At 45.5% G+C, this 57,671-nt stretch carries 56 protein-coding genes, 1 tRNA gene and 1 pseudogene (1 of these 58 running past the window's edge); 29 read left to right on the forward strand and 29 right to left on the reverse strand.

All coding sequences use genetic code 11. From position 1 onward, the window contains the following. The first annotated feature begins 72 nt into the window (after positions 1–72). A complete protein-coding gene (locus QUA99_RS00005) occupies positions 73–207 on the forward strand; it encodes a DUF3095 family protein (RefSeq protein WP_333234378.1) in 135 nt (44 codons plus the stop codon). An 8-nt stretch (positions 208–215) separates the two neighbouring features. On the opposite strand, the gene QUA99_RS00010 is transcribed toward QUA99_RS00005, so the two are convergent. Both QUA99_RS00010 and QUA99_RS00015 read right to left on the reverse strand, forming a co-directional pair. Continuing rightward, entirely contained in the window at positions 216–755 is a 540-nt protein-coding gene (locus tag QUA99_RS00010; protein ID WP_333234379.1) for an ISAzo13 family transposase, read from the reverse strand. A gap of 110 nt (positions 756–865) precedes the next feature. Beyond that, entirely contained in the window at positions 866–1,429 is a 564-nt protein-coding gene (locus QUA99_RS00015; protein WP_333234380.1) for an ISAzo13-like element transposase-related protein, read from the reverse strand. A 345-nt stretch (positions 1,430–1,774) separates the two neighbouring features. Between QUA99_RS00015 and QUA99_RS00020 the strand changes: the two genes are divergently transcribed. Both QUA99_RS00020 and sfsA read left to right on the forward strand, forming a co-directional pair. Next, positions 1,775–2,437 carry a glutathione S-transferase family protein gene (locus tag QUA99_RS00020; RefSeq protein ID WP_333234381.1) on the forward strand — a complete coding sequence of 221 codons (663 nt, stop codon included), beginning with the start codon at positions 1,775–1,777 and terminating at the stop codon, positions 2,435–2,437. Positions 2,438–2,615: 178 nt separating this feature from the next. Further along, positions 2,616–3,338 carry a DNA/RNA nuclease SfsA gene (sfsA, locus tag QUA99_RS00025; RefSeq protein WP_333234382.1) on the forward strand — a complete coding sequence of 241 codons (723 nt, stop codon included), beginning with the start codon at positions 2,616–2,618 and terminating at the stop codon, positions 3,336–3,338. Between the two features lie 124 nt (positions 3,339–3,462). Here sfsA and QUA99_RS00030 read toward each other — a convergent pair whose 3' ends face one another. The 5 genes from QUA99_RS00030 to QUA99_RS00050 all read right to left on the reverse strand — a co-directional run bounded on the left by QUA99_RS00030 (position 3,463) and on the right by QUA99_RS00050 (position 7,378). After that, positions 3,463–3,789 (reverse strand): protease inhibitor I42 family protein, encoded by a 327-nt coding sequence (locus QUA99_RS00030; RefSeq protein WP_333234383.1) that lies wholly within the window; start codon positions 3,787–3,789, stop codon positions 3,463–3,465. Positions 3,790–4,129: 340 nt separating this feature from the next. Next, entirely contained in the window at positions 4,130–4,567 is a 438-nt protein-coding gene (locus QUA99_RS00035; protein ID WP_333234384.1) for a hypothetical protein, read from the reverse strand. A gap of 94 nt (positions 4,568–4,661) precedes the next feature. Then, the gene (locus QUA99_RS00040; protein ID WP_333234385.1) at positions 4,662–5,750 is read right to left on the reverse strand and encodes a C1 family peptidase; all 1,089 of its coding nucleotides are present in this window, start codon (positions 5,748–5,750) and stop codon (positions 4,662–4,664) included. A 311-nt stretch (positions 5,751–6,061) separates the two neighbouring features. Then, positions 6,062–6,496 carry a hypothetical protein gene (locus QUA99_RS00045; RefSeq protein WP_333234386.1) on the reverse strand — a complete coding sequence of 145 codons (435 nt, stop codon included), beginning with the start codon at positions 6,494–6,496 and terminating at the stop codon, positions 6,062–6,064. Positions 6,497–6,646: 150 nt separating this feature from the next. After that, positions 6,647–7,378: a helix-turn-helix transcriptional regulator gene (locus QUA99_RS00050; protein ID WP_333234387.1), complete on the reverse strand. Its 732-nt coding sequence runs from the start codon at positions 7,376–7,378 to the stop codon at positions 6,647–6,649. A 330-nt stretch (positions 7,379–7,708) separates the two neighbouring features. On the opposite strand from QUA99_RS00050, the gene QUA99_RS00055 reads away from it, so the two are divergent. Further along, entirely contained in the window at positions 7,709–7,861 is a 153-nt protein-coding gene (locus tag QUA99_RS00055; protein WP_333234388.1) for a hypothetical protein, read from the forward strand. On the opposite strand, the gene QUA99_RS00060 is transcribed toward QUA99_RS00055, so the two are convergent. After that, a complete protein-coding gene (locus QUA99_RS00060; protein WP_333234389.1) occupies positions 7,858–8,697 on the reverse strand; it encodes a PEP-CTERM sorting domain-containing protein in 840 nt (279 codons plus the stop codon). The genes QUA99_RS00055 and QUA99_RS00060 overlap by 4 nt on opposite strands. Before the next feature lie 179 nt (positions 8,698–8,876). Next, positions 8,877–9,464 (reverse strand): Uma2 family endonuclease, encoded by a 588-nt coding sequence (locus tag QUA99_RS00065; RefSeq protein WP_333234390.1) that lies wholly within the window; start codon positions 9,462–9,464, stop codon positions 8,877–8,879. A gap of 101 nt (positions 9,465–9,565) precedes the next feature. On the opposite strand from QUA99_RS00065, the gene QUA99_RS00070 reads away from it, so the two are divergent. Further along, on the forward strand, positions 9,566–10,888 hold the full coding sequence (locus QUA99_RS00070) for a 3-isopropylmalate dehydratase large subunit (protein WP_333077709.1): 1,323 nt from the start codon (positions 9,566–9,568) through the stop codon (positions 10,886–10,888). A 118-nt stretch (positions 10,889–11,006) separates the two neighbouring features. On the opposite strand, the gene QUA99_RS00075 is transcribed toward QUA99_RS00070, so the two are convergent. Beyond that, positions 11,007–11,405: a transcriptional regulator gene (locus QUA99_RS00075; RefSeq protein WP_333154684.1), complete on the reverse strand. Its 399-nt coding sequence runs from the start codon at positions 11,403–11,405 to the stop codon at positions 11,007–11,009. Next, positions 11,389–11,688 (reverse strand): type II toxin-antitoxin system HigB family toxin, encoded by a 300-nt coding sequence (locus tag QUA99_RS00080; RefSeq protein ID WP_333234391.1) that lies wholly within the window; start codon positions 11,686–11,688, stop codon positions 11,389–11,391. Before QUA99_RS00080 ends, QUA99_RS00075 begins: the two co-directional genes overlap by 17 nt. Before the next feature lie 609 nt (positions 11,689–12,297). Between QUA99_RS00080 and QUA99_RS00085 the strand changes: the two genes are divergently transcribed. From QUA99_RS00085 to QUA99_RS00095, 3 genes are all read left to right on the forward strand, one after another. Next, positions 12,298–12,993 carry a DNA-binding protein gene (locus QUA99_RS00085; RefSeq protein WP_333234392.1) on the forward strand — a complete coding sequence of 232 codons (696 nt, stop codon included), beginning with the start codon at positions 12,298–12,300 and terminating at the stop codon, positions 12,991–12,993. A 335-nt stretch (positions 12,994–13,328) separates the two neighbouring features. Continuing rightward, a complete protein-coding gene (aqpZ, locus tag QUA99_RS00090) occupies positions 13,329–14,027 on the forward strand; it encodes an aquaporin Z (RefSeq protein ID WP_333234393.1) in 699 nt (232 codons plus the stop codon). Between the two features lie 129 nt (positions 14,028–14,156). Continuing rightward, entirely contained in the window at positions 14,157–14,645 is a 489-nt protein-coding gene (locus tag QUA99_RS00095; RefSeq protein WP_333234394.1) for a gluconokinase, read from the forward strand. Positions 14,646–14,972: 327 nt separating this feature from the next. On the opposite strand, the gene QUA99_RS00100 is transcribed toward QUA99_RS00095, so the two are convergent. Both QUA99_RS00100 and QUA99_RS00105 read right to left on the reverse strand, forming a co-directional pair. Continuing rightward, positions 14,973–15,950 carry a carbohydrate kinase gene (locus tag QUA99_RS00100; protein WP_333234395.1) on the reverse strand — a complete coding sequence of 326 codons (978 nt, stop codon included), beginning with the start codon at positions 15,948–15,950 and terminating at the stop codon, positions 14,973–14,975. A 176-nt stretch (positions 15,951–16,126) separates the two neighbouring features. After that, positions 16,127–16,336, reverse strand: coding sequence for a hypothetical protein (locus tag QUA99_RS00105; RefSeq protein ID WP_333234396.1), 210 nt, complete (start codon positions 16,334–16,336; stop codon positions 16,127–16,129). A 60-nt stretch (positions 16,337–16,396) separates the two neighbouring features. Between QUA99_RS00105 and QUA99_RS00110 the strand changes: the two genes are divergently transcribed. From QUA99_RS00110 to QUA99_RS00145, 8 genes are all read left to right on the forward strand, one after another. Further along, a complete protein-coding gene (locus tag QUA99_RS00110; protein ID WP_293251134.1) occupies positions 16,397–16,672 on the forward strand; it encodes a photosynthetic electron transport-dependent transcriptional regulator PedR in 276 nt (91 codons plus the stop codon). Positions 16,673–16,706: 34 nt separating this feature from the next. Continuing rightward, a complete protein-coding gene (locus tag QUA99_RS00115) occupies positions 16,707–16,988 on the forward strand; it encodes a hypothetical protein (protein ID WP_333234535.1) in 282 nt (93 codons plus the stop codon). 130 nt (positions 16,989–17,118) lie between these two features. Further along, positions 17,119–18,396: a histidine--tRNA ligase gene (hisS, locus tag QUA99_RS00120; RefSeq protein ID WP_333234397.1), complete on the forward strand. Its 1,278-nt coding sequence runs from the start codon at positions 17,119–17,121 to the stop codon at positions 18,394–18,396. A 272-nt stretch (positions 18,397–18,668) separates the two neighbouring features. Next, positions 18,669–19,418: a Uma2 family endonuclease gene (locus QUA99_RS00125; protein WP_333234398.1), complete on the forward strand. Its 750-nt coding sequence runs from the start codon at positions 18,669–18,671 to the stop codon at positions 19,416–19,418. A 96-nt stretch (positions 19,419–19,514) separates the two neighbouring features. After that, a complete protein-coding gene (locus tag QUA99_RS00130; RefSeq protein ID WP_333234399.1) occupies positions 19,515–20,615 on the forward strand; it encodes a DNA cytosine methyltransferase in 1,101 nt (366 codons plus the stop codon). A 113-nt stretch (positions 20,616–20,728) separates the two neighbouring features. Next, positions 20,729–21,376 carry a hypothetical protein gene (locus QUA99_RS00135; protein WP_333234400.1) on the forward strand — a complete coding sequence of 216 codons (648 nt, stop codon included), beginning with the start codon at positions 20,729–20,731 and terminating at the stop codon, positions 21,374–21,376. Between the two features lie 117 nt (positions 21,377–21,493). Further along, on the forward strand, positions 21,494–21,718 hold the full coding sequence (locus tag QUA99_RS00140; RefSeq protein WP_333137150.1) for a DUF433 domain-containing protein: 225 nt from the start codon (positions 21,494–21,496) through the stop codon (positions 21,716–21,718). Next, a complete protein-coding gene (locus QUA99_RS00145; RefSeq protein ID WP_333234401.1) occupies positions 21,715–22,056 on the forward strand; it encodes a DUF5615 family PIN-like protein in 342 nt (113 codons plus the stop codon). Before QUA99_RS00140 ends, QUA99_RS00145 begins: the two co-directional genes overlap by 4 nt. An 11-nt stretch (positions 22,057–22,067) precedes the next feature. Here the strand turns inward: QUA99_RS00145 and QUA99_RS00150 are convergent, their stop codons facing one another. Then, positions 22,068–23,282 carry a class I SAM-dependent methyltransferase gene (locus QUA99_RS00150; protein ID WP_333234402.1) on the reverse strand — a complete coding sequence of 405 codons (1,215 nt, stop codon included), beginning with the start codon at positions 23,280–23,282 and terminating at the stop codon, positions 22,068–22,070. A gap of 232 nt (positions 23,283–23,514) precedes the next feature. Beyond that, on the reverse strand, positions 23,515–24,699 hold the full coding sequence (locus QUA99_RS00155; protein ID WP_333234403.1) for an NAD(P)H-quinone oxidoreductase subunit H: 1,185 nt from the start codon (positions 24,697–24,699) through the stop codon (positions 23,515–23,517). Between the two features lie 57 nt (positions 24,700–24,756). On the opposite strand from QUA99_RS00155, the gene rsmH reads away from it, so the two are divergent. The 3 genes from rsmH to QUA99_RS00170 all read left to right on the forward strand — a co-directional run bounded on the left by rsmH (position 24,757) and on the right by QUA99_RS00170 (position 28,824). Further along, positions 24,757–25,659 carry a 16S rRNA (cytosine(1402)-N(4))-methyltransferase RsmH gene (gene rsmH, locus QUA99_RS00160; RefSeq protein WP_333234404.1) on the forward strand — a complete coding sequence of 301 codons (903 nt, stop codon included), beginning with the start codon at positions 24,757–24,759 and terminating at the stop codon, positions 25,657–25,659. 561 nt (positions 25,660–26,220) lie between these two features. Next, a complete protein-coding gene (locus QUA99_RS00165) occupies positions 26,221–27,894 on the forward strand; it encodes a SpoIIE family protein phosphatase (protein WP_333234405.1) in 1,674 nt (557 codons plus the stop codon). A 507-nt stretch (positions 27,895–28,401) separates the two neighbouring features. Continuing rightward, entirely contained in the window at positions 28,402–28,824 is a 423-nt protein-coding gene (locus QUA99_RS00170; protein ID WP_006633914.1) for an ATP-binding protein, read from the forward strand. Positions 28,825–29,226: 402 nt separating this feature from the next. On the opposite strand, the gene QUA99_RS00175 is transcribed toward QUA99_RS00170, so the two are convergent. After that, on the reverse strand, positions 29,227–29,661 hold the full coding sequence (locus QUA99_RS00175; protein ID WP_333234406.1) for a nuclear transport factor 2 family protein: 435 nt from the start codon (positions 29,659–29,661) through the stop codon (positions 29,227–29,229). A 17-nt stretch (positions 29,662–29,678) separates the two neighbouring features. Between QUA99_RS00175 and QUA99_RS00180 the strand changes: the two genes are divergently transcribed. Continuing rightward, positions 29,679–30,008, forward strand: coding sequence for a hypothetical protein (locus tag QUA99_RS00180; protein ID WP_333234407.1), 330 nt, complete (start codon positions 29,679–29,681; stop codon positions 30,006–30,008). 149 nt (positions 30,009–30,157) lie between these two features. Here QUA99_RS00180 and QUA99_RS00185 read toward each other — a convergent pair whose 3' ends face one another. After that, entirely contained in the window at positions 30,158–31,120 is a 963-nt protein-coding gene (locus tag QUA99_RS00185) for an orange carotenoid protein N-terminal domain-containing protein (protein WP_333234408.1), read from the reverse strand. A gap of 278 nt (positions 31,121–31,398) precedes the next feature. Between QUA99_RS00185 and queG the strand changes: the two genes are divergently transcribed. Next, positions 31,399–32,334 carry a tRNA epoxyqueuosine(34) reductase QueG gene (queG, locus tag QUA99_RS00190; protein ID WP_333234409.1) on the forward strand — a complete coding sequence of 312 codons (936 nt, stop codon included), beginning with the start codon at positions 31,399–31,401 and terminating at the stop codon, positions 32,332–32,334. Between the two features lie 419 nt (positions 32,335–32,753). Then, positions 32,754–33,386, forward strand: a complete 633-nt coding sequence (locus QUA99_RS00195) for an HAD-IA family hydrolase (RefSeq protein ID WP_333234410.1) — start codon at positions 32,754–32,756, stop codon at positions 33,384–33,386. A 33-nt stretch (positions 33,387–33,419) separates the two neighbouring features. On the opposite strand, the gene QUA99_RS00200 is transcribed toward QUA99_RS00195, so the two are convergent. From QUA99_RS00200 to QUA99_RS00210, 3 genes are all read right to left on the reverse strand, one after another. Continuing rightward, complete coding sequence (locus QUA99_RS00200; RefSeq protein ID WP_333234411.1) at positions 33,420–33,632, reverse strand: hypothetical protein; 213 nt, start codon at positions 33,630–33,632, stop codon at positions 33,420–33,422. Between the two features lie 42 nt (positions 33,633–33,674). After that, the gene (locus QUA99_RS00205) at positions 33,675–34,502 is read right to left on the reverse strand and encodes an SWIM zinc finger family protein (RefSeq protein WP_333234412.1); all 828 of its coding nucleotides are present in this window, start codon (positions 34,500–34,502) and stop codon (positions 33,675–33,677) included. 138 nt (positions 34,503–34,640) lie between these two features. Further along, positions 34,641–37,958: a DEAD/DEAH box helicase gene (locus QUA99_RS00210; protein ID WP_333234413.1), complete on the reverse strand. Its 3,318-nt coding sequence runs from the start codon at positions 37,956–37,958 to the stop codon at positions 34,641–34,643. Positions 37,959–38,311: 353 nt separating this feature from the next. On the opposite strand from QUA99_RS00210, the gene QUA99_RS00215 reads away from it, so the two are divergent. Continuing rightward, complete coding sequence (locus QUA99_RS00215; protein WP_333234414.1) at positions 38,312–40,465, forward strand: polyribonucleotide nucleotidyltransferase; 2,154 nt, start codon at positions 38,312–38,314, stop codon at positions 40,463–40,465. Positions 40,466–40,823: 358 nt separating this feature from the next. Here the strand turns inward: QUA99_RS00215 and QUA99_RS00220 are convergent, their stop codons facing one another. Both QUA99_RS00220 and QUA99_RS32990 read right to left on the reverse strand, forming a co-directional pair. Further along, on the reverse strand, positions 40,824–42,155 hold the full coding sequence (locus QUA99_RS00220; RefSeq protein WP_333234415.1) for a Rid family detoxifying hydrolase: 1,332 nt from the start codon (positions 42,153–42,155) through the stop codon (positions 40,824–40,826). Between the two features lie 325 nt (positions 42,156–42,480). After that, positions 42,481–42,779 (reverse strand): annotated as a pseudogene (locus QUA99_RS32990) (DUF3095 family protein). Between the two features lie 148 nt (positions 42,780–42,927). Here QUA99_RS32990 and murJ point away from each other — a divergent pair. Further along, a complete protein-coding gene (murJ, locus tag QUA99_RS00235) occupies positions 42,928–44,541 on the forward strand; it encodes a murein biosynthesis integral membrane protein MurJ (RefSeq protein ID WP_333234417.1) in 1,614 nt (537 codons plus the stop codon). 110 nt (positions 44,542–44,651) lie between these two features. On the opposite strand, the gene QUA99_RS00240 is transcribed toward murJ, so the two are convergent. The 3 genes from QUA99_RS00240 to moaC form a co-directional block, all read right to left on the reverse strand. Then, the gene (locus tag QUA99_RS00240; protein WP_333201587.1) at positions 44,652–44,954 is read right to left on the reverse strand and encodes a DUF3181 family protein; all 303 of its coding nucleotides are present in this window, start codon (positions 44,952–44,954) and stop codon (positions 44,652–44,654) included. A 64-nt stretch (positions 44,955–45,018) separates the two neighbouring features. Then, positions 45,019–45,276, reverse strand: a complete 258-nt coding sequence (locus tag QUA99_RS00245; RefSeq protein WP_333234418.1) for a 2TM domain-containing protein — start codon at positions 45,274–45,276, stop codon at positions 45,019–45,021. An 88-nt stretch (positions 45,277–45,364) separates the two neighbouring features. Further along, positions 45,365–45,886 carry a cyclic pyranopterin monophosphate synthase MoaC gene (gene moaC, locus QUA99_RS00250; RefSeq protein WP_333234419.1) on the reverse strand — a complete coding sequence of 174 codons (522 nt, stop codon included), beginning with the start codon at positions 45,884–45,886 and terminating at the stop codon, positions 45,365–45,367. Positions 45,887–45,964: 78 nt separating this feature from the next. Here moaC and QUA99_RS00255 point away from each other — a divergent pair. After that, a tRNA-Arg gene (locus QUA99_RS00255) sits at positions 45,965–46,038 on the forward strand. Positions 46,039–46,187: 149 nt separating this feature from the next. On the opposite strand, the gene QUA99_RS00260 is transcribed toward QUA99_RS00255, so the two are convergent. From QUA99_RS00260 to QUA99_RS00270, 3 genes are all read right to left on the reverse strand, one after another. Beyond that, entirely contained in the window at positions 46,188–47,450 is a 1,263-nt protein-coding gene (locus QUA99_RS00260) for an MFS transporter (RefSeq protein WP_333234420.1), read from the reverse strand. Positions 47,451–47,650: 200 nt separating this feature from the next. Then, positions 47,651–48,838, reverse strand: coding sequence for a glycosyltransferase family 4 protein (locus tag QUA99_RS00265; protein WP_333234421.1), 1,188 nt, complete (start codon positions 48,836–48,838; stop codon positions 47,651–47,653). A gap of 251 nt (positions 48,839–49,089) precedes the next feature. Then, a complete protein-coding gene (locus QUA99_RS00270; RefSeq protein WP_333234422.1) occupies positions 49,090–50,778 on the reverse strand; it encodes a DUF2079 domain-containing protein in 1,689 nt (562 codons plus the stop codon). An 88-nt stretch (positions 50,779–50,866) separates the two neighbouring features. Here QUA99_RS00270 and QUA99_RS00275 point away from each other — a divergent pair, with 88 nt between their 5' ends. The 3 genes from QUA99_RS00275 (at position 50,867) to QUA99_RS00285 (ending at position 53,997) form a co-directional block, all read left to right on the forward strand. Next, the gene (locus tag QUA99_RS00275) at positions 50,867–52,108 is read left to right on the forward strand and encodes a histidine kinase (protein WP_333234423.1); all 1,242 of its coding nucleotides are present in this window, start codon (positions 50,867–50,869) and stop codon (positions 52,106–52,108) included. Positions 52,109–52,540: 432 nt separating this feature from the next. After that, positions 52,541–53,257, forward strand: coding sequence for an actin-binding WH2 domain-containing protein (locus tag QUA99_RS00280; RefSeq protein WP_333234424.1), 717 nt, complete (start codon positions 52,541–52,543; stop codon positions 53,255–53,257). A gap of 29 nt (positions 53,258–53,286) precedes the next feature. Next, entirely contained in the window at positions 53,287–53,997 is a 711-nt protein-coding gene (locus QUA99_RS00285) for a hypothetical protein (protein WP_333234425.1), read from the forward strand. Between the two features lie 193 nt (positions 53,998–54,190). Here QUA99_RS00285 and mutS read toward each other — a convergent pair whose 3' ends face one another. After that, a complete protein-coding gene (gene mutS / locus QUA99_RS00290; protein WP_333234426.1) occupies positions 54,191–56,818 on the reverse strand; it encodes a DNA mismatch repair protein MutS in 2,628 nt (875 codons plus the stop codon). 686 nt (positions 56,819–57,504) lie between these two features. Between mutS and QUA99_RS00295 the strand changes: the two genes are divergently transcribed. Continuing rightward, on the forward strand, positions 57,505–57,671 hold the beginning of the coding sequence (locus QUA99_RS00295; RefSeq protein ID WP_333234427.1) for a zinc-dependent alcohol dehydrogenase. It continues 1,000 nt past the right edge of the window; only the first 167 of its 1,167 coding nucleotides appear in the window; it begins with the start codon at positions 57,505–57,507; the stop codon falls past the right edge of the window.

Here is a 57,671-nt window from a genome sequence, read left to right on the forward strand (position 1 = left end):
ATTTCAGCCTAAAAGTGTTTGGCTTCCAAGTTTTCACAACTGATAAAGAAATCCGACCCACATCTGCGGAATGTGGGATATAACTTGGTTTACGGTTGGCAGGTTTTTGACAGGGCGTTGATGGCTTGTTTGGTGTTTGAATGCGGCAGACAAGTGTATTTTGTAGATGGCGCTGATGCAAGTTATGCTTTAGGAATGAAAAATTAATAACTTGATTAATTCGTGAGTTGAGGTACCGCTCGATAATTCCATTTGGGTAAATATTCATCAAAAACAATTTTCAGATTTTTTTTAAAATCATCAGTTACCTTTCGACCAATTTCATAGATTTTATCTACCACATTTACAACTACAGATAGACCCTTGTTAGTGTGAGTTTTTTCCATGAGACTTTTGACTAAATTTAGACTTGTAAAAATCACTCCTTGACAGGCTCTGGTTATATGAGGGAAGAGTCGATGTTCAATGGGATTGTATTTAGATGTATACGGAGGGTAATGAGCTATTCTGATCTCAATTCCAATTTCATCTACTAACTTTTGTAAATCTTGCTTAAAGATATAATGATTAGCATTATTGCTACCGCCACCATCACACTTAGCTAGAATCGAATTGGCATGAGGATATGCGGCCTTTCCATAATTATTCCACCAGTGTTTGATGGATTCACAAGCAAATTCACTGGTATCTTTACTGTTACCTAATGTTACATATCCTCGATTTTTTTGGCAATCGTAAATTCCATGTGGAATCACTTTCCCACAACCTAAACTCCAAAAATCATGGTAAGACAGTAATGACAGGTTCGGTTGTATAAAGAGTACCGGGACGATACAAATTCCCTAAAACTTCTTTCTTTTTGGTATCAAAACGGTTGGATGGGATTACCTGCTTTTCTATACTGTGTGTCGAGCATAGCAATATTTTCAAATTGAGAATTACGATTTTTATTAGTTCCTATTGTTTGCTTTTTTTGTGCTTTTCGCTTGACAAATCCATGCTTTTTTAAGAGTTTACTTATTAGAGGAAGACTGACAATAAATCCGGCATTTTTCAGTCCAACAGCTATTTCTTTATGCGTCAAATTTGTCCATTTAATTAGCTCATTCATTGGGTCTCCCGCTGTCTGGAACTTTAAAACTTCTAAAAAAGCTTCATCAATACCGCTCCTGGTAGCTAAAATACTTTTTCTTCCTCCTCCTTTTTTTCTGATCCTTGAATTATTAATAGTCGTTTCATTCATTGTTTCTAAATCTTTAATTCCCTGGACAATAGTATTTCGACTGCATCCGCAAAGTTTCATTATATAGCTAATTCCACCCCATCCTAATTTTTGAGCTTCGATAGCTGCATACCTTCTTTTATCCTTTTCTGATAAGGATTTATAAAATTTTTTCATTTCTGACTCAATTGAATTAGAATAAGACATGGGTTTAAACGCCAATTAGAGTAGTTGAGTAGAAAAATCCGTTGTGACTTAATCTCTGTTTGGGTGAAAATTGCAATAAGCGCACTTTTTTCAGTATAACCGATAATTCATCAACTTATTTATTTTTCATTCCTTAGCTGCTAAGGACATGAAAAAAAGATTGAACTCGTAATGGCTATGTTTATAGCGAGGAATTCAGGGCTAAGGTGCGATTGCGCTACATGGCTAAAGTCCCTACAACAAATTTTGATCTGCGTGCCTGTGTTTCGTGCTATGATTTTTTGGCGTTAATTCGCTCTAGCAACTCACGAAATTTTAGCAATTTAACTGTTAGGAGATTTGACTGTGCTGAAACTTTATTACAATCCGCTGTCCACTAACGCTCGCCGAGTCTGGATTGCTTTGCTGGAAAAAAAGATTCCGTTTGAATTAGTGGCGCTCAAGTTAAATGGCGATCAATTTCAGCCTGATTTTCTGACAATTAGCCCTTTTCACCACGTTCCTGTTTTAGCTGATGGGGATTTTCATTTAATAGAAACGCTAGCAATTCTTGATTATCTGGAAGCTAAGTATCCTGCCCCTGCACTGCTACCGGAGGATGCTAAAGAAAGAGCGATCGTCCGAATGGTACAAATGGTAGCAGTCAACGAATTGTCACCCGCAATGAGTCCTTTGGTACGCCAGACTTTCGGTGGGGCGGGCGACCCGGAAAAGTTGGAACAAGCTCGACAGCAAGTGGCGGCGGTACTGAGGTTTTTTGAGGATTTATTGGGCGATCGACCTTTTTTTGGCAGCAGCAGCGGCATTACCCTCGCCGATGTTGTGGCAGGAGTTTCCGTGCCTTGGCTGCCCGAGTTAGGCGTGTCTTTGGAAAAATACCCCAATTTGCAGGCTTGGGGCGATCGGCTAAATTCCCGCGCTTCTTGGCAAAAAACTCAAGCCAGTCCCGAACTGGTGGAAGCCTTTAAATCGCAGATGAAACAGTTGATGAAAGGTCAGCAAAGTTAGCCTTTGAGTGACTAAATCAATTAGTTAAGAAAGACATCGGACAACTGGATTTGATAACCGTGTTTTCCGGCGAATAGAATTTGCTGTGGCACAAACTATCCTCCCTCTCTAAGAGACAAAAAAAAAGAGGCAGAGCGAACCAAATTTATTACGACTAATGACCAATGACTAATGAGTAATGAATAACTTAATTTACAAATATCCTCCTCTTTTACCAGGAATTCTCATCAAGCGGTACAAACGATTTTTTGCCGAAATCGAATTAGATTCGGGAGAAATAATCACCGCGCACTGTCCGAATACCGGTCCGATGACTGGTGTTTGCATTCCAGGCAATCCAGTGCTAGTATCTCCCAGCGACAATCCTAAACGCAAGTTAGCTTATACTTGGGAATTAATTAAAGTTTGCGATACTGTGCCAATTTGGGTGGGAGTTAATACTGGGCTGCCAAATCGAGTAATTAAATTAGCTTTGGAATTAGGTTTGTTTCCAGAGTTGGGTAGTTACAGTTTAATTCAACCAGAAGTAGTTTACGGGCTAGACAAAAAAAGCCGAGTTGATTTTTGGTTGACTGGCGATACTAAACCAATTTTTATAGAAGTTAAAAATACAACTTGGGCAAAAGAAAACTTGGCTTTATTTCCCGATACAGTCACAGAAAGAGGACAGAAACATTTGAAGGAATTGATGGAAGTGGTGCGGCAGGGTTCGAGGGCTGTAATGCTGTATTTTATTAATCGGGGGGATTGTACTGATTTTGCTCCAGGGGATAGTGCCGATCGCCTTTACGGAGAATTGTTCAGACAGGCTATGAATGAAGGTGTCGAAGTTTTGCCTTGCCGGTTTGACGTGACGCCAGAAGGTGTTCGGTATTTGGGCTTAGCAAAACTGGATATTTGAGATTTGGTGCGCTTCATGGGGGCAAACTCAGTCAAACTGGTCAAGCCGACTAAATGCTACTCACCCCCCAACAAGCTGCTGCTTAGCCTCAGATGCGTAAGCCATGAAACTGTCAGAAGTGTTGCTATTCGGAGACTTGAACAGTGATTTGAAATTCCTCAATGGTTGATTCCTCACCAACCCACTCACGCAAGTTTTTTAGTTGTAATTTTACTCGACCGGGATTGTTTGCTTGAAAGGTGAACACGCGCTGCCCGCCACCACCTATCCCTGTATTACTAGGCAGATTAATGTCGTCACTTTTGAATTGTAAAACTTCTGTATCTAAGGCGGGCAGAGACCAGCGGTAGCCTGTTGTTGAATTTTCGTCTAAACGAAGTATGAGTGTCTGTCCGCGCTTGAGGGTTAAAACTGTACCACTATCGGCTTGAGATAAAGTTACTTCAGACATAGATTGTAATGTATGGGGTGATGGAGGTAGCTGTATAGATTGCTGTTTTGGCTGTGCGGTCGGCACTGGAGGAGATGTTGTGCGAGTATGTGAAGCAATGTTAGGAGACAGGGGGGTAAAGGATACTAAATAGGTCGAAAGGATTAAGGCTAAAAACATATTTATGTACAAAAGAAACAGCGATAGCCAAGTTTAGTCGCGCTAGAAGCGGAATTGGCTGGGTGGCGGTTGACGGTTGCATGGTGAACCTTGAAGTTGAACCATCAACCGTCAACATACTAGATGCAAAATCTTTGATTCCAGCGCGGCATAAACTGGGAGAGTCGGCGACAATCAAGCTTTACCAAACGTAAAGGGTGGATACTTTGTTGTCGGCTTCTTCATAGTATTGGACGGGTTTAGCTAACACTTTAGCATGGGCTGCAATGACGTTGAAGGCAACGATCGCAGAGTCAGAATTATCGGCAAATTTGCGCCAACCAATCTGATCCACATACATATAAGCGTTACGAGTTGAGCTGTTTGTCCACAGTCCCAGTACCTTTTTATCAGTTTGCCAAGCTGTGTTGCCTTGACTAACAGCATTTTGAGCGGGGGGATCGAAGGTGGGACGCTCTTCTTGACTTGCGGTTTGCTTCGCAGCTTGAACGGGAGGTTCTTGGGTGGGGTAGGCTTCCATTTTTATTTCCTTGGTATTGGGGTTGAAGGGTTGTGCGATCGCCTGACAAGGCAGACAAACCTCATTAGGTGAACCGGCTGGATTGCTGGAATAAGTCATGGTCGTTCCTTAATCTCTAGAAGCGTATCGTTAATTGTTGGACTTGGGATTTTGGACGATCGTCTCAAGTCCGCTGTTTTTTACCAGGCGTAAATTACCAGGCGTAAATTTCTTTGATGATGCCGTTCTCTTGATAGAGGCTGACTGCACGATCGCCGGCTTTAGACGCAGCAAGCTGAATCAACATATCGAGGTTTGTTTCATCGCTAGCATCAGAGAGTTTTCTCCAGCCGATGCCTTCGCTGACATAAACGTAAGCATTGCGATCGGCATTATTTGTCCAGAGTCCGAGAATTTTCACATTTGACAACCAGCCGGTTTCAACGATGCCATCTACCGCGAACATACTAGAGTCAATCCCGCACTGCCCGTAAGCGATGCGGAAAAAGCCATTCTCACCAAAGTTCTGTCCCCAGCTATTTTTGGCAATCCAATAGCCTTCGGTGTCGTTGTAACCCACGATCGAGACACAGTGACCACCCTCAACCTTGCCGCTAACCATGCGATAAATGCCGCTTTTGTAAGCGAAGAAATCTGTGTAGACAGTGAAGCAAGCTACCAACGCGCCGCGAGTGGAAAGCCATTCCTTCATATCTGCGATCGATTTAATCTCATGCCACCCGCTAATTTTAACGGCGCTACTTTGCCAGTTACTCGCGAGGTTGCTGCAATTTTGATCGGCTGCGGTGTAAGGGTAAGAAGCTTCGATGGCGAGTCCTGTTTTGGCAGAATCCATTGAGGGTGGCACCCACCAACCGTTCCCGCAGTTACGTCCTAGGGCGCGGGCATAGCAGTAGAACAAGTGAGCTTCGGATAAATCGATCGCCAGCGCCGGATTGTTGCGAATGCGGCGAAGGGTGGTTTCGATCGTTGCCACAGTACCAAACGCCACACAAGAACCGCAAGAACCTTGGTCTTTGACTGATGTCACAAATCCACCTGTCCGCATATCGAAGCTAGCGGGAAACCCAGCAGTCTCGCCTTTAATCTGTGCCGACTTAAAGACTTCCTGATTGATCTTGGAGATCTGCTCTTGTTCTTCCAAAGACGATTCGTTAGGCCCAGGCGTATAACCGAGGCGCAGTTGCTTTTCGGCATCTGAAAGCTGAGTCATGCTCGTTTCGCCAGCTTGCCAAGAGGCACCTGCTAGCTCGATTGCTGCTTGCAATTTAATGGAATCCATGTCATCTCCTTAAAATGTAAAGTAGGTTGGAATCAAACTAAAATCGCTCGTGAGTTGCCGTATTTTGTGCTCTTTTTTCGAGCTGCGATCGAACGCTGGATAACAGCGTTTGATTTAATAGTCTTCCAAATAAACTTTGCGAACAATACGACGATCCGCGTACAGGATTGTGAAGACATTGCAACAAATTTGGCCTGTTTTTGGCATAGCTTTTTCTCACAAGACCGTGGCGTGAGAAATCTGGGCTTACACCCCAGCGCCAAGCCTTGCGTTTATGGCGTATGGCCTGGGGTTTCCGGCAAAAAAGCTAGCTACAAGCAGATAATCGTGCCGTTCTTAGAAACACACTTCCACGAGGAAAAAGGAGTCGTCCGATAACAAGCCTGTGCTTTATAAGTCAGACACTTACCTTGCAAACACACTTGAATTGATGCCTTAGCTAAAAGGATATTCCCTTGAAGTGTCTGGCACTTATTGAGACCTATATTGGCGCAGGCTACCTCAAGTCCTGCCAGTTTCAGGCAGACTTTAAAGCCATCGCCAACTTTGGAATAGCAAATTGCGATCGGTCCAATGATGTTAAAGCAACCGGAGAGGGCTTCATGCAGTTCTAAAGTTGCTGCCATCTCCCCATCTGCTGCGGCTACTTCCGCAACACCTTCCGGACTAACCAAGGTGGCTAGTCCCTCCCCATCTAGGAATTCCAAAGGATCGTAGTCGAGTTCTATCAATTCATGGTTTGCCATAATCTTGTCGCCTTCATTTAGGTTTTAGTTGTTGTCAATTAGACACTTCAGGCAAACAGCAACTGCGGTGATGCTGTTTGCTTTCTTTGTGTATGCTCTAATTCTCTTCAACATCAACTCGGGCAACTATACGACGATCTGCGTATACAATTATGAAGGTATTGCAACTGATTCTGCTTTTAATAACCCCAGCTTTTCCAGAGCAACCATAACAGCAGCAGTCCGGGTTTGTACGCTTAGTTTCCCGTAAAGATGCTCCAGATGTTTTCGCACTGTTCCTTCACTGCAACCGAGCACTTTAGCGATTGCTGCATTGCTTTTATCTTTGGCAATCCAGAATAAAACCTCCGCCTCGCGTTTGGTGATTCCTAGCGATTCCAGGGCGGAAATAGAAAAAGATTGCAGTTCTTCTTCCTCCAATAGCAACAGATATTGCTCCTTGATGGGATCGGGAATCAGACGGACGCTCAACTGTCTTCCTGCTTGTTGAATGTGCAATGGTAAACAGCGAGATGGAACATCTCCGTTGAACTTGAGTCGCGCAATCTGATCCTTGAACCAATGTTGTAAGGATTCTGGCAAGGAATATGGGATGTGCGGTAAAAAATACTGGCTCAAAAGTTCTTCTGCCCGTTGAGTCATGAATTTCACTTGCCCTGCAATCTCCACAACTATCGCCCCTACCCGATCCAAGATTTGTTTGACTATTAGCTTAATTAAAGTATCTGGTTCCTTGCCAGTGCGATCGCTCTCGACTTCGAGAGTAGAATGTTGGTAGCAATTTTGGTAACTTTTGGCCTCAGCTTTTGCTGCTGGGAATTTATCAATACCTTCTGATGTCAAAATAACTGCGCGCTGACGCTTTTGTGTCTGGGAATTCATGGGAAGTATCTCCATTGGCATACAGGGTGAGAATCACGAAACAAGATACCCTTGCAGTGCGGGTATCTAGCTCATTTCACTCTTGTTGAGGTCTACAACTGTAGAAATGCACTCTGAAATTTTTTGACAGTCCCTGATTTAAGTGGCTTTTCTTAAGTAATCACTAACTAATAACACTCGCTAGCTGTTAGTTACCAGTCGCATAATCGAGTGACTTGCATAAATTTTATTTTTGTGTTAAAGGCAGTAGAGGGTATTGTATAGATTAGCGATTGGCGAAAAATAAAGTGACAGTCAATCGATTTTAGATTTTAGATTTTAGATTTTAGATTGAAGAAAGCGACCCCACGGATTTATCCGGGGGCTTGTACCCTGGTTGTTTTTGGTCAGGAAAAAATTTTATTATTTAATCCGCAAAATATCAATTTCTACATGGGAGGCGATCGCGCTTTTTGGAAAAATGCGATCGCTTCCAACACCTAGCGCTGTAAAAAACCCTTAGCTAGGCGTTTCTTAATCTTGAAGGCAAACAAGCCTAATCCTGCAACGATCGTGGCAGCCATACTGCTAGGTTCTGGCACTGCTTCAGCAATACTGAGAGAATTGATGCCCACAGCCCGATCGCCCTCAGAACTGCTATAAACGAGCCGCGAGATGTTGGCCGCATCACTGCGAACACCGAGAAATTGAGCCGAATTATCTAGCGCTAATGAGGAGGTTCCTTGGGTTGAGAAACTGCCTAACAAATTATTATTACTGTCAAATGCCGAGATCGATGCAGTGAATAAAAATGTATCATCTACCGCTATTTGCGTCCCGGCGGCCGCTACGGGGCGATCGAAACTAATTGTCAGCGGGCCTGGGTTTCCTACTGATGGCTGCAGGCCTGGTCTTAAACCAGTCAACAAAATGAAATCGCCGCTGGCAAAGTTGGTGGGAATGCCTGGTGAAGGTAAGGTTTGAAAAAGTAAAGGAGGCGTCACTCCTGGGGCTGCTGCGGAGGGAATGCTGACATTAATTCCGAGTCCTTGCTCCGAGGTGACTGAGAAGAAGTTGGGCAATACTTTAAACGGCGGCTGGACTGGCCCTAAAATCGACCAATCAACGCGATCGCTCCCTCCTAATGCAGCGCGATCGCTCACGAATGTCAGATTAGCAGCTTCAACTGGCGGTGCTAACAGAATTAGCAGAGTGCCGATCGCAGTTCCCGCAGCGGATATTTTTAGCGGTCGCGTTTTTTTTTCTATCGGTACAAATTCCGGCAGGCGATCGCTTTGTGATAGATGCACTTTGAAGTGTTGAAATTTGTTACAAATCATAATAATTTCTCCCTTCAACTTTTCCACAAATTATGACAATATTCGGGTTGCCTCCCAACTGAATGTTTAAATTAGGTTGATGTCTAATATAGTTTACATCCTGAGAATTTACTATTATTCTTTAACAAGACATAACATTACGCATAATTTCGTAAAAGTCGGTGTTATCAACATTTTGTTCAATCTGTAAATAATGGAACTTCCAGCACAAATCCAGGTAAAACATCTTCTCCAGAAAGTTGTGTTGGTAAAGAGCGAACCTCTTTTGTTTGTCCCTGTCGGTAAATTTCTACCTGCTGATTCTGTGGATTAAACAACCAACCCAAGCGCACGCCACTTTGCAGGTATTCCAGCATTTTATCTTGTAAGGTTTGCAGATTGTCCGATCGCGAGCGCAGTTCAATGACAAAATCCGGCGCGATGGGGGGAAATTTCTGTCGTTGTTCTGGAGTCAGCGCTTCCCAGCGAGACAATTCCACCCATGCTACATCAGGAGAACGAGATCCTCCACCGGGCAATTTGAATAGCGTAGAAGAACTAAACACCTTACCTAGTTGGGTTTGGCGATTCCAAATATAAACCTCACCGCCGAGATCCATCTCGCGACTACCGCTATCGCCGCCCACTGGAGACATCACAATTAATCTTCCTTCAGCATCGCGCTCGATCGTCAATTCAGGATTGCTGAGACAGAGTTGATAAAACTGCTCATCGGTAAATTGAACGCGATCGAGATTAACTTTTAGGGGTAACGTCAGCAAGGTCATCGTCATTACTCCCGATTTTTGAGACCTGGTAATTTCTATTTTAAGATAATGTTTCGCTTACAATACACTTGTAGCATCTAATAAAAAAGAGCGATCGCACTATGGGAATGACTCTGACCGAAAAAATATTAGCCAAAGCATCAGGCCGCACTAAAGTCGAGCCCGGAGAAAATATCTGGGTAGAAACAGACGTGTTGATGACCCACGATGTCTGCGGCCCCGGCACCATCGGCGTTTTCAAACGCGAATTCGGTGAGAATGCGAAAGTCTGGAACCCAGACAAAATCGTCCTCATTCCCGACCACTACATTTTCACCAACGACGAACGCGCTAACCGCAACGTCGATATTCTCCGCGATTTTGCCAAAGAACAAGGGATAAAATATTTTTACGACATCACGGATCGATCGGACTTCAAAGCAAATCCCGACTACAAAGGAGTTTGCCACATCGCCTTAGCACAAGAAGGCCACACCAGACCGGGCGAAGTGCTCTTCGGCACAGATTCCCACACCTGCAATGCCGGCGCTTTCGGACAATTCGCCACCGGTATCGGCAATACAGACGCGGCTTTTATCATGGGAACCGGCAAACTGTTAATCAAAGTTCCGGCAACCATGCGCTTTGTATTCAACGGCGAACTGCCGGATTATTTGTTAGCAAAAGACCTGATTTTGCAGATTATTGGTGATATTAGCGTTGCTGGTGCTAACTACCGGACAATGGAATTTGCTGGCGATACAGTGGAACGTTTGACGATGGAAGAACGGATGACGCTGTGCAATATGGTGATTGAAGCTGGCGGTAAAAATGGCACGGTTGCGCCGGACAAAACTACGTTTGATTACGTTACTTCGCGGACTGACAAACCCTTCGATTCATTTTACAGCGATGGGGATGCTAAATTTTATAGCGATCGCACCTACGATGTCAGCAAATTAGAACCAGTCGTCGCCAAACCTCACTCTCCCGACAACCGCGACTTAGCCCGCAACTGCCGCGATGTCAAGATCGATCGAGTTTACATCGGTTCCTGCACCGGCGGCAAAACCTCCGACTTCCTGAATGCCGCCCGCATTCTCAAAGGAAATCAAGTCAAAGTTCCGACGTATTTAGTACCAGCAACTCAGAAAGTTTACGAAGATTTGTTTGTCACAAAATACGAGGGTCAAACGCTTTCGGAAATCTTCTTAGCAGCAGGCTGCATCGAGCCCGCAGCGCCTTCTTGCGCCGCTTGTTTGGGGGGGCCAAAAGATACTTTCGGGCGGATGAATGAACCCGAAATTTGCGTGTCTACAACTAACCGCAATTTCCCCGGTCGGATGGGGAATAAAGAAGCGCAAGTTTATCTAGCTTCGCCTTACACGGCGGCGGCTTCTGCCCTGACTGGGTATGTCACCGATCCGCGCGAATTCCTGTGTTAGAAGTTTATAAGACTTACGCACGAGTGTTTAGAAACCGGGTTTTTTTACGACAAGACGCATTGTAGACCGCAAATTAGGTAAAAAACCCGGTTTCTGGGCCCCCCTGCGTCCAGGACTGTTAAATAAACAAGCTAGGTGAGATTTGAAAATAATCGCCGAGTGCCTTAGCTTGTGCTTTGCTAATGGATCGCTTGCCGTTCACAACTTCAGATACTACGCCGCTAGATCCGATGATACCTACCAAGTCTGCTTGGCGGGTGCCGCTGGATTCCATGATATGTTGCAAAATCTCATGAGGTTCTGATTTGTCTATCGGATAGTTTTCTGTCTCGTAAACTTCTATCAAAGTGACTAACAACTTGTATAAAACTTTCTCCTCTGGAGTGAGGTTTTTAGCAAATGTTAGCCTTTCTGCAACTGCCAGGAGGCGATCGTATTCTTCTTCAGTTTCGATCGCCTTGGGAGCAATTTCTGCCAGCAAGTTGCTGTAAGTCGTTCGGTCAAAAGTAAGGGTCATTTTTCCATTTTTCTTTGTCGTATTCAGAGTGGCTTAGGAAATATTTGTAGAAAACAGTTTGGTTCTCATAGTTAATCCCAACAATCAGGCGATAGTCGTTGCCTTTGATATTAAAGACGGTAAAGTTTCCTACTGCTTCGGCATCCCGATAAATTTTGCGAACATCCTCCAAATTCTGCCATTCCGCTTTGTTGACAGTTTCTTTCCAAATCTCAATTTTGTTTTTGACATCCGGGTATTTAGCAGCATCATCACGGAGGTTGCGGATCGAAATTAGGTGCATTTGTTTTTAGCTTTTTAGTGTTTTTGTATTGCATCTCTTTCGCTTCCCTAACGTGGCTTATTCCATCACTTTATACAGGACTTACTCACAGATTTTATCTATAGCAATCCTTGCAAGAGTCATCAACTTTTTACCCCACCCCAACCCTCAGACCGGGTTCGGGGAAGGAGTAAGAAATTCACAAATGATGCGAGGATTGCTATATAGAGCGATCGCTGTCCACCAGAACTCTACAGGTGATGTCAAAGTTCAGTTATGCAGCGTTATACTAAATCCGGGTTAGGCATCCCCTTTATTGTCATTGCGAGGGAAGCAAAGCAATCGCAGAGACGCAAGCGATTGCTTCGCTTCCCTCGCAATGACGGAATATTTATAACAGGGGTGGTAAACTCGGATTTGGTATAAGTCCTGCTGGTATACTTATACTCTCATTTTGAGAGGAAAGTGTCAAGGGTCGATCGGGCAAACATTTTTTAAGCCGCGTAGGTGAGTTGTGTTTGTGCAGTGCGCACTGCGCGCCCTACTTGAATTGACAGGAGATTTGCTTTGAAAACACTATTTCTGGCTTGGCCAAGCCCGGGTCGCGATTCTTAGTTTCCGATTGGTCAATTGACATTTAACGGTAAAGATTACCAGTTCAATTATACAAAGGGTGTTCTAGAAGCTAAACTTAAGTGCGGGTTTCAACCCTTGCCATCTTTCCCGAATTTCAATAATGTTTACACTTCACAGAAACTGTTTCCCTTGTTTTCCAATCGAGTGATGGCGCGATCGCGCCCTGACTACCATGAATTTGTACAGTGGTTGAATATCCCTGAACACGAACATGACCCAATTGCTTTATTGGCGCGCAGCGGAGGCAAACGGGCAACGGATAAATTTGAGGTGTTCCCTTGTCCCGAACCAGATGAAAATGGACGTTACTGTATCCATTTTTTTGCAGATGGACTGCAATACCTTTCAAAGTCGGCAATTGAACGGATTAATCGGCTTCAAGTGGGCGAACTTTTGTATTTAGCCCACGAATTTCAAAATCCGCGCGCTTCCCGTCTGCTTCTGTGTACTAAAGATCACTGGATTGCAGGCTATTGTCCGCGCTATCTTTTGGAGGATATTTTTGAAATTATCTCGCAGCATCCAGCATTGGTTTGCGTAGAAGTCGATCGCCTCAACCTACCCCCAACGCCGCTACAGTTCCGCTTGCTGTGCAAGATGACCGCCGATTGGCGAGAGTTTCGCCCCTTCCAAGGTTGGAGGTACCAGCCGTTTAGCAGTGATGTTTTAACTGCAAGGGCGATCGGATAATCAGCAACAATCAGTAAAATTACGATCGCATAATTAGGGAAAAAGTCAAGTTAATTATTGTGAATTGAATACAGAAGATTGCACAATTTATACAAATAATTAACTCTATGTTGACATTTTTTCTATAATAGAGTACGTTTGAGCTAATTTATCGATTCCAAATTCCGCCGTCTCAGTTTAAGCCCGTAAAATTTATGAAAGTTAGAGTTACACAGTGCTAATGATTTCCATTAGTATTGTTCCTCTGCCTGAAACAAATTTGAGTTCTACTTTTGATAATTAGAATTCGTCTGGGTGCGAAATAGACCGAACATAAACTTCAAAGAATTGTGAGTATGAACAAAAAAATAAAGATTGGGGTTGCTGAAGCTTTTGGTACTTTTGTGTTGGTATTAGGTGGATGTGGCAGTGCGGTTTTAGCTGGAGACAAAATCGGCTTCTTGGGAGTTTCGATCGCCTTTGGCCTGTCTCTCTTAATCATGGTTTATACGATCGGCCCGATCTCGGGATGCCACATTAATCCGGCGGTAAGCATCGGTTTAGTAGTTGCCAAACTGATCGATGCTGTTTTGCTTCCTTATTATATAGGAGGTCAGATTGTAGGGGGAATTTTAGGCGGTCTTGTTTTGTATATGATAGCATCAGGAAAACCGGGTTTTGATGCGGCGGCTTCGGGATTTGCGTCTAACGGTTTTGCAGAACATTCTCCCACTGGTTACGGACTTTTGGCAGCAGCTTTGACGGAAATTGTACTGACTGCTTTTCTGTTATTTACAATCATGGGTACTACCCATCCCAAATATCCCGTCGGTTTGGGCGGAATTCCCATCGGCTTGATGCTGGTGTTGATTCACTTAATCGGAATTCCCGTAACCAATACTTCAGTTAACCCAGCTAGAAGTATCGGTGTGGCACTTTTTCAAGGCGGATGGGCAATCCAACAGTTGTGGGCGTTTATTGTATTCCCAGTGATTGGTGGAATTATCGGCGTTTTGGCTTATAATTTCATTAAACCCACTATGGAAGAAATTTGATCGAGAATCAAAAATAAACCGGGTTTATTGAATTTTTTAGGGTGGTAGAATTCATCCGGCAACTTAAGAAACCCGGTTTGTCGATCGCACAACTCGATCAAATTGCAAGTATTTCGGTAAATAGGTGGCATGATTACGATCGTGATGGGAGTCTCCGGTTCTGGCAAAACTACTGTTGGCAAGTTGCTGGCGCAATCTCTCAATTGGGATTTCAGCGATGCCGACGATTTTCACCCATCAGCTAATATCGAGAAAATGAGTCGGGGCATTCCTTTAGAAGATGCGGATCGCTTTCCTTGGCTATTACAATTGCAAGCTGCAATAGACAGGTGGCTGTTAGAAAATAAAAATGTCGTGTTGGCTTGTTCTGCTTTAAAAGCATCTTACCGCGAAATGCTCTGCCGCGACCAACAGCGGATGAAAATAGTTTATCTCAAATGTTCTTTTCAGCTATTAATAGCCCGGTTAACAAGTCGCGAAAATCACTACATGAAAGCAGACTTGTTGTTAAGTCAGTTAGACACTCTCGAAGAACCAGAAGATGCAATTATCATAGATGCTTCGCAACCGCTAGAGGTAATCTTGCGCCAAATTAGAAATCATCTGATGTGCGGTTAATGGCCCGCAATAAAACCTACAGCGTATTCCATGTTTATGAAGTGTAGGGACACGGCAATGCCGTGTCCCTACGGGGGTCGATCTATCTGGGGTGTACTTCATAAACGTCGAATCTGCTGCATAATACCAAATCTGGCTTAAATATCCCTTGATTTCTTAGTTTCTCTCAGCTAGGAGGAGAGTTTGTATAGTAGCGATTTCAAACGCCGAGTATTATCGAGGTTTTTTAAGGCTGATTTAGTATAAGAGTTATTTTTTTTTCGGATTAACCGGGTTTCTGAACCCAATTTAGCCCCCTCTCCGTTTCCGGGGGAGAGGTTCGGGGTGCTAATTTTTGTACAAATACAAGAAAGCTTCTACTTCAGCGGCGGTTGGTTGAGATCTAATTGCCCCGGGTTTCATCGCTGTCATCGCACCTACTGCACTGGCATAAGTTACAATTTTCTGGGCTATTTTTGGGTCGGCTAAATTCTTGATTCCATGCTTGCACAATTGGCCTACAAAACCAGCCAGAAATGCGTCGCCGGCACCTGTTGTATCCTCAACATCTACTGTAAAGGCGGGGATTTTTCCTTCATTTTCCGAGAGACAATAGGCGCAACCTTTCTCGCCCGCAGTCACCAAAATGCCTTCTACAGAATCGAGGCGGTAGGTAATAGCTCCAGCGTCGGTAGTTGCAAACAACCATTCGGCTTCTTCCTCAGATAACTTGACAAAATCAACTTTTTTTAAGATTTTTCTAATGCGCGCTTTTGCTTCGTCTGGATTTGGCCAAAACACTGGACGCCAATTGATGTCAAGTATAATTTTAACGTCGTACTGTTCTGCTAGTTCGAGCGCTCGGGCGATCGCCTCTCGACTTTCAGGATAAGCTAATTCTAAAGTGCCTAGCACTAAAAATTCGGCATTTTCAAACAGCACTTCGGGTAGTTTTGCAGCGAGGAGACGGGTGTCGGCAAAATCCCCAGTATTGAATTCGCCAAAACCGGCAAAATTTCGATCGCCGGCTTCATTCCGCAAGACATAAACTTGCCGCGTCGGCGCACTCGGATGCCGCTGCACTCCAGCGATATCAACCCCTACTTCTTGCAATACCTGCACTAGGGAATTCCCCAATTCATCCCCACCTACAGCACCGATAAATCCCGCCGCCGTCCCCAATTTAACCAAAGCACAGGCAACATTAGCAGGAGCACCGCCGGGATATGCCGTCCAAGATTCTACCTCTTCGAGAGATACTCCTGGTTTGTCTGCTAAACAATCAAATAAAAGTTCACCCAGACACAGAACGCGAGGATAAGTCATATCTATTTTAGATTTTAGATTTTAGATTTTAGACCAGCAGTAGACAGCTCAATAATTATTTTTAACCCATCCCAGAAAAATTGCAAGCTATTTTTTAATGGCTGCTCCTATAATATCAGACCGATCGATACTGGCACTTACTCCCTTAAGACTGAAGTATAGTGCGGGCGTATCAGTTAGTTGTTTGACGCGCAAACATCTACAGGTTGGGCCCGGATGTCCGATAGAGGCAGGTAAAGGCAGCATCCGACACCCGACGCACAAGCAGTGCGAGTGGCTGCGCGTCCTGCTGTGTCGGGGCTGGGTTTGCACTCCAGGCGATTCTGCAAGCGAGTTTGTGCTTTGCGCCCGAAAAAGTAGCACAGCAAATTTAATTTTGTCTTCATACTCGATCCCTCATCCTTTAGAATTGTAGATAGGTAAATATGCAGACATAGGAAAAATTTATGAGTGGGAGTGTCTCTGGGACCCCTGTCACGCTGTCGGACAGAGAATTGCAAGTGGTAGAGTTAGTAGCGGCCGGATTGACTAATGAGAAAATCGCCGAAAAGTTAGAGATTAGCAAGCGCACAGTTGACAACCACATTAGCAATATCTTGAACAAAACGCGCGCTGACAATCGAGTTACGCTTGTACGCTGGGCGTTGCAGTGGGGAAAGGTATGTTTGGACAATATTAACTGCTGCCCTCTACCGGGGCCGATCGATAAAGAAGTATCTTAAGTAGGAGTTATGGTTGGGGACAGGCAAAGAAATGATGCAAACGGCACAAGAAAAACAACTGGGCTATCAAATTCAATGCCACGGATTGCCGCTGGCGGTGTATCGCGAAGTGGCGGCCCATTTGCGTCAAGTTGAAGGGGTGGAAACCGGTTTAATTCCGCAGCAATCGCAGCGGTTTGATTACAGCGACAGCCAAGTTGGGGGTTTGTGGATACAGTATCCTGAAGGGTTCGATTTGGTCGGCCGCGAGCGAGTAGATCGCATTTTGGCTTATTATGGCGATCGTTACGGAGCGTGGGAATTATTAAGTCATTAGTTATTGGGAATTGGCAATAGTTAGCTGTTAACTGTTAACTGTTGACTGTTGACTAACAACTAATAACCGTTAACTAATAACTAATAACTACTGACTAATGACTACTGACTAATGACTACTGACTAACAAAATGAATGCAATTAAAACTTTACCGGGAACGCGGGATATTTTGCCCGCTGAGATTCAATATTGGCAAAATGTCGAAGAAGTCGCTAGAACAATTTTGAAAAAAGCGGCTTATCGAGAAATTCGGACGCCAATTTTTGAACAAACATCCTTATTTGAACGCGGCATCGGCGAAGCTACCGATGTCGTGGGCAAAGAAATGTACACTTTTAAAGATAAGGGCGATCGATCGACTACTTTGCGTCCAGAAGGCACCGCCGGAGTAGTCCGAGCTTTTATTCAAAACAGTTTGTACGCGGCGGGAGACGTGCAGCGTCTGTGGTATGCGGGGCCCATGTTTCGCTACGAACGCGCGCAAGAAGGAAGACAGCGGCAGTTTAATCAAATTGGCGTGGAAGTCTTGGGGAGTGCGAATCCTCGTGCGGATGTCGAAGTAATTGCGATCGCCTGCGACATCCTGCAAACCCTGGGTTTAAAAAATTTGCGCCTCGATATTAATTCTGTCGGAAATAAGGAAGACAGACAAAATTACCGACAAGCTTTGATAGATTATTTTACACCGCATAAAAACGAATTAGACGCTGATTCTCAAGACCGCTTGACTCGCAATCCGCTGCGGATTTTGGACAGCAAAAATCAGCGCACTCAAGAAATTGTAGCTGGTGCGCCGAGCATTTTAGAATATTTGGGCGAGGAATCGCGATCGCACTTCGAGCAAGTGCAGCTTATGCTCACAAATTTAGGAATTAGCTATCAGTTAAATCCCAGATTAGTGCGCGGTTTAGATTACTATACCTACACCGCATTTGAAATTATATCCGACGATTTGGGAGCGCAAGCAACAGTTTGCGGAGGCGGCCGCTACGACGGTTTAGTCAAGGAATTGGGCGGTCCAGATACGGCGGCAGTCGGTTGGGCAATGGGTATCGAAAGGTTGATTATCCTACTGCAAAAGTTGCAACCTTTGCCCGTTTCCAAGCAGGATTTTTATTTGGTATCGAGGGGTGAAAAAGCAGAACAGCAATCGGTATTGTTAGCTCAAAAATTGCGAAGTGCGGGGTTTAGTGTCGAAATAGATTTGAGCGGTAGTGCTTTCGGGAAACAGTTTAAAAGAGCAGACAGAAGCGGTGCTGTTGCGTGTTTAGTTTTGGGAGATGCGGAAGCTGAAAACGAGACGGTACAATTGAAGTGGTTGGCGAGCGGTGAACAAAGTGCGATCGGGCAATCAGAACTGCTAGCAATGACCACCGAACTACAGCAGAGGATCGTAGCTGCATATTAAGTCCGACAGGGAATGAATTCCCTGCCTCAAAGCGAAAGTCCTCTGAAGAGGACTAATTATTTTAACAGTCTTCTTCTCAGTCCTCTTAAGAGGACTTTCGCTATTAGCCAGGGGTTTCAACCCCTGGCGGACTGTCGGCTTAAGTCGTTACTAATTGGCTCTGCCCGGTAACGCATATCCAGAGGCTCTGCCTCGTCATTAAGCCATTAACATGAATCCCAAAAACCAAGAGATATAATTTAAACATTAAAACATTTAACCTCTGATAAACTATGTCTGTAGCAACTAAAAATCCTGAAACAAAACTCACAATCACCTGGCCGCTACTACCAGAAGATTTTCAACTACCAGACGACCCCGTGGAAGACGAAAGCCAACCATTATTAGCCGCCGCTTTGCGCCAGCCGCTAACAGCATTTCCTGAATTAATGCAGGATGCCTTAATTGTTTCCAACTTTGCCTTGTGTGCCGGCATAAGTTTCCCAGGTTCAACCAGTGACGAACAGCGCATTATTTGCAAAGCACCAGATTGGATGTACGTGAAACCCGTCAATCCCAAAAATGTCTCGCAAGTACGCCGCAGTTACACGCCACACACAGAAGGAACCATCCCCCAAATCGTGATGGAATTTCTTTCAGAAACCTATGGAGAAGAATACTCCGTTGAATTTACCTCGCGGGTGGGAAAGTGGTATTTTTACGAGCAAGTAATCAAAGTCCCCAGATACGTCATATTCCGAGCAAAAACAGCTCATTTAGAAGTTTACGCTTTAGAATCAGAGCACTACAACTTGCAAAAACCAGATGAAAATGGACGTTATTGGATACCGGGATTAGACTTGTTTTTAGGAATGTGGGAAGGAACGCACGAAGGGAGAACAGGCTGTTGGTTGAGGTGGTGGGATGCAGAAGGCGAGTTGTTGCTTTGGTCGGAAGAAAGAGCCGATCGCGAAAAACTCCGCGCTGAAAAATTGGCCGAAAAACTGCGTCAAGCCGGGATCGAGTTAGATGATGAAGAGTGAAATATCAATTGATGAGTCGAGTTCGATCGGGTTTTGGTATGATGACACTCTTGTGGTGCGGGCATCCAGTCTGCCCTTGGCTAACTTTACACTCCTATGTTAATCGAACGTCTCCAGCCGATCGCCTGGACAAAAAAACCGCGACTCATATCCTTATTTTCTGGTTGCGGCGGCATGGATTTGCCATTCCACCAAGCCGGATTTGAGGTAGTTTGGGCGATCGACTCCAATAAATACGCCTGCAAAACTTTCAGCAGAAACATTGCTGATGTCATCATCAACGACAGCATAGAAAATATAGACATTGCACAAGTTCCCGAAGCGGAAATATGTATAGGAGGGTTCCCCTGTCAAGATTTCTCCCTAATTTGGAAACGTCCCGGCCTTGAAGGAACCAGAGGCAATTTATATACATACTTTCTCGATTTTGTCAACAAAAAAAAGCCCAAAGCTTTTGTAGCAGAAAACGTCAAAGGCTTATTAAGCGCCAATAATTATCAAGCAATCAAACAAATAATTTCCGACTTTGAAAGTATAGCACCGGGTTATTTAGTTAAACCTAAACTTTACAACTTTGCCGATTACGGAGTTCCGCAATTTCGGCAAAGAGTGTTATTAGTTGGCATTCGGATGGATACAGGATTTAACTTTGTGCATCCTCAGCCAGAATACGGTATAAATCGCAAAAATCCTTATCGAACTGCGGGCGAAGCACTCAAAAATGTAGAAACAGTTATTGACAATAACAAACATCATAAAATTCAATCCCGCACCGTTGAAATTTTAAATCGAATTCAACCTGGAGGCAATTTTTCTGATATTCCCAAGGACAGTCCATACTATGTCAAAGGCATGATCAGTCACGTTTATCGGCGAATTCATCCAGATAAACCATCATCGACAATCATTGCTGGTGGAGGTGGCGGGACTTGGGGTTATCATTATTTAGAACCGCGTTCTTTGACAAATCGTGAAAGAGCAAGATTGCAAACATTTCCAGATGATTTTGTTTTTGAAGGTTCTACGACTGAAGTGCGGCGGCAGATTGGCAATGCAGTGCCGCCGCAGGGAATCGCTGCTGTTGTTGAGTCTTTGATTCCGTTATTTAAGGGGGATTATCCCAAAGTTTATTTATATGAAATGAGTAAAAAGTTGCAGGGGATGTCAATTCAGGAACGATTAAAATGGGCTGAATAAGAGGTGTCATAGCAGAGTTTGGAGTTAATTTCAAATGTGGCGGTAGATCGGAAGTTTAACATGAGCTGGCTCTGGGTTTACGATTAAATAAAATACATAAGGAGGGAAAGTCAATGATAAAGTTTGAGATAGGTCACTACACCGATTTTAAATTGCCCAGCAACTCAACTATTCCAGAGCAATTACAGCGAACACTTCAGACGGTTTGGGACAGAAAATATGACGATTTATACGAACGAGGTGGAAAGTGCAATGTAGAAGAAGCTTTTGTAGAAGTAATGACAGCCTTTGGAATGCCTAATGATGCAATATCCCATCAGCGATACGTCTATATGGCTTATGGAATAGCATTAGCCGCTAAACCGACTATTAAACATTACTTTCCTGAAGAACACAAAGCTGATATCGTTGAAGGAATTGTATCTTGTTGGCTGAAGGATAGTTGTGAAATCCCAGAAACTTGGGCTGATACGTTGTTTCCTAATATCAACAAAATCGGAAAATATCAAGCTAGTAACGAAGCTTATAATATCTTCTACGGCTTGCTGCAAACACTCAATACAAAAACAGCCTATAATGCCATCTTAGATATTCTGTATGATGCCATTACCGGCGATGCTATTTCTGGTTTTGCTGTGGCCAAACGAGATATGTTTAATTGGTGGTTGACCGAGGTGATTCCTGCTGCCTATTGTTTAAAGCTACCATCTACTTTATATTCTGGAAAATGGGAATTTCCGCCACTGAGTCAGTGCGCTTAAGTGATGACAAAAGTAATGGGTACAGCTTAATTAGTTAATAATCATGGGAATCCAGTTATTGACAATTACGATCGCTCTCATTCATACTATAACTAAGCGTTGTAGGAGCTAACTTTAATGTCGGAGCTATTCGCAAGAATCACGGTTAATCCTAGGCAGTGTGGCGGTCGCCCTTGCATTCGCGGCATGAGAATTCGGGTATCAGACGTACTGGACTTATTTGTGGCTGGTTTGAGTGCGGAACAAATACTAGAAGAAATGCCCGATCTTGAAGCTGACGATCTGAAAGCATCTCTTTTGTATGCTTCGCGCAAACTAAATCATCCGGTATTGGTTGCATGACAATAATTTGGGTAGATGCACATCTATCACCGGCGATCGCAACCTGGATTACAAACACATTTGGTGTCACAGCAGTAGGCTTGCGCGAGATTGGCTTGAGAGATGCCGAAGATCCTGAAATTTTTGAGGCATCGAGAGCGCAGGGAGTTATCGTAATGACTAAAGATAGTGACTTTGTTGATTTGGTCGATCGCCTTGGTTCACCGCCACAGATTATTTGGTTGACGTGCGGCAATACATCAAACGCTCGGTTGCGAGAGATTTTGAGTGCAACATTAGCTGAAGCTTTGGAGATATTGAAAGCAGGTGAACCACTGGTGGAGATTAGTGGAAATTAAACTTTTAATCACTAATCAGGCACCATCAAACCCTTCAGAATTCTCCCCTTTTCCTCCTCCGTCAACCCCTTCGACTGCACCAAAACCCCAAAACCCCCCAAACCCATCGGATCGATTAATTGATGCAAAGCCTCCCGGCGCCGCAAAAACGTTGCCACATCCAATACTTCCGCATCATTTGTAGACAGAGAAGCAATACGATCGCCCAAACCCAACGCCATCAAAAACAAAGCCTGCTGAGTAAACCCTACCACATCCAAACCGCACAATTCACCCTGCCTTTCCAGCGCCGTAAAATTAACATGAGCCGTTAAATCCTGCCGCCCCACATTAATATAAGGATTATTGTGATATCGGTGCAGATAATAACACTGTAGCGTCCCCTCCCTGCGCCTCGGATTGTAATAGCGGTGCGCCGGATAACCGTAATCAATAGTTAACAAATATCCCCGCTGCAACTTTTGAGCAACTGTACTCATCCAGTCCAAAGCCGCCAAATTCACCTCACTGCGATAACCATCCCCGTAAACACTCGCCGACAAATCGATGCCCACAAAATCAAAATGTTCGGCAATTTTAGGCGTGGAAACTTCGCCAATTACTTCAACAAAATTTATTTTTTTTTGTTCATTTTTTGGGGTTTCGCAGGCAACGTAAATCTCCCTAACTTGCCCTTCTTCTAGAATGAATTGATGCACGGGCAAAGCATCCACTAACTCATTAGAAAAGAAACAACCGATTATTGAATTATTAACTATCTCATCCCAATAGCACCACTTAACGCACTTGATATCACCTAACTTTTGGCGTTGTTCCGCTTGAAGTCTTGGCGAAATTTCAACAATTATGTATGTTAAAGTTTTAAATAAGTCGGGATGTTGCCGTTGCAGATATTGCAGTACATTTTCGGCAAAATTTCCCCGCCCAGCGCCCATTTCTACGACAGTAAAAGGATGAGGTTTGCCGAGAATTTGCCACATTTCCACAAACTGATCCGCCAAAACCTCCGCAAAATCAGCACCCCAATGAGGCGACGTGATAAAATCGCCTTGTTTGCCGATCGACTGGCGATCGCTATTATAGTAACCCTGCTGCGGATGATATAGTGCCAAATCCATATATTCAGCAAAAGTAATACGCTGCTGGGGACTGGCGGCAATTCTTTCGCAGATTAAATTGCACAGTTCCGGGTTGCTGTCATTGATATCTGATTTCTGGAATGTCATAATTTATCGAATCAAAGTTGATGTTATTTCATTTGTGAAGGAGAGATTTTTTTTATTAACCGCAGAGGGCGCAGAGGGCACAGAGGAAGAGAGAAGAGAGAAATCAGGTATATTTTAGCTACTTTAACAGCAAAATTAATCGATATCTATCCGCGTTGATCTGGGGTTCAAAAAAATCAACCCGGTTCCATAAAAAAACCGGGTTAATTTCTTAGATAAAAACCGACAAAACCTACCTGTCAACCGAGCCCATAATAATGTCGATACTCCCCAAAATTGCCACCAAATCTGCAATCTTCACGCCGCGAACAATGTGAGGCAAAATCTGCAAATTATTAAAATCCGCAGCCCGAATCTTCCAGCGCCAAGGAAACGTACTATCATCCCCGATAATATAAATCCCCAACTCACCCTTGCCGCTTTCAACGCGGACATAATGTTCGCCCTTGGGAATCTTAAAGGTCGGCGCTACTTTTTTGCCAATAAACTGATACTCAAAACCGTTCCACTCAGATTTTGGCCCGCTTTCTAAGCGCTTCGCTTCCAAATTCTCGTAAGGGCCGCCGGGGAGTCCTTTCAAGGCTTGATAGATAATCTTAACCGACTCGCGCATCTCCCGAATCCGCACTAAATACCGGGCCAAACAATCGCCAGCAGCTTCGGTACAAACTTCCCAGTCGAAGTCGTCATAACATTCGTAATGGTCAACTTTCCGCAAATCCCACTTCACGCCGGAACCGCGCAACATGGGGCCGGAAAGTCCCCAGTTAATCGCTTCTTCGCGAGAAATAGTACCCAGCCCTTCAATCCGGCGGCGGAAGATTGGATTGTTGGTAATTAAACGTTCGTACTCGTCAATTTTGGGAAGGAAGTAATCGCAGAAATCTTGGCACTTATCTACCCAACCGTAGGGCAAATCTGCGGCAACTCCGCCGATGCGGAAATAGTTATTATTCACCATTCGATAACCGGTCGCTGCTTCCCACAAGTCGAGAATTGGTTCGCGATCGCGCATAGTATAGAAGAAAGGAGTTTGCGCGCCTACATCCGCCAAAAACGGCCCTACCCACATCAAGTGGTTAGCAATCCGGTTCAACTCCAGCATAATTACCCGAATATAACTAGCCCGTTTGGGGACAGCAATATTTGCCAACTTTTCCGGTGCATTCACTGTCACCGCTTCGTTAAACATCCCCGCAGCGTAGTCCCAGCGGCTCACGTAGGGCACGTACATCACGTTGGTGCGGTTTTCGGCAATTTTTTCCATCCCCCGGTGCAGATAGCCCAAAACAGGCTCGCAGTCAACTATGTCTTCGCCGTCCAAGGTGACAATTAACCGGAGTACCCCGTGCATGGAAGGGTGGTGCGGCCCCATGTTGAGCACCATCGGTTCGGTTCTAGTCTCAATTCTTGACATAATTAAATGAATTAATGATTACTAGCTATTGTTGATTTTTGTTTCGCTTTATAGATTATGAAGGATATCGAGCTCTGTGAGAAGGATACCCCTGGATTAGATGTCAGTATTGACACCTATCACGTTCCAGTTTTGGGTCAAGAGTTAATTGCCGGTTTGGGTGTGCGTGCAGGCGGCCGCTATTTGGACGCGACCCTTGGGGGCGGCGGACACACGAGTTTGATTTTAGCGGCAGCGCCTGATGTTACAGTGGTGGCGATCGACCGCGACGAACAAGCCATCGGTTTTTGCCAAACCCGATTTGCCAACTCGCCCGTTGAGTTTTGGCACGGCAACTTTGCTGAATATCAGTCCGCAGAGGCAGAATTTGATGGTATCATAGCAGACTTGGGCGTCAGCTCTGCTCAGTTCGATACACCGGAACGAGGATTTAGTTTTCGCCACCCAGCTCAACTAGATATGCGTATGAACCAGCAGCAATCTTTGACGGCAGAAGAGATTATCAATCACTGGGAAGAAGTTAAACTAGCAGATATTATTTACAAGTACGGCGAGGAGCGACTGTCGCGGCGCATCGCGAGGCGGATTGTGCAAGGGCGTCCTTTTCAAACGACAACAGAACTTGCAGGGGCGATCGCCTCCTGCTTCCCCCCCAAGCAGCGCAACGGCAGAATTCATCCAGCCACCCGTACTTTCCAAGCTTTAAGGATAGCTGTCAACTCCGAACTCGCTTCTTTAGAAACTTTCCTCCACCTTGCGCCAAGGTGGTTAAAACCAGGTGGGAGAATCGGAATCATTACATTTCACAGTCTGGAAGACCGACCAGTCAAGCACCAACTCAGAGGAACACCCAGTTTGCAGGTACTTACAAAAAAGCCGATCGGGCCGCAATCCGAAGAAGTCGCTAGAAATCCCCGCTCTCGTTCTGCTAAGCTCAGACTGGCAGAAAGAATAACTTGATTCGGCAGTAGTCATATGCTTGCTGCAAAAAGTTCAGAGATTAGGGGGACTTGCATGCAGCAATCAAGTACGATTCGGCAAAGATCTAGGGAATAGCGCCAACAACCCACCGCTAACCCTCCGGGTACAGTGGGGCTTGAAATAGAGCCGGTTTTGACCACACTCAGGTAGCAATACAGGAGTTAGTAGTAAGTGTTAAAAATCACACGAGAGTGCGCAGCTAGTTAAAAACTCTGCAATCAGAGCATTAATTAGTCATTTTCGAGGCTGGTGTGTTTAGAAAAATACCGACTGCTCACACGGTCGTTGCTCCTATCAAAGCACGAAAGCTGACTCTGGAATTTTCCCTATTGAAGCGGCCTACCGAGGCGGGTTACAGTATCAAAAGCCTCTCATCTGTTGTGCGAACAGATGGTGCGAAAGGAATGCTCACCTTGAGGTAAAACGGGTTTCTTTAACTCAACTTGACGTAACTGATATGTTGCATATATCCAGCCCCCCTTTTCCTCCCGCCACCTTGCTGATTACAGCTATGGTGGGGGTTTTCAAGGGGGAAGAAAGATGAGTCGGGGAGATGGAAGCAAGCTGAAACTGATGGTAGTCGATGACGAACCCGACAACTTGGATTTATTGTACCGGACGTTTCGACGCGACTTTCAGGTTTACAAAGCAGATAGCGCCCTCAGCGCCCTGGAAGTTCTAGACGAACAGGGCGAGATGGCGGTGATTATATCTGACCAGCGGATGCCAGAAATGAATGGCACCGAGTTTTTGGGGAAAACAGTCGAGCGATTTCCCGATACGATTCGGATTCTGCTAACGGGATACACCGATGTTGAAGATTTGGTTGAGGCCATCAACTCAGGTCAAGTTTTCAAATACATCACCAAACCGTGGAATCCAGAAGAACTCAAATTGGTGATCAATCAAGCCTCAGAAACTTACAAATACTACAAGCAGCGCAGCGTTGCACTGCGTCGCGCTTTGCGCAAGGAATCTCTGTTCAATGAGGTCATGAGCGTGATTCGCGGGTCGCTAGATTACTCTAGTATGGTACAAACTATTGTTCAAACCGTAGGTCAAACTTTTGAGGCCAACTATTGTATGCTGCGGCCGGTAGAGGCCGATCGGCTATTGCCGAGTACCTTCCCCTACCAAGCCCAAACCTCTGAAGCCAGCAGCTTTTCTTTTGATGAAAATTTGCTGGTTCAAGCCGTAGCCAGCCGCCAAACTCAAGTCAACCCAAACAGTCGCGGGGACGGTAACTCGGTTGAGATTGCCGTGCCCCTGACATACCAGCAAGAATTGCTGGCGGTACTCGCACTGTGCCAGATTGGGGGCACGAACCCTTGGTCGGCAGAAGATATAGAGTTAATAGAAGGTGTAGCAGCTCAAGCTGCTCTGGCCCTGTCTCAAGCTAAGCTATACCAGCGCACTCTGGATTTAGCCAAGCAGATGCAAACCGAGTTGGAAGTGGCCCGCCAAATCCAAACAAACTTGTTGCGCCAAAGTTGGCCGGATTTTGAAACTGTCAGAGTGCAAGCTTGCTGCTATCCCGCGCGGGAAGTTGGCGGCGACTTTTTTGAAGTCTACGTCCACTCCCAAGGGGATATTTGGATCGCGGTGGGAGATGTTTCCGGTAAGGGAGTTCCGGCTGCTCTATTTATGGCCAGCGCGATTTCGGTGATGCGGCGGGAACTTTCCCAAGAAGTTTCTCCAGAGCCCGATCGAGTTATGCACAACATGAATAGCAGTATGTCTGACGACCTGATCGGCAACAACCATTTTATTACAATGGTTGTAGCTCGTTACACTCCGTCAACCGGACACCTGGCATTTGCTAATGCCGGTCACATTTACCCGATCGTTTGGTCTCACTCGGAGGTGAAAGCTCAAGCCGCTAGCGGTAAAACGCCAGCCGAGCCGAATTTCCTGAAAGCTCGCGGTATTCCCTTGGGGATACTGCCAGTTTGGAGGGGCAAAGCAGGTACGATCCAATTAAAGTCAGGAGATGTATTTCTGCTGACGAGTGACGGGATTACTGAAGCTAGCGTGACTACTGAAGCGGTCGCAGGAGGTGAACCCACCCGTTCTATGCTACAACAAGAAGGGCTTTGGCAACTCTTGATTCAAGAGCCTGGTTCCTTCAACTTGGACAATTTGTTGGCTCGCATCCGAGCTGACAATCCTGTTCAGGAAGACGACCAAACCATACTCTCTCTGGAGGTTCTCTGAATCTGTCAGCAACTCCCGACTGATAGTCGGGGGCGAGAGTCAAAAAACTCAAGCCCTGCTTGTTAACAGCCCGCAGAGTCCCGCAAAGGACTGCGTTATCGTCAACAGTCAAAAACAACAGTAAAAAAACCTAGCGCGCCATCGCGCTGCTAGTTTCCTGAATCGCTTTCCTGGGGGATTAAACACCTGTAAAGGGTTAAAGTAGAAGGCATTTGTCAGAAATAACCAACGCTTAAAAGCCAGGGATTGAAACAAAGATTTTTTATACTTCGCTGCTTGCAGTATCAGTATAATTATCGATTGTTAATGGGATTTAAACCCATAACTAAAGTTTTCAAATATACTCTTAACTTCTGCCTTCTACCGAATCACAATTGCCTGATGTTTAAACACAAAATGCTGCTATCCCCCGAGTAGCGACAAGTATTGAGGCCGAATCAATTCGGTGCGTCGTGTTTTATACCTGGTGTGAAGACACAGGGGTTTTCAAACTTACGGGATTTTTTTATGAATACTGAGCTTCATGTGCCAAGCGACTTGCGGTTTTTAACAATTGTTGAAAATTGGTTGCTGAGCAGTTTGGAAGTAGAGCTAGGAGAGCACGTCGATTGGCCTCGTCAGTCGAATCGTTTGCGCTTGGTGTTAGCAGAAGCCTATTCTAACGTGATCCGCCATGCTCACAAAGATCAACCCAATTTGCCCGTGTTAATTCGCTTGAATTTAAAAAATAGGGATATTGGTTTAGAAATTTGGGATTACGGTAAAGGTTACGAAATGGATACTTACAATCCCCCGAGGCCGGAAGCTAAACAGGAAAGCGGCTACGGCTGGCTGATTATGAGCAGACTTATGGATCGGGTGGACTACACTTTGCAAATAGACGGTCGCAACTGTCTGAAGTTAGAAGCTAGTTTGCCGGAAAAATCTTAATTAGTCATTAGTCATTAGTCATTGACAATGCACTTTTTGACTCGCTTTGGCTGTCTGTCGCACGGTGCGGTGACAGCCACTTTTCGTGCAGTATCGTCCCTCTCGCTTGAGACTGTAAGATGATTGTAGGGGTACAGTCCCATCGCCAAAATACCGCAGAAACCGGGTTTTTATACCGTTAGCGACGCTTCACCAGAGATTTGGATAAAAACCAGGTTTCTGCCGGAGTTGCGCCAAAATACCGCAGAAACCGGGTTTTTATACCGTTAGCGATGCTTTACCAGAGATTTGGGTAAAAAACCAGGTTTCTGCCGGAGTTGCGCCAAAATAATGATGGCTTTAGCGATTACGCGCGATCGACACATCAAACCAAAATAGACAATTAAAATGTGAAACAGCTTCTCAAACATCAAATTTCTTATGCGACCGCAGATTTAGCAATTCTTGGGGAGAAGCTAACAGCTTGACGGTGACAGAAAGGATTTGTTGGTGAGAATTGAACACGAACCGCCATCCGACATTAATACCAAATACGGATGTTTGCACCCGGCCGCTAACCTGAACTTCAACTTGGCCATCTTCTAAAACTTTGCTGACACCTTGCTGGGGTTGGATCTGCATTCCTCGCGCTTCTGTTTTTAGATAAGTGGCGATCGAGCTTTTACCGATAATTGGCTCCTCAAACGGCGCGTGCAGAACCCCGTCATCAGCAAACAAATTAGCAGTCGCTGCAAAATCGCCTGCGTTTAAAGTTTCAAAATATCGCTGTACCGCTGGGTTTGTGATGCCGGCAATATCTGTAGATCTAGTTAAAATAGGTCGAGTTGTTGCGGTCATAAAAGAAGTTAGTTCAGATGAATGAGTCTAATGTAATCATTCTCTTTGTCGCAGCAAATCCATCAAAAGATATAACTAGAGCCCGGAAAATAATTCTCCGAAAAAAGGAGGAACCGGAGAGCGTCGAGCGCAGCTTTGGGAGCGATCCGACAAAAATCAATACTACTTTCAAAAAATGCAAGTGTCAGCAAGCTGCAAACGGGAGCATCTCAATGAAAGCAGTTAAGCTAGAAATTGGAGTTTTAAGGCCCGAGGCCCGAGGCTGCGAGGCAGGAGGAAAGAGGAAGAAGGAAGGAGCCAGAAGAAGTGTTTTTACAAATATGAGATGCTCCCGCTGCAAACCCTGATGCCATCAGTCATTTCCAATCCTTCAATTCTTGAATCTAAAATCTAAAATCTAAAATCTAAAATCTAAAATCTAAAATGATATAAACCCAGACACCTGCTGGCATCTGGGTTTTTGTAGAGTCTATTTGACTGACCGAACCAGAATATCCTATTTGCGCATCAAATTGAGCAATTCTTTAGGAGATGCCAACAAGTCGATCGCCACAAAGAAAATTTGACCTTGGGGATCTAGCAAAAACCGCCACGCGATGTTCATGCCCACATTCGCGCCGAACCAGGGAGTTTCGACTTTGCCGGTGACTTTCACTTGGCGGTAGCCATCTTCTGCGGGTTCCGATACGCCTCGCTCGGGCATCATTTTCAGTCCGATGCACTCTTCCCGCATATAGTTGAGGATAGCTTCGCGACCGACGATCGGCTTTTGGAAAGGCGGTTGCAAGGCACCTTCTTCAGCAAATAAACCGACGGCGGGGGTGAAGTCGAAAGCGTTCATGTAGTCGATGTAGTTGAGGACAGTCTGCTCGCTGATACCCTCAATTTTGGTTTTCACCCGCTCTTCCAGAGCGGTGGGAGTGCTGCGGGGGGCCGAGCGTTTGCCGTACTCTTGGCTGAAATCGGGGTCGTAGCCCATGTGAACTACGGTGTTGCGAAGTACGGTAATTTGCTGGCCCGGATCTAGTTTCTTGATGGTTTCTAGAACTGTGGTGGCTTCGGGAGACAGTTGATAGCCTGCGGGGATCGGAGCGACAATGCCCTGTTTCATCAACTGTCCCAACTCGTACCAGAAACCGAGTTTGGTGTTGACGCGCAAGGAAGTGTAAATCCGCCCGATCGGGGTGTCGGCGTTGCTGGCTAGGTCAAACATGGTTTTGCTTTGCTCAGCCGGCGACATCTGCTTAATGTCGTTGAGGACGCCTTCGACAAGCGTCATGCTGGCTACTCCTGGGGCGGCGGCGGTGATGGAAACACCCATTTCTGTGTAGGCATACCAGAGCAGTGCCAGTTGGTCTTCAACGCTGAGTTTGTAGAACGCTTCCGTGGTAGCCGGAACAACGCTCGCCACCTCGGTGTTGGAAAAAATAGATTGAGCTGATTGAATACTAACTGCCATGTTTATTTTGTGAGATTTGTGGTTTTAGTGAGGTACTTGAGTTAGGGACTCTCAAGCTGCCTTGATTAAAATCATGTAACGTTTTGTTAACTTTTGCAAATATAAATTACATATAGCTTAGTTACAAAACTATAATCAAAGGCTGGGTCAATTGCGATCGGCGTCACTAGACGGTGCGCCGAATTAGTTGATTCACGAAGCCGATCTTTAAAATCGCTTTGCGTATCATATAAAATCAAAAGTGTCAATACAAAAGGCAAATATTTGCCTGGTGTCAAATGAAAGCGCCAATTAGCAGCATTTTGGTGAAGCAAAAAGGCCTGGAGTTGGGATTTCACAAAGTCGGGATAGCCCTGGTAGACGAGGGTCTTGACAAGGATGCACAAAGGTTGCAGGCATGGTTGGATAAAGGTTATCAGGCGGATATGGCATGGATGGCTAACCCGAAGCGGCAGGATATTCGCGCTTCAATGCCAGAGGTCAGGTCCTTAATATGTGTCGCCATCAATTACTACACGCCTCACCAACGCCCGGGCGGTTCTGAATATGCTAAAGTCTCCCGCTACGGCTGGGGACTAGATTACCACAAAATTCTGCACAAAAAACTGAAGGTTTTGGCAAATTGGCTGCGATCGCAAGGCGAGGGAATTGAAGCGCGGTATTATGCTGATACTGGCCCCATTCAGGATAAGGTGTGGGCGCAGCGGGCGGGGATTGGGTGGATTGCCAAAAATGGTAACGTAATTTCGCGGGATTACGGTTCTTGGGTGTTTTTGGGCGAAATCTTGACTAATTTGGAGTTAGCGCCGGATGCGGCCCATACGGAACATTGCGGTACTTGCACTCGCTGCATTGAGGCGTGTCCGACGGGGGCAATTACTGAGCCTTTTGTGGTGAATGCCGATCGGTGTATAGCTTATCACACGATCGAGAATCGAGCCGAAAAATTGCCCGACGAAATTGCATCTAATTTACAAGGTTGGGTAGCAGGTTGCGATATTTGTCAGGATGTTTGTCCTTGGAATCAGCGATTTGCGAAACCAACTGATGTTGCAGAGTTTGAGCCTTATCCTGAAAATATAGCGCCGACACTTGCAGAATTAGCCGACATCTCCGACGAAGAGTGGAACCGCCGATTTACAGCTTCGGCGTTGCGGCGCATTAAACCCGAAATGCTGCGGCGAAATGCTGATGCAAATCAAATTAATCATTAAAAGTTGAGATGTTCGCCCTTCGGGTGCGCTCATCAGCACCTTACCCTATACATAATAGCCGTAGGGTGCTTGTGGGCGCACCGAAAACCCATACATTATGGAGTAAATCATTCCTATCTAAAATCATTGGTGACAATTTAAGACTTAATTGCATTTGTCAATCAGTAATATTACTAAAAAAAACTGCTGTTTTAGGAGTGGAAAATTTACGATTTGAGAGGGAGTAGGTATAAATATCACCCTCGGCACGATCGCACCATCGTCCAAATCTCAGTTTTGGGCCCAAAATCCGAGTAAATGTTGAGCATAATTGCTGATTGACAAATGCTTTCTTAGCTTAACTTGTTACCAAAAATCTAAAATCTAAAATCTAAAATCTAAAATGGTATGATTCACAGTTCCTTATTTGCTATTGTCCAATGACCAAAGTAATTATTTTTGATTTTGACGGTACGTTAGCAGATACGATCGATATTCTTCTGAGCATAACCAACCGTTTGTCAGTTGAATTGGGCTTTAAGTCGGCAACAAAAGAGGAACTGGCTCAACTTAGCAATTTAAATTCTTGGCAAATTCTGATGTATTCGGGAATTTCCATCTTCAAATTCCCGCTGCTAATTAGGAAGCTGAAAGCAGAGTTGCGGAGGGAAATTCCAAATATTCATTTATTTTGCGGGATTAAAGAAGTTTTGTTAGAGTTAAAAAACAGCGGTTTTCAACTGGGTATTATTACCTCTAATTCTAGAGAGAATGTTTGGGATTCGCTTGAAAAAAATGGGTTGGAAGATACCTTTGATTTTATTTATTCAGGAACAACTTTTGGAAAACATAAAGTAATTAATCGGTGGTTAAATAAACAAAAAATTAATCCCGAACAAGTCGTTTATGTCGGAGATGAGATTAGAGATATAGAAGCAGCTAAAAAAACTAAAATTAAAGTAATTGCTGTCGGTTGGGGTTTTAATTCTCGGTCAGCTTTGGCGGCACACAATCCCGATTTTTTGATCGAACGCCCCCAGGAATTAATCGGAGTTATCAATAATCTGAAATGATTGTAATGTTGTTTGATGGAATGTTACAAAGCTTTAAGCATTAAAAACTTTGTGCGCGATCGGTTGAAAAGCTCGATCGATGCTGATATAAAAATTAATAGCAAGATTCCTTCGTTCACCAAATTGGAACAGCCTTATGTCAGCATTTGAGACTTTCTTAACTTTTAGCTTTGCTTCAATCTTCGCCGTAGCCACTTTGGCAACTTGGTTGCGCTTCACAAACCCGCCTTCTACTGCTAAACGCAATTAGAAATTGTAGCCCCAAGGGCTATAGCCCAACAAAAAAAGTTAATCTCCTTCGCCCCGTTTTAGTGCTGCTAAAACTGCTTGCTGGCTAACTGCCTGATAAATTTTGGCAAAATGCTGTTTTAGCGCCTCAGATGCGGGCGATGGTTTGCTAGCGGTTCCTTTTCCGTCAGTGGTAAGGGGAATTGGGCCTAAGATATCTAATACTGTTTCGCTGCTCGGTGGGGGTACAATTACTACTAGAGATGGTTCTAGCTGCTGATTGTATTCCCAAAAGCGATCGACCTTCGGCAATTTAGAATTCGCAGCGGGGGAATTTTCCCCGGAGTTGAGTTGTGAATTTTCGTCTCCTTGCGTACCTCGTCTTTGACGGAGTGCTGTCAAGATTTGCTCTTTTGTTCTGCCTCGCAATTGAAAGAGTACGAAGGGGTCTTCGCTGAAGCGATCGCCCAATAAGTAGTATACTGCACTGATGTGTTTGCAAGGGTTTTTGGGGTCAGGACAGGTACAGCGCGATCGAATATCTGACAAGCTTAACGGAAATAGCGTTTTGCCGGCGGCCGCAAATACATCCTCAATATTGTGCGGCATTTCTCCTGCTAGTAATTTAGCTGAAAAAACTGCTCTTTGCGACATATTTTCAATCACATAATCCCAATCTTCATCGCTCAATGTGTCGAGTCCTAAAGAAACTTGATAGGGTTTTGGATCGGTGCCTTGAACGATGGCAATTACTTCTCGATCCGGAAATTTTATGCTGAGAACTTTACCCTCGCGCGCGTATTGCCAGCCACGTTCTAAGCGCTTTTTGAAGCGGTAGGTATTGATTAAATCTAACCACTGTTGTGTCCACCATTCTCTGTCAATCATAAGCCGAAGGAAAAAGGAAGTTCTGCAACGGATGTAACGGATGTAACGGATGTAACGGATGGAAGTCCGAAGTCCGAAGTCCGAAGGTTTGTAGTGAGGACTAAAGTCCTCACGAGCAACGGAATAAAATTAAACACATTATTCTTCTTCCGTTTCTATAATAGCATTGCGATCGAGGATTAGTAAATTCCGAAGTTGGTCTGTATCTAGCTCGGTGAGCCAGTTTTCACCGGCGCTGACAACTTGTTCGGCTAGAGCTTTCTTGCTTTCGATCATATCGTGTATTTTCTCCTCTAACGTACCAGTGCAGACAAATTTGTGAACTTGCACATTGCGGGTTTGACCGATGCGAAATACGCGGTCAGTTGCCTGATTTTCTACTGCAGGATTCCACCATCTGTCATAGTGGAAAACGTGGGTTGCTCTGGTTAAGTTCAGGCCTGTGCCGCCAGCTTTTAAGGATAAAATCATAATCGGCGGGCCTTGGGGGTCGTGCTGGAAGCGATCGATCATTTCTTCCCGCTGCTGTTGCCGAATTCCTCCGTACAAGAACAAAACTTCTCGCCCTAAATGCTGTTCTAGATGCGGTTTCAGGAGTTTTCCCCATTCGGCAAACTGAGTAAAAATTAAAGCCCGATCGCCCTCAGCGAGCACCTCCTCTAACATTTCCACCAACCGCTGCAATTTCCCCGATTCCTGACTCTTAATCTCCAATTCTTTCGGCTTAGCTTCTGCTTTCACAAGAGCCGGATGGTTGCAAAGTTGCTTGAGTTTTACCAGCAAAGCCAGAATCATTCCCCTGCGCTGAATACCTTCGGCTGACTCTAATTCAGCTATTGACTCTTCGACTATTTTCTGATATAATACCGCCTGTTGAGCCGCCAGCCCACAAAATACAGTCATCTCCTGTTTTTCGGGCAAATCTTGGATGATTTCTTTGTCAGTTTTCAGGCGGCGGAGGATGAAAGGTCGAACGAGCGATCGCAAAGTCTGCAAAGATTCCCTATCTCCGTATTTCTCGATCGGAATTGCAAATCGGCGCTGAAAGAAATTGCGCGGCCCCAAATAGCCAGGATTGAGAAACTCCAAAATAGACCACAATTCTTGCAGTCTATTTTCCACCGGAGTTCCAGTCAGCGCGATTTTAAAAGATGCCTCGATTTTCCGCACCGCTTGCGACTGCTTAGCCTCGGAATTTTTAATATTTTGCGCTTCATCTAAAACCAATCCTTGCCATTTAATGCCTTGAAATTCCTTCGCATCGCGAAACACCAGGGCGTAACTGGTAATTATTAAATCCTTTCGTTTAATTTCAGCCGCAAATGCTTTGCCTTTAGCGCGTTTGTCTCCGTGGTGAACTAACACTTTTAGCGTCGGGCCAAATTTCTTGACTTCGCGCTCCCAATTGCCCAATACCGATGTCGGACAAACCAGTAATGTTGGCGCTTCCAGAGCATCTTGTTCCTGTAAGTGCACGAGGAAAGCAATTAGCTCGATCGTCTTCCCTAATCCCATATCGTCCGCGAGACAAGCACCCAAACCCCAGCGTTCTAAGAATGCTAACCAGCCTGCTCCTAGGGCTTGATAAGGTCGCAATTGTCCTCGGAAACTAGCCGGAGTTGCGATCGCACTTACCGCTTGATTATCGCTCAAAGTATTCAACAATTCCTGAAGTTGACCCGTAGCCTCAAAATTCACCACAGGCAATTTCTCGATAGTCTGAGAATCGCCCGACGCCAGACGCAAAGCATCTTCCAAAGAAAGAGTCATTTGCTCTTTGCGGCTGGCAAAAAAAGTTTGAGCCGCTTTCACATCCGGCGCGCGCAACTCCACCCACTCGCCGTTAATTTCCACCAAAGGCGAATTCAACGCGATCAATCTGTCAAATTCTGCCTTAGAAATGCGCTGTCCGCCGATCGTCAATTCCCACTTAAAATTTAGCAGACTTTGCAATCCCAACCCACCTTTCGCCGGATTCACCTTCGGAGTTTCCGCTTGAATGCTCAAACCCAAACGACTCGCCCAACCATCCGTCTTTGTCAAACTCGGCGGCAAAACTACGCCCAACCCGCTATCAGCAAACCGCCAAGCTACAGACTTAATAAACTCGTAAGCTTGCAGCGGATTTAATTGGCAAGATTGAGGCCGCTGTGCTTGCAAACTCGGTTCAATTAACGGATAAAGTTTCGAGGCTAAACCCAAGCCGCTGAGCAAAGTTTCTTGAGGCAATTCTATTGTCCGCCCCGCATAAGCCAAACGCTCGACAGAGTTGTTCCAAACAGTTGTCGCATCTACCAAAAATTCCGTTTCATCTGCTGCTTGCAAGCAATAATTTAAACTCCAGTTGGCTTTACCGGGCGCTGGCGGTATGAGTTGAAAGCAAGTGCGAAATTGACTTTGTTGAGATAGTTGGTTTTGCAGCGGTGCAGTCCAAGCACTCAGCTTGTTTCCCAAGTTTTCCAAGGCTGCTGATTCTACTTGCACAATCCCAGATTCCTGCTGCAAAGCTTGCAGCCACTCGCGGGTTGGAGAAACTGTTTTGATGTCTAAAGTAGAGCTACCAGCCGTTAGCGCAGCCCTCGAAGAGGATCGCACTTGACTATCTACTATACTGCTCAAAAAGCCTAACACCAATTCCTCCGCCCCCATCGGCAAATCCACCGCTAAAGGCGATTGACTGGATTCTTCTTCCTTTTCCCCTCTGCCTTCTGCCTTCTTCCTTCTGCCTTCTTCCTTCTTCTGATATGTTCGGCAAGCAGTTGGCATTTGCTTGACAAAAGTGGCGAGGCGGAGTGTGTCTGTAGAACTGTCTAACAACGGTTGCCATTTGGCAATAGCAGAACCGTCGGACTGTTTCTCCAATCCAGGCAAAAATTTGCATCTTGCCAACAAATCCAAACTCCACCTAGCAATATGAGACCAAAAACGCAAATCTGAGCCGACAAAAGAGTCTGGTTCCGTGCTGTTAAGCGGTAGTGATTGCAAGAAAACAAAAGCTGCTTGAGGGTTGAGAAAATAACCCTCGACTTGCCAGGGATAAAGGTAAATTTCCTCCGTTTTAGCGGGTTCCTCAAGTGCTGCTGCTGAGTGCTGCGGCATCAGACTTGCGTTCGATTCTGAGATTTGGGTGGGAAGTGCGATCGCCCGAATTTGCCTTTGAATTGAGGAGTTTTGGGCGGGAATTTCTGCTGCGTTTTGAGTTTTGGGCGACCGCCTAGTTTTTTTGCTTGTTTCCGGTGCAGTTGCGGCGGTTTCCGGTAATTGCCAGTTGAGTTTTCCCGACTGCTGCAAGGAAGTTAGGAAAGTTTTCAATTCAGCTTCGCTCATTGCCAATGGATGGGGAATATTTATCGATTCAACAATGTCTGTCGCCCCTATTTTTCGCCAAGTTTCTCCCCAGATAAATAAGCCGTTTTTTTCGCAGTCGAGCAGCCAAGTGCCGTGTAAAATTGCCATTTTATTGAACCCTGATAACTTGATTATTTGCAAGATTTACTACAGCAATCTTGTTTGATTTGTAAAAAAGTTTTTTTAACGAATCTGAAAATTACTCAATAGTCAACTGACAACTGACAACAGTCAACTGACAACTGACAAATGAAAATTTATCCTACCATCTATTTCAGATATTGGGCGAGCGATCGCCCCATACCTGAAAAATAAAAGAGTATAAATGCTTACAATCGAGACGCCGACAGTCGATCGACACCGAATTATCCCTGTCTTTTAGTCGCTGACTCTCAAACCTCCTGTGGTAATGTTACGATCCCGACAGAGAAAGAATGTGGTAGATAAGGAAGCAGTGCTACATGGTAGAGATAGACAAGTCAATATCCTTCGATGGACGGGATATTAGACTGAAGATTGGTTTACTAGCGCCTCAAGCAGGCGGTGCAGTTTTGATTCAGTCGGGTGACACGGCGGTTTTAGTGACGGCAACTCGATCGCAGGGGAGAGAGGGAATTGATTTCCTGCCCCTGTTGGTGGATTACGAAGAGAGACTATACGCTGGCGGTAAAATTCCCGGTGGATTTTTGCGCCGGGAAGGGCGTCCCCCGGAAAAAGTGACTCTCACGGGTCGTTTGATCGATCGACCGCTGCGCCCGCTATTTCCAAGCTGGCTGCGAGATGACATCCAAGTTGTAGCCACAACGCTGTCGATGGACGAACAAGTGCCGCCGGACGTTTTGGCGGTGACGGGGGCTTCGGTGGCCATACTGCTGGGGAAAATGCCGTTTTACGGGCCGATGGCGGCGGTGCGAGTCGGTTTGGTAGGGGACGATTTCATCATCAACCCAACCTACAGCGAAATCAGAGAAGGCGAGTTGGATCTCGTGGTAGCGGGTTCTCCTGACGGAGTAATCATGGTAGAAGCCGGCGCCAACCAGTTGCCGGAACAGGATATCATCGAGGCGATCGACTTCGGCTACGAAGCAGCCTGTGACTTGATTCAAGCCCAGCGCGAAATTATGGCGGAATTGGGCATCGATTTGGTGGTAGAGGAACGGCCATCGCAAGATTCGGCCCTGGAAACCTTCATTCGCGATCGCGCCCAAGAACCCATCCGCATCATTTTGTCAAGATTTGAAAAAGACAAAACAATACGGAATGCAGCATTGGACGAAGTTAAGGCAAATGCAGTCGAAGCTGCGATCGCCGAACTCCCGGAAGAGGACCCGGTAAAACTAGCCGCCACCGCCAACAGCAAGGCGATCGGCAACGTTTTCAAAGACGTTACCAAAAAAATGATGCGGAAGCAGATCCTCGAAGATGGCATCCGCGTAGACGGCCGCAAGCTAGACGAGGTGCGACCCGTTTCTTGTCGCGTAGGCGTGCTGCCGTCGCGAGTACACGGCTGTGCGTTGTTTAATCGGGGGTTGACCCAAGTCTTGTCCGCAGCTACCCTGGGAACCCCGGGCGATGCCCAAGACTTAGGAGACGACTTGCACCCGCAGCAAGACAAACGCTACTTGCATCACTACAATTTCCCGCCGTTTTCCGTGGGAGAAACCAAGCCGATGCGATCGCCCGGACGCCGAGAAATCGGTCACGGAGCCCTGGCAGAACGCGCTTTGCTGCCCGTTTTGCCATCCAAAGAAGATTTCCCCTACGTGATTCGCGTAGTTTCAGAAATTCTTTCTTCCGACGGTTCCACCTCAATGGGTTCAGTTTGCGCCTCAACGCTAGCATTAATGGATGCAGGCGTTCCCCTTTCCCAACCCGTCAGCGGCGCGGCAATGGGCTTAATTAAAGAAGGCGATGAAGTCCGAATTTTGACTGACATTCAGGCAATTGAAGACTTTTTAGGCGACATGGACTTCAAAGTAGCCGGTACCGACACCGGCATTACTGCTTTGCAAATGGACATGAAAATCAAAGGTTTATCCTTAGATGTGATTGCCACTGCCATCCGCCAAGCCAAACCGGCCAGACTGCACATTTTAGAAAGAATGCTGTCAACGATCGACACTCCCCGCAAGGAAATGTCGCCGTTTGCACCGCGTTTGCTAACCCTGAAAATCGATCCGGAATTTATCGGTTTGGTAATTGGGCCCGGTGGCAAAACGATCAAAGCCATCACCGAAGAAACCGGTGTCAAAATAGACATCGAAGACGACGGAACCGTGACAATTGCTGGCAACGACAGCGAAAAAGCTCAGCGGGCTTACAACATTGTCCAAGGCATGACGCGCAAGTTAAATGCAGGAGATGTATATGTCGGCCGGGTAACTCGAATTATTCCGATCGGCGCTTTTGTGGAAATTTTGCCCGGAAAAGAAGGCATGATTCACATTTCCCAGTTAGCAGACTACCGCGTTGGCAAAGTGGAAGACGAGTTAGCTGTGAACGATGAAGTGATTGTCAAAGTGCGAGAAATTGACAATAAAGGTCGAATTAACTTGACCCGCTTGAATATTCATCCCGACGAAGCGGTAGCCGCCCGCGAAGCGCTGAATAAATAGTTGAGAGTTGGTAATTGGTAATTGCTTGTAAAGTAATTGCTAATTGCTAATGGGTAACTGGCAATTAGTAATTGCTAATTGCTAATGGAGATTAAATCTGATTGTTTCAGATTGATTTGGGAGTAGGGTGCGCGACAGCGACAGATCGACTTTGTGCGATCGGCTGTAGAAGTTAATAAAGTCGCGCACTTTACCCTCGGCGGTTGCTATAAATAAACTTTGAAATTATTCATCTCTCTCCCCTCTTCCTCTGCGCCCTCTGCGCCCTCTGCGGTTAAATCGCTCATAAATATAAAAAAAACAAAATATCCAGAAACCAGACTTATTGAAAAAGCCTGGTTTTTCAAAAAAGCTCAAATCAAATCACGGCAATACAGTCAATTTCAACTAACACATCTTTCGGCAAACGCGAAACCTCGACACAAGCGCGCGCCGGTGCAGTTGCCTCATCAAAATACTTGGCATAAACCGCATTCACAGCGGCGAAATCATTCATATCTTTGAGGAAAACCGTAGTTTTTACCACATCCAACCAAGTCGCGCCCGCTTCTGTGAGAATCGCTTCGATATTTGCCATAACTTGTTCGGTTTGTTTTGCCACATCGTCGGTGTAGACAATATCGTTTAGTCTAATGTCGATCGCAATTTGACCTGCTACAAACAGCATAGTGCCCGTAGCGGCGATCGCTTGATTGTAAGGGCCCACGGGTGCCGGTGCTTTGTCAGTACGAATAATTTTGCGCGTCATAGATGTCACTTTTTGGGATTCTTGTTGACTGGTTTCCGGTTTGTAATGGATTTCTGGTTCTGAGATTTTGAGTTCGGAGGTTTCAGGCTCATAGACTTCTCCATCGGGCATTATAGCACCAGTCAAGTCTGCATTTTCAATATTCCAGCCATAACAATCACACCAACTAAAGTCTACCCTTTTTAAGTTTGCTTCTATCAGATTAGCTCCGGTCAAATTAGAAGATCGTAGATTGGCTCTTTCTAGATTTGCCCCTTGCAGACAAGCATATTTTAGATTTGTACTGTCCAGTTTTGCTTGTTCTAAATTGGCATTAGTCAAATTCATTCTTGACAGATTCACTTTGTGCAGATTAGCTTTCTGGAATTTAGCTTTTTGAAGTTTGGCCGATGTCAATATCGCCTCATTCAAATTTGCAAGAGTTAAGTCAGCTTCCACTAAGTATGCCTCAGTCAAATCAGCCTTATTCAAATTCGCTTTACTTAGGTTCGCTTTATGCAAAGAAGCTACACGTATGTCAGCACTATCTAAACTTGCACTACTCAGATTTGCTTCGTCTAAATTGACACCAAACAATTTAGCGTTATTAAAGTTTGCTCCTGTCAGAGTTCCCCGCTCTAAGTTAGCATAATTTAAAGTAGCACTACTAAAGTTGGCCCAACTCAAATCTGCACCGCTCAGGTCTGCCCAACTCAAATTTGCTGAAGAAGCGCCTACTAAACTGCTCAAATTAGCATTTGTCAGGGATGCTTTAATGAGATTGGCACTATTAAAGTTTACTTGAGTTAGATTTGCTTCACTCAAGTCTGCACCAGATAGATTGGAACCGTATAGGTCTATTCCACTCAAGTCCGCACCTTTGAGGTTTTCTTCTCTAAGGTCTTCTGAATGAAATTTTCGTTCGCCTTTGGCGTATCTTTCTAAAAGTTCTTCAGCTTTCATACATTAACCTCGATCGCCCTCCCGTCCCCAAAATCAGTATACCATTTTTTTGTTCTGTTGCTACTCCAATTCAATTTATTCATTTCAGACCAATATTTGGGTCATAAAAAGATAGATAAACCCAGTCTTCCCCACAATTTTCCAAGACCTTAGTTAACTAGCTTTTGCCATTTATGTAAAACCTGTCTCACTATTTGTGGAGTCCAATTAATACGGAGCATTTATTTTTTAAACCTACCAGCTATGCGCCTTCAGCCTGACGGATCGAGGCTATGTCTGTGACTTTCTGCGGTAATTCCGCAGTTCTAATGTTTTTACCCTAAAATTAGCTGCGAGTGCAAATTTTACCGGACTCCGCCAACTCAAACTCTAGGTTAAATTCGCTTTTAGCCACTTCTTTCACTGCCAGCAAAGCTTCTTCAGCAGCGGGTAAAATTTGCGGCCCAATTAACACAGAAGCGCGATCGCCACCCAACACAAACCGAATCTCTGTTTCACCAGCGACAGTCAAAACAGCAACGATCGAACAAGCCCCAATAAGTTAACATCTTTGTAACGTCCAGCTTCTACCGCTTGCGTCGAACCGCGAATATCTGTGACAAGAATGTACCAGGCATCCGGCATATCAATAAAGTTCTCGGGCTCAGTAATATCACCAAAATTAGCAAGAAAAGATAATTAGAAATATAATTTTTCTGATTTCATGTTATCATTTTCCCGATTTGCTATTAAACTTAGTGAAGCCTGTTAGCACTTGCGTTTGTAACTATTTGTGTCTGAAACCCAGAAGCCCTCTCGTTCCCTAGCGGGGATTGCCGGCATTGTCGCAGTCGCCACTCTAATTAGCAAAGTCTTTGGATTGGTGCGCCAAATTGCGATCGCCGCAGCATTTGGAGTCGGTGTCGCCGTCGATGCCTACAACTACGCCTACGTTATCCCCGGTTTCTTATTTATTTTGCTCGGAGGGATTAACGGGCCATTTCACAGCGCCATAGTCAGCGTTTTAGCCCGCCGCGACAAACAAGAAGCTGCACCCTTAGTCGAGACTATCACCACCTTAGTCGGTGGCTTGCTGCTGTTGGTAACAGTCGCTTTAATTATTTTTGCCGATCCGCTAATAGATTTGGTCGCACCTGGATTAAATAGAACAGCAGAAGGTTTAGAAATCAAAGCAATTGCCGTCCAGCAATTTCGGATTATGGCACCGATGGCATTACTTTCAGGCTTAATCGGCATTGGTTTCGGCACTCTCAACGCCGCCGATATGTACTGGTTGCCTTCGATTAGCCCTTTATTTTCCAGCGTTGCACTTGTCGGCGGTTTAGGGATTCTCGCACTGCAACTCGGAGACAAAATTATTCAGCCAGAATACGCACTAATTGGTGGCTTAGTGTTAGCTTGGGGAACCCTAGCGGGAGCAGTTTTGCAGTGGTTGGTGCAACTGGCGACGCAGTGGCGAGCAGGCTTGGGAACATTGCGCTTGCGGTTTAATTTTAAACGCCCCGGAGTGCAAGAAGTAATTAAGGTGATGGTTCCTGCTACCTTATCCTCGGGAATGCTGCAAATTAATGTCTATACTGACCTATTTTTTGCATCCTACATCCCTCAAGCTGCCTCTGCGATGGGTTACAGCGGGTTGTTAGTTATGACTCCTTTAGGAATCATTTCTAATGTAATTTTAGTACCATTTTTGCCGATATTTTCTCGCCTCACCGAACCCAAAGACTGGCCGGAATTAAAAAATAAAATTCGTCAATCTTTAGTTTTGACTGCCCTTACGATGCTGCCGCTGAGCGCTTTAATGGTAACACTTGCCGGGCCGATCGTCCGCGTGGTTTACGAACGCTATGCTTTCGATCGAGAGGCCTCGCTGTTTGTCACGCCGATATTGATGGCTTACAGTATTGGAATGTTTGTGTATTTGGGACGCGACGTTGTGGTGCGGGTATTTTACGCTTTGGGAGACGGAGAAACCCCTTTTCGCGTCAGTATTATCAATATCTTTTTTAACGGATTGCTGGATTATTTATTAGTAGGAGCTTATGGCGCGCCCGGATTAGTTTTGGCGACGGTGGGAGTGAATCTACTTTCAATGATTATGCTTTTGTACTTATTAGATAAAAAGCTGGGCGGCCTGCCTTGGGGGGAGTGGAGTTTGCCTTTTCTGGGGTTAACTTCTGCCAGTTTTCTAACTGCTTTCGTTACCTTGGCTACTCTGCAAGCCTGTCAAAGAGTTTTGGGTACTGAAGGTTTGGTAATTCAATTAGTGCAGTTGAGTGTAGCAAGTTTTGTAGGGTTAGGAGTTTTTGCCCTGTTTGTCAGTCAGATGAAGTTGCCGGAAGTTGATATGTTTGCCGATCGCATTCGCGGCCGTTTTCGCAAATAAATATCGGAAATTGGCGGCTGATTCCAGGAATCAACAAAAGTGCGATCGCCGCTTCGATCGAAAAAGACCAAAAAAGGCGATCGCCCTTAAATCCCAATCAACAATTGAGATCACATATTCCGCTGAAATTCCTCAAGCACATCCATCAACTGAACTTGACACTGCATCGGAATCAAATCTGCCAGCGGCACTTCCCGCTTGCCGCCGCCCAACTTGACTGGAATTCCTTGCAAAACTTGTCCAACTCTGTCAGCATCTATATTCCCATCTTCCAGCATCGGGTAAAGTTGTTGGGCAACAACGGTATGCAGGTGGGCATCACTGAGATACAAATGCCACTTGGCAATATCAATGTAGACATTTTCGCCGATTTCAGCGGCTAAGGATTCGATCGCCTGTGTAGTATTAGCCATATCAAAAAAGCCGAAAGTTATTTGTTATCAATCAAAAGACTTAACAAATCGCCCACCACTGCCTTCAGCCAGAATCTTTGGTGAGGGGCGAATAATCGGCGATCGCGAAAATGTAAACCGCGTGGGCCAAAACTACTAGAGCCCATCCACCCGTTACCGAAATTGCCCAAGGCCAATCAGCCTTTTGCAAATTGTGAAAAAACCACAAACCAGAATTGGTAGCAGAAAAAAGACCGACGTGGATGGCAAAATTCATCCGGTCATCTAAACGGCGGTACTCTGGATCGTTGCGATCGGGTTTGCGGGGCCAACGAGGAGGCATAGTTTTTCACTTGATATTAGTAGTTCTGGGCTTATTTTAAGCTTAAGTGCAGCTTTTTGAATTCTGCATCCCTCTTTCGGCAGGAAATTTAGGCCTCTAAATTTTCATAGTCTCCTGACTTGCCGCCACTTTTACTCACCAGTCGAATCGATTCAATGGCGATCGACTTTTCCAATCCTTTCGCCATATCGTACAAAGTCAGCGCCGCCACCGAAACCGCCGTCAGCGCCTCCATTTCCACCCCTGTTTCCGCCTTAATTTTCACCGTCGCCCGAATTTGATACCCCGGCAACCCAGCATCCGCTATCACCTGCACCTCCACGCTACTCAGCGGCAGAGGGTGACACAGAGGAATCAAATGCGCGGTCTGTTTCGCAGCCATAATTCCAGCCAGCCTTGCAGTGCCCAACACATCACCTTTCGGCGCATTCCCCGCTTCAATCGCCGCAAACGTCTCCGGCAACATCCGCACCCGGCCTGCCGCCACAGCTTGCCGCACAGTCGGCACCTTCGCTGAAACGTCCACCATTTGGGCTTCCCCGCTGTTGTCGAGGTGAGTTAGCTGTGCCACATCGGGCAATTTAGAAAAAGTTTGCGAAAGGTCTTGCATTATTTTGGTAATGGTGTTAATGTTAGATTCTGTGAGAAAAGAACTTAATCAATTTTAGATTAAATCTGAACTCAACAGGGGCTTGTAGCTTAGTTGGATAGAGTGCATGGCTACGAACCATGAGGTCGGGGGTTCGAATCCCTCCAAGCCCATTTAAAATCAATAAATACCTGTAGGGACACGGCATTGCCGTGTCCCTACAATTAATTGCGGTAGGGACACGGCAATGCCGTGTCCTCCTCACGAACGCTATCGATTATTTTGCGGTAGGGAAACGGCATTGCCGTGTCCTGAGTTGCTATCATTCCGGTGCAACCGGAATTGATACCAAAGCATAAACATCTTTGCCTCGACCGATCGCAAATTTCATCGAATTAGACAAGCCCTTGCTAGACTGAGTAATAAAAATCAGCAAAGCCAAGCCAGCGAGTCCAGCCGCCAAACCAAACATATTTCTGTAGCCAACTTGTTCAGCAACAAAGCCTAAAGTCGGCCCAGCCATCGCAATCCCCAAATCAAATCCGCCAATACAAAGCGAAAACAAGCGGCCCCTTTCATGAGGTTCGCACCTGTCAGACATCAGCGTTACCATCATCGGCATAACCGTACCGCCCGCGCAACCTTCAACCAAAGCTGCGATTAAAAAAGCACTGCTGTTGTTAGCAAAATACAACAATAACATAGAGACGGCATAACAGATTAATCCGCCAGAAATAAACAAGCCGCGGCCGTATTTGTCCGAAGCCCGTCCCGTGACCAACCGTATACCAAAACTGGCGATAGCAGCCGTAGAATAAAATAATCCTGGATTCAAATTTGCCTTAGTTTCTTGGATAAACAAAGGCATAAAAGTGCTCAAAGTTCCAAATACTAAACCAACCACCAATAACACTAAAGCCGGAATCCGCACTCTCGGATTCCACAGCATTTGCCAGTATTTTTGGCTAGTTTTCTCCTCAGACAGCGAGTCCGATTTTGTTAAATCTGCAAAATTAGGTTCCGCAACTTTGCAGGTAAAAAATACAGCCATTGCAGCGAACGCCGCCGACATCGCAAACAAAGGAGTGTAACCAACCCAAGCTTGCACAAATCCGCCAATAGCCGGCCCAACTGCTAGACCAATAGGATTCACCAAGCTCATGTAACCGATTAATTCGCCCCGCTTTCCTGGCGGCGACAAATCTGTTACCAAAGCGCTGTAAGCTGTGGTAAAAGCGGCGATGCTAATGCCGTGAAAAGCCCGGATAAATAACAGTAAGGGGATAGATTGAGCTAACAGGTAGCCCATCGGGGCGATCGCAGCGACTGCCGCGCCTAGCAGCAAAACTTGTTTTCGCCCCCTGCTGTCGGCTGTTTTACCCAACGGTGGCCTCGATAGCAAAAGTCCGATCGCAAATGCACCCATCACAAAGCCAATTTGCTGTTTTGTGCCCCCCACAAATTGAACGTACAGCGGCAAAGTTGGCAGCAGCGAAGCCAAACTCGACCAGAATAGCAGACCTGCGGTGAATAAAGTCAGCAAGCTGCGTCTGGGTAGGGGATCTATGTCCCTAAAAATATTCAAGATGCTAATTCCCTTTAAATCTTCTGAGTGCGCTCAAAGTAAGTTCGAGTGTCTCTATCATTGTGTTACAAATTCTTAAGATTTGCACCAAAAAAGTTGATATTCGACTCACTGTCAACCGTCAACCGTCAACTGTCAACCGTCAACTGTCAACTGTCAACCTTTAACAGTCAACTCTCAACTCTCAAAAAAGAGCATTTTTACCAATCAACCTCAGCCCTTTCCTCCACCACCCGTTCATAAACCCACTGAGTTTCCATCGCCAACTTCGGCCAGCTAAACCGGCGTTCCAAATCCTCATAAGCATTGTCAACCAACCACTGCGCGTAACCCGGATTTTTCAAAACCTCCAAAATTCCCCAGGCCAAAGAATCCCGATTGTTTGCCTCAGTAACAACGCCAGTTTTAGTGTGCAGCACCACCTCTGGAAGTCCGCCGGCATCCGAAACCACCACGGGCACCCTTGCAGCAAAGCTTTCTAACGCTACAATCCCAAAAGGTTCGTAAAGACTGGGGAAAACCGCGCAGTCAGCCACCGTCTGGAATTTGTCGAGATGTTCCTCAAACATGAACCCAGTAAAATAACACTTATTCCAAATTCCTAAATGCCAAGCTAAATGTTTTAGATGGTCTGTATTGCCGCCGCCAACAATTACAATTTTTGCTTGACCCCCCATCTCCCAAATTACTTTAGGTGCAGCATTGAGAAATACAGAAATGCCTTTTTCATAGCTAATTCTTCCTACATAATAGACAATTTTCTCATCGTCAGCAGCAAACTGGCGGCGGAAATTCATCGCGTCAAATTCGTGCCAGCGGGGTTTTTTCTCTGGTCTAATTCCGTTGTAAATTACTTCTATTTTGTTCCACGGAGTAGATAGTACCCGTTCGGCTTCACGCCGCATGTAATCGCTGCAAACAATTACCCGCCAAGCGTTGTAAGCGAGGTCGTTTTCCTTGGCGTTAATGTAGCGCTGCCCGTCATTGTGGAGGCCGTTGAAGCGCCCGTATTCGGTGGCGTGGATCGTGGCAATTAGCGGTACTTTAAAGGTATGCTTGAGCGCGATTCCCGCATCTCCCACCAACCAATCGTGAGCGTGGATGATATCAAAGGGGCCTTCCTCCAGCATCAGTTTGCCGCCTTGGTGGCCCATGCTTTGGTTGAGGTTCGCCACCCAGTGAAAAAAGTCCCTGGCGTGCCCCACCAACACCCGATGCACCCGTATTCCTTCCACCACTTCGTACATCGGCGCGTGGCCGAACTCTACTGTAATTAAGTGAATTTCGTGACCCAGTTTTACCAATTCAGGATACAGTTCCGATACGTGGCGGGCGATACCGCCTACGATTCTGGGAGGAAACTCCCATGCCAATACCAAAATTTTCATCTTTCTCCCTCCAAATAATTTATATATCTTAATGTTTAGGATTAACTAATTTATTGTATAATAGCCAGCCTCTAATTTGAGTGGTTCGCAAGTGGAGGCCCAAGGCCTGACTTATGGCAGCAACAAGGACGGAAAATCATGCCTAAACCTGGTTTTTGCAGGAAATTGCTCGATCGCCATTGCCTGAAAAAAAACAGGTTTCCTCAAGATTTGAGTGACTCAAGAAAGCAATGGCGATCGCGCCTACCCGCTTACCCTTTCTTCAAAATCGGCTCCAATTCGCGGCGAAAACGGCTCCAAGCAGCAGCCGATGCAGAGTTAGAAACAGCACCCTGACGCATCAAAATCGCGCCGTCTTCAAAGCCAACAATTCCGTACTCTCCAGATTTGGACATTCGATCGATCGCCGGTACAATCTCCTGCAACTGTCGGCGTTCTCGCCGAAACGCAGACTGATACTGCTGCAACTGCCAGATATCGGCAATTACATATTCCATCTTCACTGCCTTCCCCGCATCATTGCGCAGTTCAAACATCGGAAACCTGAGAATTTCCCGGCGGCTTGACAAAATCGGCACAATAGTATTCGTCGCAGCCACGCTAGCATCAGCAGGAATTTGAGCCAACAGCGGCCGCACTTGCAAAACGTGCTGCCATTGTCTGACCAGAGGAACCTGCACCCAAGGGTCGATCGCATCGGGCAAAATCCAAGAAAAAGTCCGATTTGGGTTTGACGTGAAGGTAAAAAATAGCGACAAGCAGATGCAAAACGCCCAAAAGCGGCGAAACTTTGAAGACGAAGGCAGAGGAAATAAAGCAGAAGGAAAACGCAAAAACATTCTTTCCTCTCTCACCATTCTATCTTCTTCCTTTTGACGGTTAGCCCACCACAGGATCGCCCCGTAAAAAAGCCCTGGAACCACAGTCATCGCATAGCGAATATTAATCGCCAGCACCGACTCTCCTTTCGCTAAAAATAGCTTCAGCAGCGGAAATCCAGCTATCATCCAAGACGCAGGCGCGAAAGCTGGAACCAAAGCTAATGGCAACCACTGGCCAAGCAGGTATCTAATCTTACCAAAAAACGGCGTAAACAATTGAGCCACCAACCGCCCGGGATTGCTCACCATTCCCCAAATAATTTCGAGAGTCGAAGCTTCCTCTCCATCGGCATATTGGCCGAAGCGCTCCATCATAAACCGCTGGGATATGTCAGCAGAAAACAAAGGCATAATCAGATTAGTCAGGACGATCATATAACCAAAACTGAGTATGCAGACTGCTAAACCAGTCCTCGGGTAGCGCCGGCTCAAAATCAGGTAAACTCCGATGCCAAATAAAACAACTCCCCCATCTTCTCGCACGGCCAAAATTAAAGTTGCCAGAATCCCAAACAGCGGCCACCAGCGCTTCTCCATCGCCAGCAGCAAGCTAAAGACATATAGCGGCATTTGACAAATATCGTGAAAATTGCCCAAAGTCGGACCGATGACCGCGTTAGCGCAGTAATAGCTCACAACAATTGTCGCCGACAGCCTCGGTTCGAGATAGTGTCTGGCGAGAGCCCAGAGCACTCCTCCAGCCGCGGTAATTAAAGTCACCTGCAACACAGTCAAAGTGACGGGCGAGGGAAACAGCGAGTAAATTGGCAGCCACAGCATCAGCGCCGGGGTGAAATGCTGCCCCAACCGGTAGTAAGATACGGACGGGAGCTGGTTTTGATGAACGACATTAGTGGACAAAGCCGAAGAGAGGGAACTCTCAAACAAGTGACCCCGAGTGCCGTTCCAAAAAAGTTGATTGAAAATGCCTTGGTCGTAAGTAGCGTAAAAGCTGTAGTAGCGGTGCAGCGTCAGCAACAGGCACAGCACAAAAAAGGCGGCCGCCACTTGAACCACCACCCGCAGCGACTCATTTTTCTTCCATCTCAAAAGTATCATCTGCCCGCCATAATGAAATTATCGGACAATAGCACAAATCTAAAGTAAGTATTAAATTAAAGTAGAAGTGAAATAACTCGGCTCGGCAATGGTCAATTATTTTCACCCGATCGAAAAGCTCAACAGCGTCCATCCAACACCCAGCACCAGCGATACCGACTGTTCTCCCGAACAGCCGGCGAATTCTGCATCGCTTCTACAGCTTTTGCTGTTCGTAGACAAGCGTCCCTCTTCCCGGGAACAAACCAGACACATCCGCAAGTACCTCAAAGATTTGAAGGCAGAGTGCGACTTTGAACTTCAAGTCATCGACGTAGGAGAACAGCCGGATTTAGCCGAACACTTTAAACTTGTAGCCACTCCCTCGCTGCTCAAAATTCATCCCGAGCCGCGACAAACTCTCGCCGGCAGCAATTTGATCGCCCAACTCGAACACTGGTGGCCCCGCTGGCAGCGTTCTGTAGAAGAATACGCACCAGGGCAGCAGTCGGCCCCAGCTCTAGCTGCAACTCTAGCCAACCCAAAACCCATCTATTCCGTTGCTTGCGCCGCCGAACTCCTGCAGCTATCCGATGAAGTTTTTCGCCTCAAACAGGAAAAAGAACGCCTGCAAGAGCAATTACAGTTGAAAGACCGGATTATTGCGATGCTAGCTCACGACTTGCGCAATCCCTTGACGGCCGCATCTTTGGCTTTGGAGACTATTGAGTCAAGTCAGAAGGTGAAACAGGGGGAAAAGCCGCGTTTGACACCGACTCTGGCGGCTCATTTGATGAAACAAGCCCGCCGCCAAATCCGGATTGTCGATCGCATGATTACAGATATCCTGGAAGCAGCCCGGGGCACAAACGCTCAACTCCACATTGAACCAAAAAAAATCGAACTGGGGGCGATTTGTCAAGACGTAATCTTGCAGTTTCAAGACAAATTTCAGGAGAAAAGTCTGAACTTGGAAACAGACATTCCCACAGATTTGCCCTTGATTTATGCCGATCCCGATCGCATCAAACAAGTCGTGGTCAACTTGCTTGACAACGCCAGCAAGTACACGCCAGACCGAGGAACTGTTAATCTTTCAATTCTCCACCGCACCGCTTACAAAGTTCAAGTCAGCATTTGCAACAGCGGCCCGGGAATTCCTGAAGAAAATTGCGAGAGCATTTTTGAAGACAGCTTTCGCTTGCAGCGAGATAAATCAACCAACGGTTACGGCATTGGACTGTCCCTGTGTCAAGGCATCATCCGCGCCCACTACGGTCAAATTTGGGTAGACTCCGTACCCGATCGAGGCAGTTGTTTTCACTTTACCCTGCCCGTTCAAAATAAGTAACCCAATATCAATACTTTCAGCTACTCTATCCAACATTTCTAGGATATTTCTACGATATGACCCCTTTAATCTCACAATTAGACGCAATTATTAACCTACTCACCCTCATCTAATCCAGAACTCTGCTAGGAAGATTCTAGCCGCTTTCGTGCGATCGGCTTTCACCCCGAAAGTCCCGGTCGTGACAAACTTTTGCTTCATTCACACTATGCCAATAACGTGACTCTAGTTTTTGTCCGCCGCTGCCGTGGGAGACAAATAAATAAAAATTGAATACAAAGCATAGGTGTATTCAGTTTGAGCCGTTTAGCTTTGCAAGTATCTCTCAAAACTCCTCCACATCTGAGTTTGTGGTGAGCTGGGTCCAAGAATAATTGGTTAACATAGAGTGTCCTGATTTGACAAGATTGCCAAGCGCACTCAGCTTGAGTTATGACTGATCCGGAGTCGCATCAGTCACAAGGAGAACTCGTGAAATATTTTTCAGTAGTAATGTATTTGCTGCGGGAACGGCAACAGTTTCTCGAAGAAATTCGCCAAGGTGTCAAGCTCAAATCTAAAATTTTCGGTTTGTTGATTTCTAGTACCGTATTTTTTGGCATTTACGGAGCGATATTAGGTGCATCTAGTACGTGGATGCAATGTTTGGTTTCAGCAATTAAGTTGCCAGCACTTTATTTGCTGACGCTGATTATCTGCTTTCCCACACTGTACTTTTTTAATGTCATGTTTGGTTCAAAACGAACGTTTGAACAGTATTTGACATTGTTGATGACATCAATGGCGATGATTAGCATTTTGCTGTTTGGATTTGCACCTGTCAGTCTGTTTTTTCTCATCAGCAGTACCAATTACACTTTTTATTTGTTGCTGAATGTTGCTATCATGGCAATCACAGGATTTTTGGGGGTAAGTTTCATTTATCAAGGAATGCACTTTCTGTCCGAACAAGATGCGGAAGGCAAAGATATCAGGCTAAATATTTTGCGCTTTTGGTTGGGACTCTATGCGTTTGTTGGCAGTCAGTTGGGATGGACGCTGAGACCGTTTTTTGGCGCACCTGGACAAGCTTTTCAACTATTCCGCAACCGAGAAAGCAATTTTTATCTGAGTCTGTGGCAATCAATTATGTCTCTGGGAGGATCGTAATTAATCCCAATTTAAGGAGATTTTAAAGAGTGATACAAGGGGATTTGGATGAGTTGAGAATTCCTGAGAAGGAGTTGGAGGATTTGAGCGGAATAGCTTTGAGCGACGGTTTTGCAGCAGATTTTTACAGACCTGCTGCACTCCGGGACGGCAAAAAGCTGTTTGCTTTGTTTTTGCATGAGTTGCTGATATTTTGTGTGACGCTTGTTGTATCGCTGCCTGTGGCTTTGCTGGTCAATAAACATCAAGTTGGTTCATTTAGCGAGGCTGAGATATTTGTCCGAGTTTTACAAATAACTTTGGGTTTGTCGCTGGCGATTACTGTTGCTTGGAATGTCTATAGATGGGTTAAGGCCAAGCCTCTGGCAACGCTGGCGGGTCTGCTGGATGAAGTTGAGAAGTATCATGAGGTGATTCAGGCTTTAGATATTATCGATCGCCTAACGGCTGCTGGCAATTTACAAGCCAATTTAATTAACCGAGGAGATGCAATTGAGGCATTAAAAATTACTAGAGAAAGTTTAGTCTGTGCTTTAAAAACAGAGAGGATTCTCAGGGAAAATCAGAAATTTATCGGCCGCCGTTACGAGTTATTTACTAATATTGAAAGTAACTTAGCTGCTTTGATGGCGGTCGATGTGAGCGATCGGGCGACTGAATACGGGCGGTTGTTGAATGAAGCTTTGGAAATTGGGATGAGCGTACACAAAGAGGTAAGAAAGTGGCAAAATGGACGTTAGAGTTGTTGCAGCGTTCCTGGTTTGTTGTAAAAGTAGTAACTGATATCTTGCACCATGCTCAAGAACAGGCAGGATGCCTGTGCCACAAAAATTAAATTTTCTTGTGGGGTGGGCATCCTGCCCGCCCCTGAAAGGCTGATTGAAAATGGTGCAATATAGAAGTTACTACAAACTTTTTTTACCACCGGAAATTTCAATCATCAAAAATATCCAACTGTTCGCCATCCGACTCTTTTCTACCATTTTTTTTAACACCTTTCCGCAGCCCGATCGCAATTTTGCTATGTTTCTCAATCTGCTTCATCACCTGTCTCGCCCTGTCAATCACCGACGGCGGCAAACCTGCCAATCTCCCCGCTTCAATTCCGTAAGATTTGTCAGCACCTCCCGGCTGAACTTGGTGCAAGAATACGATTTGATCCGGCAATTCTTTCACTGTCACCTGATAATTTGCGACATTATCCAAAATAGAAGCTAACTCATTTAATTCGTGATAGTGAGTCGCAAAAATTGTCCGCGCCCGAATCTCGCTTGCTAAATATTCCGCCACAGACCAAGCAATCGACAGTCCGTCAAATGTCGCCGTTCCTCTGCCAATTTCATCTAACAAAACTAATGATTGCGGCGTGGCGTGATTGAGAATATTTGCAGTTTCGTTCATTTCCACCATAAACGTAGACTGACCGGTTGCCAAATCATCGACTGCGCCGACACGGGTAAAAATCCGATCGCAAATTCCCAAACTCGCAGCTTTCGCCGGCACAAAACTGCCCATCTGCGCCATTAACTGGATCAAACCCACCTGCCGCAAATAACAACTCTTCCCGCTAGCATTCGGGCCGGTTAAAATAATTAAATCTGGGCGGTTTAACGAGTCTTCCCGACCCAAAAAAGCAGAATTAGGTACAAAAAATCCCGGTGGCAAAGACTTTTCCACCACAGGATGACAACCTTCTATAATTTTAATTTCCCGACTTTCTGTCATAGTCGGGCGGCAGTAATTCTGGTAAACTGCTACTTCTGCCAAACCGCACAAAACATCCGCTGCCGCCACGGCGCGGGAAACGTTGCGAATAATTTCGGCGTGTTCTCCTACCTCCGATCGCACTTTCGCAAAAATATCGTATTCTAATTGATTTAAATCTTCCCGCGCCGTCAGAATTCGCACTTCCCTTTCTTTTAATTCTTCAGTGCTGTAGCGTTCTTCATTGGTGAGAGTTTGCTTGCGGGTGTAGTCTTTCGGCACTTGGTCAACTTTCGATTTGGGAATGCTGATGTAATACCCGAAAGCTTTATTGTAGGCTACTTTTAAATTAGAAATTCCGGTGCGCTTTCTTTCATTTTCCGCCAAGTTAGTAATCCATACCAAGTCGGCTGATGCAGTTTGGCGCATTTCATCTAGCATGGCATTGATTCCCGGACGAATCAAACCTCCTTCTTTTAAAAGAATCGGCGGTTCATCGACTAAGTGAGCGTGAATTTTAGTGGCTAATTCTTCTAAAATTGGCGGTACATTTTGCAGCGCTTTCAAATAGGGCGATCGCCCTTGGGCTGCGATCGAGGCTAATGCTGGCAGTTTTCCGAGAGAATCAGCTAAAGCGACCAAATCCCGCGCGCTAGCTGTTCCCGAACCGGCGCGGCCTGTCAGTCTTTCGATGTCGTAAATTTGGCGCAGCAACTGCTGCAAATCTTGGCGCAGGGCGTTATTTTCTACTAATTCTTGAATCGTGTCGTGTCGGGCGCAAATGCCTTTAATGCTGAGCAAAGGTTGCAGCACCCAGCGGCGCAAAGCGCGGCCTCCCATTGCGGTGCTGGTTTTGTCTATAGCCCACAGCAGCGAACCGTGAAAAACCCCATCTCTCACTGTTTGAGTAATTTCGAGATTGCGGCGGGTTTGGTAGTCGAGTATGAGAAAATCGGTGAGAGTGTAAGTGTGCAATCTTTGCAAAGAAACTGCTTTTTCCTTTTGAGTTTCTTCGAGATATTGCAGCAAACCGCCGGCGGCGCGCACTGCGAGGGAAAGGTGTCCGCATCCCATACCTTCGAGCGATCGCACTTTGAACTTTTGCAGGATTCTCTGTTTTGCTTCGGACAAAGTAAACGGAATTTGCGATCGCAAAGAATAGCAAAACGAATTCGGCAAACAATCGGGCAAATGCTCGGATTTCTCTCCGGGCCTCAACATAGTCACCAAATCCGGCGCATTAGTTGGCATCAAGACTTCCGAAGGTTGCAAGCGCAGTAATTCTAAGGTTAATTGTTCTAAACTGTCTGCTTGGGTAGTGACGAATTCTCCAGTAGAAATATCTGTATAAGCCAATCCCCAATGTTCCCCAGCAATGACGACTGCTGCTAAAAAATTATTTTGTCTCGGTTTGAGCATTCCGTCATCAGTCAAAGTTCCGGGAGTGAGAATGCGGGTAATTTCGCGCTTGACTTGGCGGCCTTCTTTCGCAGCAATCGAGGCATCTTCAACTTGGTCGCAAACTACCACAGCATAACCTTTTTCTACTAACATTGACGTGTAGCGGTCGAGGGCGTGGTGCGGCACTCCTGTCATCGGCACTCTGCCAATTTCCTTGCCGCTTTCTTTGCTAGTACAAACAAGTTCTAATTCCTGCGAAATCGTAACTGCATCTTGGAAAAAACACTCAAAGAAATCTCCGACTCGAAACAATAAAAGTGCGTGGGGATACTGTTCTTTAACTTCCACATACCGCTGCATCATCGGCGTCAGCTTGGTGAATTCTAGTAGGCGGTGGTCGGCATTCCGGATGTTGGGTTGATTGGGGTCTGTTGGGGTAGATGCAGTGTAAGGCATAAAAAGCGATCGATAAATTTTAATCTTTAACAACTTTACCGCAAGCTCGGCTTTTAGTTATAACTAATAATACAATATTTGACTATTAATCATCCTTAAGCAGGGTGCGTGATTGTCGAGATTCTGGTGGAGTGTTGAGCGATACGAAACTCACGCATCCTACTTAATAATCGATCGACCCGCTTTTACTTGAGAAGTTTTAGGTCAATACTTATCTAATGTGAGTCAAAACAGCCGCTACAGTGAGATTCAGGGCGGATATTTTATCTATTGTGAGAGGATAGGGATCGCCGATCGACAAAAACAACCTCATCCATCTCGTTGTTAGCTGTTATAGCAGATGTTGAAAGCCTTTCAAGTTCGCTCAGGGTAAAAAGAAGGAAGAAGCAATCTTCCGCAATGATTTCAGCAATTAAGAACGTCTTAACCGTCGAGCGTGCTTGCTATAAATGTTGGCGGTTAACAAAATAATGTCAAATTTTCCGGATTTTAGGGGCATAAACTTTAGATTTTTGTTATTTAAAACAGCCGGAAGATAGATTTTTAAATTATACCTCGGATAGAGAGATAAACAATTTTATATACTTAAAATTAAAAAGGTTCAAGCGAGTAATTTATCGGCTTAGTAAAGGTAAGATTTAGAATCAAAAATCTGCTAGCTAGTAGTTAACTAGAGGAAAAAAATAATGAAAGCTCTTTGCTGGCACGGAGCAAATGATGTGCGAGTTGATAATGTACCAGACCCAACAATTATCAATCCACGCGATGCGATAGTTAAAATCACAACTACAGCCATCTGCGGCTCAGATTTGCACCTCTATAACGGCTACATCCCGACGATGCAATCCGGCGA

This window comes from Microcoleus sp. F10-B2, assembly GCF_036704965.1.
Taxonomy (GTDB): domain Bacteria; phylum Cyanobacteriota; class Cyanobacteriia; order Cyanobacteriales; family Microcoleaceae; genus Microcoleus.

Coding starts and splice junctions, on each gene's coding strand:
- QUA99_RS00015 (WP_333234380.1), bottom strand. CDS start 1,429: ATGTCTTATTCTAATTCAATTGAGTCAGAAATGAAAAAATTTTATAAA.
- sfsA (WP_333234382.1), top strand. CDS start 2,616: ATGAATAACTTAATTTACAAATATCCTCCTCTTTTACCAGGAATTCTC.
- QUA99_RS00030 (WP_333234383.1), bottom strand. CDS start 3,789: ATGTCTGAAGTAACTTTATCTCAAGCCGATAGTGGTACAGTTTTAACC.
- QUA99_RS00035 (WP_333234384.1), bottom strand. CDS start 4,567: ATGACTTATTCCAGCAATCCAGCCGGTTCACCTAATGAGGTTTGTCTG.
- QUA99_RS00040 (WP_333234385.1), bottom strand. CDS start 5,750: ATGGATTCCATTAAATTGCAAGCAGCAATCGAGCTAGCAGGTGCCTCT.
- QUA99_RS00045 (WP_333234386.1), bottom strand. CDS start 6,496: ATGGCAAACCATGAATTGATAGAACTCGACTACGATCCTTTGGAATTC.
- QUA99_RS00050 (WP_333234387.1), bottom strand. CDS start 7,378: ATGAATTCCCAGACACAAAAGCGTCAGCGCGCAGTTATTTTGACATCA.
- QUA99_RS00060 (WP_333234389.1), bottom strand. CDS start 8,697: ATGATTTGTAACAAATTTCAACACTTCAAAGTGCATCTATCACAAAGC.
- QUA99_RS00065 (WP_333234390.1), bottom strand. CDS start 9,464: ATGACCTTGCTGACGTTACCCCTAAAAGTTAATCTCGATCGCGTTCAA.
- QUA99_RS00070 (WP_333077709.1), top strand. CDS start 9,566: ATGGGAATGACTCTGACCGAAAAAATATTAGCCAAAGCATCAGGCCGC.
- QUA99_RS00075 (WP_333154684.1), bottom strand. CDS start 11,405: ATGACCCTTACTTTTGACCGAACGACTTACAGCAACTTGCTGGCAGAA.
- QUA99_RS00080 (WP_333234391.1), bottom strand. CDS start 11,688: ATGCACCTAATTTCGATCCGCAACCTCCGTGATGATGCTGCTAAATAC.
- aqpZ (WP_333234393.1), top strand. CDS start 13,329: ATGAACAAAAAAATAAAGATTGGGGTTGCTGAAGCTTTTGGTACTTTT.
- QUA99_RS00095 (WP_333234394.1), top strand. CDS start 14,157: ATGATTACGATCGTGATGGGAGTCTCCGGTTCTGGCAAAACTACTGTT.
- QUA99_RS00100 (WP_333234395.1), bottom strand. CDS start 15,950: ATGACTTATCCTCGCGTTCTGTGTCTGGGTGAACTTTTATTTGATTGT.
- QUA99_RS00105 (WP_333234396.1), bottom strand. CDS start 16,336: ATGAAGACAAAATTAAATTTGCTGTGCTACTTTTTCGGGCGCAAAGCA.
- QUA99_RS00110 (WP_293251134.1), top strand. CDS start 16,397: ATGAGTGGGAGTGTCTCTGGGACCCCTGTCACGCTGTCGGACAGAGAA.
- QUA99_RS00115 (WP_333234535.1), top strand. CDS start 16,707: ATGCAAACGGCACAAGAAAAACAACTGGGCTATCAAATTCAATGCCAC.
- hisS (WP_333234397.1), top strand. CDS start 17,119: ATGAATGCAATTAAAACTTTACCGGGAACGCGGGATATTTTGCCCGCT.
- QUA99_RS00125 (WP_333234398.1), top strand. CDS start 18,669: ATGTCTGTAGCAACTAAAAATCCTGAAACAAAACTCACAATCACCTGG.
- QUA99_RS00130 (WP_333234399.1), top strand. CDS start 19,515: ATGTTAATCGAACGTCTCCAGCCGATCGCCTGGACAAAAAAACCGCGA.
- QUA99_RS00135 (WP_333234400.1), top strand. CDS start 20,729: ATGATAAAGTTTGAGATAGGTCACTACACCGATTTTAAATTGCCCAGC.
- QUA99_RS00140 (WP_333137150.1), top strand. CDS start 21,494: ATGTCGGAGCTATTCGCAAGAATCACGGTTAATCCTAGGCAGTGTGGC.
- QUA99_RS00145 (WP_333234401.1), top strand. CDS start 21,715: ATGACAATAATTTGGGTAGATGCACATCTATCACCGGCGATCGCAACC.
- QUA99_RS00150 (WP_333234402.1), bottom strand. CDS start 23,282: ATGACATTCCAGAAATCAGATATCAATGACAGCAACCCGGAACTGTGC.
- QUA99_RS00155 (WP_333234403.1), bottom strand. CDS start 24,699: ATGTCAAGAATTGAGACTAGAACCGAACCGATGGTGCTCAACATGGGG.
- rsmH (WP_333234404.1), top strand. CDS start 24,757: ATGAAGGATATCGAGCTCTGTGAGAAGGATACCCCTGGATTAGATGTC.
- QUA99_RS00165 (WP_333234405.1), top strand. CDS start 26,221: ATGAGTCGGGGAGATGGAAGCAAGCTGAAACTGATGGTAGTCGATGAC.
- QUA99_RS00170 (WP_006633914.1), top strand. CDS start 28,402: ATGAATACTGAGCTTCATGTGCCAAGCGACTTGCGGTTTTTAACAATT.
- QUA99_RS00175 (WP_333234406.1), bottom strand. CDS start 29,661: ATGACCGCAACAACTCGACCTATTTTAACTAGATCTACAGATATTGCC.
- QUA99_RS00180 (WP_333234407.1), top strand. CDS start 29,679: ATGAATGAGTCTAATGTAATCATTCTCTTTGTCGCAGCAAATCCATCA.
- QUA99_RS00185 (WP_333234408.1), bottom strand. CDS start 31,120: ATGGCAGTTAGTATTCAATCAGCTCAATCTATTTTTTCCAACACCGAG.
- queG (WP_333234409.1), top strand. CDS start 31,399: ATGAAAGCGCCAATTAGCAGCATTTTGGTGAAGCAAAAAGGCCTGGAG.
- QUA99_RS00195 (WP_333234410.1), top strand. CDS start 32,754: ATGACCAAAGTAATTATTTTTGATTTTGACGGTACGTTAGCAGATACG.
- QUA99_RS00205 (WP_333234412.1), bottom strand. CDS start 34,502: ATGATTGACAGAGAATGGTGGACACAACAGTGGTTAGATTTAATCAAT.
- QUA99_RS00210 (WP_333234413.1), bottom strand. CDS start 37,958: ATGGCAATTTTACACGGCACTTGGCTGCTCGACTGCGAAAAAAACGGC.
- QUA99_RS00215 (WP_333234414.1), top strand. CDS start 38,312: ATGGTAGAGATAGACAAGTCAATATCCTTCGATGGACGGGATATTAGA.
- QUA99_RS00220 (WP_333234415.1), bottom strand. CDS start 42,155: ATGAAAGCTGAAGAACTTTTAGAAAGATACGCCAAAGGCGAACGAAAA.
- QUA99_RS00240 (WP_333201587.1), bottom strand. CDS start 44,954: ATGGCTAATACTACACAGGCGATCGAATCCTTAGCCGCTGAAATCGGC.
- QUA99_RS00245 (WP_333234418.1), bottom strand. CDS start 45,276: ATGCCTCCTCGTTGGCCCCGCAAACCCGATCGCAACGATCCAGAGTAC.
- moaC (WP_333234419.1), bottom strand. CDS start 45,886: ATGCAAGACCTTTCGCAAACTTTTTCTAAATTGCCCGATGTGGCACAG.
- QUA99_RS00265 (WP_333234421.1), bottom strand. CDS start 48,838: ATGAAAATTTTGGTATTGGCATGGGAGTTTCCTCCCAGAATCGTAGGC.
- QUA99_RS00270 (WP_333234422.1), bottom strand. CDS start 50,778: ATGATACTTTTGAGATGGAAGAAAAATGAGTCGCTGCGGGTGGTGGTT.
- QUA99_RS00275 (WP_333234423.1), top strand. CDS start 50,867: ATGGTCAATTATTTTCACCCGATCGAAAAGCTCAACAGCGTCCATCCA.
- QUA99_RS00280 (WP_333234424.1), top strand. CDS start 52,541: ATGACTGATCCGGAGTCGCATCAGTCACAAGGAGAACTCGTGAAATAT.
- mutS (WP_333234426.1), bottom strand. CDS start 56,818: ATGCCTTACACTGCATCTACCCCAACAGACCCCAATCAACCCAACATC.